Raw genomic sequence first — 57,671 nt, 5'->3', positions numbered from 1 at the left:
TTGGCTTGCTTTGTGACAAAGGTTTTCGGGTAGTGATCATTCAGGCAGACGCCCTGACGATGAAAATACTTTAAAATAGCCATAGTTTTATTGCCGCCTGAACCCGCATCTGATTGCCTGTGTGCATATCCTGCCTGATCCCGGTTTTGTCATTTTGCATTCAGGCTCCTAAAAGTCTCATTATTATGGGTAAAGTACAATGAAGTACTAATTGTACTTTTCTAATCCAAGTGGCAAATTTCAAACGACTTGTTGTACTTTGTTGATAAACATATAACTATTTCAATATAGTTACATCACATCCAAAAGAACTTTACATCGCTGATTTCGTGCGTATTGACACGTATCTGCTTTTAGATGTACTTTTGATATGTAAAACGATGGCAGAAAGACTTAGCCGAGCAGTTTTACAGCGTATGATGAGAAAAACAGATGTATATCTGAAAAGTACAATAAAGAAATTTTTTTCGAGCACATTTAAAACACTCTTAGTACTATGAAAAAGGCAATTTTGACAATCGCAGTTCTGGTAGGTGTATCTGTTGCAAACCTGACAATCGCCGCCGACAAGAACAAGGAAAATACAGCTTCACTCGAACTTGTTTCATCAAGCGAGCTGAAATTCAAGCTTACGCTTGACAACGTAAAGGAAAAATCTTCACTGACTATCAAGGATTTCAATGGTGAAATCGTGTACATCACCAGCCTACCGAAATCAGAAAATTATTCCAAAGTTTTCGACCTGTCGAACCTGGCAGACGGTAACTACAGCTTTATCATCAATAACGGTAGTGAAGTTTCTACCAAGCCTTTCTCGATCTCTACCGAGACAAAGCGCCAGGTAACTGCCGTAGTGAACAAATAACTCAGCGTTAAGGAAAAAGAAAAAGAAAATGTCAGCTCCACCAGGAGCTGACATTTTCTTTTTTGGGTACTGCAGGGATTAGTAATTCAGCACCTTCCGCTCCGAGCTGCTCTGAAATGCCAGATCAATCACGCGGGTGGTACGGATAATTTCAGCAGGCTTTACAGCCAGCGCTGCTCCGTTTACAATGGCGTCGTACACATTCTGGTAGAAGGGTGCATAATCACCGGCTTCGCTCTTGACAATGCCTGTATATTCATCACTAAAAATCCTTCCCCAGCGGTTTTCAGGCTCTTCACCCCACGGCTTTTGTGTAGGGAGGATATCTTTTCTGAGGTTTTCTTCCTGTGGATCGAGGCCGCCTTTTACAAACGATCCCTTGGTACCATGCAGCATGTACCGCTGGAAATTCTCGTAGGCCATCAGGCTCGATTTCAGGTTTACCACCTTGTCTGCATATGCCAGGTGCACATCAAAATAATCGTCTATTTCACTGTTCGGTCTGATGGTGCGGATATCTGCGGTCACAGTGAGCGGGTCCCCAAAAAGCGTCAGCGCCTGGTCGAGCAGGTGCGGGCCTAGGTTGTAAAAATTACCATATCCGCTGCCAGCCTGTTCTTTCCAGGAATTAGCGGCCACCGCTACCGGTCTGAAACGGTCGTACCTGCATTCATACTCCACAACGTCGCCCAGCTTTCCATCCTCAATCAGCTTTTTGATCGTCAGGTAATCCGAGTCCCAGCGACGGTTCTGGTAGGCAGTCAGGATCAGCCCCTTTTCTGCAGCCAGGTCAAACAGCTGGCGGGCCTCGTCCTCGGTATTGGCAAACGGTTTTTCAATAACTACATGTTTGCCGTTTTCGAGCGCATCGAGTGCATACCCGAAGTGCGTATCATTGGGTGTACAAATGAAGACCAGATCAATGGAAGCATCGCTCAGCAGTTCGTCGACGGAACGCGCATTACCGATTTCGGGATCAAATTCCTGGGCCTCGTTCTTAGTACGTTCCACCACCGTTTTGATCTTAAAACCCGGGTTGGTACTCAGGAAAGGGGAGTGGAAATACCGTCCCGACAGGCCGAAGCCAATCAGTCCGACATTCAGAATTCTTGAAGACATGATATTAGGTTTAAGCGTTTTTTGCGCCGGTAACTTAGTCAATTATCGCGGGAAAAGGGATTTTAAGGAGGTATTTTGCTTTAAGCAGGGAGCAATGTATGGTTCACTATCATATATTTGATCCGAAACAATGGAAAGTGTCATGACATTCGAAGATAAAAAGTGCAGTTAGTATAAAGCTCCTTCATTGCCAGTGATTGACTTGTCCGCCGGGATTGAAAAATTTTTAAATGGAAGCCTGACTAATTGTATGCATATTAATTTCAGGTAGAACACAAAATTAATTACTCACGTTTCCGATGATTTTGATTTTAAGTCATAATGGAAAGCGAATGAAATCTGTAAAGGTTTTTAATGAAAAGAATGCTGCTGTCATTGTTACCTCTGAGGAGTTAACGATAGCAGCAGGCAAAGCAAATATTCTTCCTACTCACATAGCAAATGCTGCTGCGGCAACTTGCTGCTATGAACTTCTGCCTAATATCAGAGCCACTTTGCTTGGTAAATCTAGGAGACAGCGTATAGCTGCTGCACGAGCAATCTTAGCAATGAAAGATTTAGAAAGTATTTCTTCAATTCAGCTGGCCCTGGATCAGGAGTCTGACCAAATAGTTAAGAATGTATTTACTGCCACAATACTGAGGCTACACGGTGTTCAAAGTGCTCAATGGTACTTTAATTCCGAAGAAGGCGATCCAAATGTAAAAAGCATGTTAATAGCAATTTATGATGGGTATATGCAGCCGGAAATTGATGATATACATTTTCTAGTTGATGCGCTTTTTATTTATGTAAAAAAAAGCCAACTCTGGATTATGTTGCTAGAAAAGTCAATATGGGCCATGAGAATTGACAATATAATAACGTTTTTAGTTTCTCCGGAGAGTGTAAGAATATTACGTGAAGAATCAACAACGCAAGTACGAATCCGATTACACGAGGGCTTAGAAAGTTTGCAAAAATTTAAATTGGAAAAAGAAACTCTGAAAGGAGTTACGGAGCTTAAAAACTTATTAAGTTAATTTTTGACTAAGCTTGCGTCCAGAGTTCCTTTACCTTCGCCAGGTCACGTCTCATGGCGTCGAACACTACTTTTTCATCCACCGTGATCTGAAATGCACCCTGGTCAGCGCCGCCTAGCGGATATTCAAGATGCAGGCAAACAGGCACATTCAACCCGCTTTCCTTTATAAGCTTGAAATAAGTTGCAAAATCAACCATTCCTTCACCCAGCGGAACGCTCTTCGGTGCCCACTTTCCATTGTTCTTCTCCCACATGAAATCTTTCAGCACAATGGTTTTAATGCGTGGACGGATGAGGTTAAAGCCCGTTTGCCACGACAGTCCGCCTTCCAGTGTTGCATGCCGGATGTCGTACTGGGCTCCCATGTTTTTTGGATCTGTTTTTTGCAAAATATCCCATATCTCGAACATAGACGCACCTACCATACGCCCCGCGTGATTCTGATAGCACCCATTCAAACCCAGCCTTGCATTGAGCTGGCTCAGTCCTGCCATTTTTGCCTGAAAACCTTCCAGCGCCTGGGGTATCCCGGATTGGTCGGGGTATTTGTACCAGTTCATCCGGTAATATTTAAAACCCAGCTTCGAGGCGGTTTCCAGTACTTTTCTGTCGATCGGACTGGACGCATCTTCTACTGCTGTACAGAAAAGTGAAGGCGTAAAGCCTACTTTTTTCATGGCGTCCACCGCCTTGGGTAAGTCGCTTTCCACATTTTCCGGCAGCACGTGCCCTTTGGGTCTTACGGTCAGGTCGATGCCGTCGAAGCCAAGTTCTTTGGCAATTTCTGCCATATCCTGGTAGTTCAGGAACTGTAAATGTTTTGAAAATATACTGATCGGCGGCATATCACCTGCCTTTTCAGGCCAGGTGATAGGAGGTAAAAAAGGAAGTGCGCCACCGGCAGCAGCTGTTTTGATCAGAAAATCCCTTCTTGATATTTGTTCAGACATCTTTTTCGTGTTTTACCGGCCAGCAGCTTTTATAGTTTTGATATTACAAAACGGTGCTTGCCTTTTGCCGGACGTGTTTTGCTTCGCAGTATGATCCGCTGTACCGGCCGGCCGTCCCATTTGGTTTTGAAGCTGCTGTACTCCATGCCTTCGGTAGAGGGAAAGTCCGTGGCCGCTGACCAGCGTTTGGCGTCATAAGTGACCTGAACCCGCTTTTTACCGGAAGTTGTCAGTACGATTTTTCCCGGCTCCCGGATGTCCGCCTCGCATACCGTCATAAAAACCTGCTGCAAAGAATCTGGTTGCTGCTTCAATGCATAATCCTCGTCTACCTCCACGTGGCCCTTCGCCCGGTCCAGCGTGACTTGCCGTTTCCAGGAAACAACGCCCGCCTCAGGTACGAATGCAGGCGTGAGGTCCATGGCCAGCGTCGATCTGTTACCGGAAAGATTATATTTCACATCTTTTGCTCTGGCGTTTTTCCCGGCAGGCTGTCCGTTACCATTCACGATGGGCAGGTTATGGTATTGCGATTGCGTAAACCACAGGTTATAGCGCTGGGAGGAGAAAGTTCGTGCCGTGTAGTTGCCGCGGCCCGCATCAATGATCACCGGCTCGCCGTCGGCATATACAATGAAGTCGCCTACATCATTATGGTTGTGACTTTCGGCATTGTGCCCGGCGTGCGAAGCCAGGTACAATCCATTCCCGGCACGCGCAGTCATCACTTCTATATCGGGTAACCAGGCATCCCGGACCGGAGTGAAATCCGGCAAATTTGCTGTTTGCAGCGTTTTTACACTCAGCAAATTATTTATTCTTCTGGGACGGTGAAATCCGGTTCCTCCCACCATGGCACCAAATTGCCGGTAAGCCCAGCCCCCGAAGCGCTGCAACGCAGGATCGTCCACAGCCTTTCCGAAACGGTACAGCATCAGTCCGTCGGGTTTGAGCTTGGGATCCGCATCGGCAAAGTTGACGAAGTAATCGCCCGCAATATGAACCTTGTATACGTAGGCAGCCATGTTCCGGATCAATGCATGATCGTACACGTTCACTTTACCGCTCGTGGCGCTTTCGAGCAATTCGAGTACGTCATAGGCACTTGCGCCGGCCGCAAACCAGTAGCTCGGGCCTTCATCGCAGCCGCCGTCTTCTCCCAGGCTGTTCAGATATAGATCCAGGAATCCCATGTACTGGTATACATATCCGGCCCGCTTTTTTGCATCTTTTTCCAGTAGCAGGGCTGTAGTAACCAGGTTGGAGACGATCCACGGGTTCCAGTTGTTCACCTGGTTTTTCTTGCTCAGCCAGCTGTATCTGTCGGGCTTTTCCAGTGCATTGAATATCTTATTATTGGTTTCAACATACATCCTCCTGCGCAATAGTGGAGAAACCTGATCCAGCTTTTCGCCCAGGAAATAGTCGGTGAGCGCAAGTACTGCGGCAGTCTCCGCCCCGAAAAGATCAACCGTGGGATCTTCCGTATCGGGTAATCCGTTTTTCGCTTTTTGTACGCTAAGGTGTGCCGGTACGCCCCAGTAGGTTTCTTCGCATATTGCCCACACATAGTCCACGATCGCGTCCATAAAACGACCTTTTCCCTCTACCGACTCTGCCAGCACCAGGTTCATCAGGTTATTTCTCCTGCCAAACGAAGCACCGGCATGCCGGGTACGGTCGCCTGAGCGCACAAAGTCGAGCAGCAATGCCGCTGAAACCGCAGGTACCGGCTGCTGCATTGCAGCCTCGCCTGCGGCTACAATGCTGTCCAGGCTTGCCGGGTCGCCCTGTTTTTCCCATTCCTGCCGGGTTTGCGGGTAGGGGTGCCACTCGCCGGGGCCTTTCAGCGATGCTTCTACCGCTTCCAGGTCATACTTGCTGAGCAGTATGTTCCTGGGAGTAAGTTGCGCCAATGCGGGCAGATACCCGGCAGTAAGCAGCAGGACAAGTCGGAGCAGTCGGATCTTCATGTTACCAGCCTGTGTTTTGCTGCAGATTCGGGTTCAATGCAATTTCATTGATCGGGATCGGCCAGAGGTAATCCTTGGCCGGATTAAACTTCCGGAAGCTGGCGTCCTGCACGAGGATGATGTTGTCGGGAGTAAGATTGACCGTCGCTGCCGCAAATTCCGTTTTAAAGTAAAAATTACCCAATACCGGCTTCACGAGTTCCGTTTCGGCAATTTTCCAGCGGATCAGGTCCCAGTACCGGAAACCTTCCTGGGCAAGTTCCACCCGGCGTTCGCGGCGGATTTCTTCCCGCATGTCGAGCGCGTTTGCTTTTACAAATGCATTGCTCAGCCTGGCCACCTGCCCTCTGTCGCGCAGCAGGTTTACCGACATATCCAGCTCTGCATCCGTGATGGCATTGTTGAGCTCATAGGTAGCTTCTGCAAAAATCAGCAATACTTCCGCATAGCGCAGCAAAGGCCGGTCGATCACCGAAGCCTGCGTATTCCAGTCTTCGATGTTGGCAAATTTCCGGAACATGTAGCCCGTTTTATTAAACACCAGGTTGGCAATGTCAAAAATCGGTTTGGTCGTCATCATAGGGTCTCCACGTTTCATGAAAGTCGCGCTCATCCTCGCATCACGATTTTTAAATACCTTTTGCGAAGAGTCCGGTTTCATCCATAAAGGCGATTTGGTAATGGGCAGCCCGTCTTTCATCAGGTAGGAATCGGCCAGGCTTTTGGTAGGGTTCACATTGCCGGTTTCCAGCGAGCTGCGATAGTAGGAGTGGGTAAGTACACGCTCGGTACTGGATACGCCGTATTGTTTGACAATAATATTCTCCTTGTTCTGCCGGCCCTCGCCCGCCATCTGGAAAAGGTCAAAGTAGCTGCCGAACAATGCATGCTCTTTACTGTCGATCACTGCCTTGGCTGCATCCCGCGCCAGGGTAAGGTGCGCGGCTGCATTACCCTGATTGTGAAATTTGGAAAAAGTACCCTCAAACAATGCGACCCGCGCCTTGAATGCCTGTGCTGCGGTTTTCGAGATCCTGCCGTAATCGATGTTGCCCAATGCAGTAATCGTCGGCAGGTTTACGATGGCGAAGTCGAGATCCGAGTATATCTGGTCCAAAAGCGTTTCACGGCTCGCCGGTGCTTCGGTCAGCTCGGGACTGTTTTCGTCCAGTGTTTTCAGGATCAGGGGTACACTGCCATATTTTTGAACCAGTGAAAAATACGCCCAGCCCCTGAAAAAACGGGCTTCGGCCAGGTACCGGTCGAGTACCGCCGGGCTTACTGTTGCCCGGGGTGCCTTTTCAAGAATGTTGTTGGCTGCCCTGATCAGGTTGTATGGCGCATTATAGTCGTTGCCCGCAGTAGCCGGCGCCAGGCGCGAACCATCGCTGATCGTATTGGATGCCAGCCCGAATGCATCATCTGACCAAACATCGTCATTGTTGAAGCCCGGCAAAAATGTATACAGGTAATTATTGGCTGCCTTGATGTCCGACTCTGACGTCCAGAAACTCAGATCGCTGATATTGGTTTCGGGCAGGCGGTTCACGTCACAGGCTGCCACTCCGGCCAGCAGGCCCATGCTAATCAGGATATTTTTAAATGCTTTTTTCATTGGTAAAATCTTTATTTTCTTGTAAAAAGAAGGCTGGATCGCTTAAAATGACACATTAATGCCCACAGATGCAGTCGCAAAGAAGGGGTAGTCGTTTTCCACGCCGTCCCGTGTTTCAGGATCAAAGTAGCCCTGGAACTTGCCCAAGCCCGAAATGGTCAGCATATCCTGCCCGGAAAAGAAAACCCTTGCCCGCGAGACCTTGATGCGTTCGGTAATGCGCGACGGGACCGTATAGCCCACCTGTATGTTTTTCAGGCGGACGTAGGAAGCATTGAGCGTCCATTTATCCGAAGCAATATAGTTGTGGGTAGCGCCGGTGTAAGGTCTTGGAAAAAGTGCATCCGTATTTTCAGGGGTCCAGTAGTCACTATGGATCGCCATAGCCTGCTTCCAGGTAACCAGCAGCGGTGCCACCGACTCCGGATTGGCCCGGTAGCGGCGTTTTCCTACACCCTGAAAAAAGGCCGAAAAATCGAACCCGTGCCAGCTTGCGCCGAGCGTCACCCCGAACAGGTACCGGGGAGCCGTTGTGCCGAGCAGTACCAGGTCGCCATGGTTGGCCACGGTACCTTTTCCGATCGAAAGCCGGTTATCGCCGTCTTTGTCTACATACTTCACGTCTCCCGGACCTGTACGGTTATCCTGGAATGCCCATTGCTTTACCTGGTCGGGCGCAGTGAAGTAACCCGCTGTCTGGTAGCCCCAGATGGTGTTCAATGCATAGCCTTCAATGAGTCCGTTGGTTCCGGAGCCTACGATGTTACGGCCCGAGAAGCTGATCAGCCGGTTGTTGTTGTCAGAAAAATTGACTGCGAAGGAATAATTAAAGTCTTTGCCCAGCTTGTCGCGGAACCGCAGCTCGGTTTCCCAGCCCCATGATTTCAGCTCCCCATTATTTTTCCTGGGTGTACCTACCCCGATCGTTGCGGGGAGCTGCTGCGTAGTAAGCATGTTACGGTTGTACTTGACGTAGTAGTCGCCGCTGATCTGCAGTTTGTTCTGGAAAAGTCCGATGTCCACCCCTCCGTTTGTAGTTTCAATGGTTTCCCATGATAAGTTAGCCGAAGGAATGGAGCCCTGGTAAATGTAGGACGTACGTGAGTCGCCAAGCACGAGCGCATTGCCCCTCGTCAGCTGGCTCAGGTAATCGTAGTACCCGATATTGCTGCCGAGTGCACCCCCGAGCCGGCCCCACGAACCACGCAGCTTGAACTCGGAAAAGAAAGGCAGGCCACCGCTGAACCAGTCTTCCTGGTGCATGTTCCAGCCGACAGAAGCAGCCGGGAAAACCTTCTTACGCAGTCCCGGTGCCAGCTTGGAGCTTTCGTCCAGGCGGATCGTAGCCTCAAAGAGGTATTTGTTTTTAAAACTGTAATTGAACCGCCCGAATACCGACTGAAATGCATAGGTAGCGATGATCTGCTGGCTGCTCTTGGTTTTGTCGTCACCAAGGTTGAGCGTAGGCAGGTCATTGCTTACAAGGTTTGTAGCACCTGTCCTGAGCGTGTCAGCCCGGAAGTCTTCCCATTGATAACCCGCAAACAAGCCAAATTGATGCTTTTCCGCAATTTTGAAGTCATAGTTGACGAGCAACTGAAGGTTCGTGTTTTTGGTAAGCTCGTCTCCGACAGTATAGGAGTTGACCTGGTTGATATAGCTGGCCACTTTTGACTTGCTCCAGAGCGGTACTGTGCGGTTAAACTGTTCCCGGTCGCCGCGGCGGTATTGGGTACCTGCCACTGCCCTGATCTGCAAGCCTTTGACAAAGTTGGCGGCCGTAAGCGTGAACACGCCATCGAAAAAGTTGCGGCGATAGTTGTTGTACCCTCCCTCTTCAAGGGCTGCATAGGTTGCATTGGAAGTATTGTACCTTCCTTCGGGCGTGAAAAACGGGTTACGCGTCCTGAAACGATAAATTTGGTAAATCAGCCCGCTGCCATTTGACTCGGTGGAGGCGCTGCGCGTGCGGTCGTTGGTGTACGAAAGCCGGCTGTCCAGCGACAAGTGCCGCGTAAGCTGCGCGCCCAGGTTGATACGGACATTGTACCGGCTGTAATTATCCGGACCTACCTTAAAAACACCCTGTTTGTTATAGTATCCTCCGGAAATCAGGAAATTGAGCTTGTCTGTACCTCCGCGAGCAGTAATGTTGTGGGTGCGCATGTGCGAGTATTTGCGCAGGATGTCATTCGCAATGGGCGTCTGGTTATAATACAGGTACGAAGATGTATCAGCCGGATTAACCACATACGGTACATTGTCGCGGATACGCTGAATTTCTTCGTCCGTGTACTCAGGGCTGCTGCCGGAGTTGATGCGTGCCTGGTTTGAAAACAATGCTTCATCGAGCAGCGACATCCGGCCCGGTACGTTGATCGACCAGTCTACTCCTTCCTGGCCCAGGTAATCGAAGGTTACTTTTCCTGATTTTCCCTTTTTCGTCGTGATCAGGATTACACCTCCCGCAGCCTGAGCGCCGTAAATGGCCGCGGCTGCCGCATCTTTAAGTACGCTGATGCTTTCCACATCATTGGGGTTCATGGTTTGCATGGTACTGATAGGGACACTCACACCGTCCAGGAGCACAAGCGGGTTTACGTTTCCATTGGCGGAAGTAGCTCCCCGGATCTGGATACCGATGTTTTCCCGGCCCGGCTGGCCTGTTTGCCTGGTAATGATCAGCCCGGGTGTGACGCCCTGCAAGCCTGTGGAAAGGTTACTGGAAGGCCGGTTTTCAATGGCCTTGGAGTCGATGGTCGATACTGCGCCAGTGAGGTTGGCTTTTTTCTGAGTGCCGTACCCCACGACCACTACTTCTTCCAATGCTTTATCGTCGGTCGACATCTGCACGTCGATCACCGTTTTGTTCCCTACCGGAAGCTCCTGCGTGACATACCCTACAAAGCTCAGTACAAGTATGGCGCTGTTGTCCGTCACACTGAGCTTGTATTTGCCGTCTGTGTCGGTGGTAGTTCCGGTTTGGGTACCTTTTACCAGAATGCTGACACCCGGCAACCCGGCTCCGCTGGCATCCGTAACGGTCCCGCTGATGCTGATGTCCAGGGCAGGAGAAGTTACCGGTTCAGGGAAAGTGACGCCGCCTGTCGGTTTGAAGTCGCGTTTCAGGATAATCTGGTCACCCGCTACTTCATATTTCAGTTTCAGGGGTGTAAGGATCCCGTCCAGAATGCGGGAGAGCTGTTCATTTTGAGCTGTGTAGGTAACCTTGCGCTTAGACTGGATAATCTCCCGGCTATACAGGAACCTCACCTTTGCCGACTTTTCAAGTCTGGCTACCACCTGCTCGATCTCTTCATTTTCAACTGCAATGCTCAGGCGCTGGTCGAGCATTTCCTGGCCCTGCGTGCCGGCAGCCCAGCTCAGGTTCATGGTCATAAGGGAGAGCAGTGCATGCAGCATGGCGCTTTTCCCCCAGGTTCTTGTCAGAACATAATGGTAGAATTTCATTTGCAAAAAGGTTCTGGTTAAAGGTTTAATTAAAGTAAAATCTGTCGTCAGGGGCATCCCGGCCCATCTATGTACACATGCCCGCCATCCATCCTGAAGGTCGTTTCGGTAGCCAGGCATATCAGGCGAATTTTTTCAAGAAAAGGCTCGTCTTTGAGCGAAGCAGTGAGGGTGCAATGCCGCATTTTCTGCCGGTCATAATGCACGGTAACGCCATAGCTGTCTTCGAGCACGCCAAATGCCTCGGAGATGGGCGTGAAATGAAAATCAAAAAGCGCACGCTGGATCGGCAGGGCAGCGGTAACAGGTACCGGAGCGGGCAGCGTGGTAAGCGGCTCATTTTCGTCAAGACTGAGGCGGATCTGCTGATCGGGCAGGAGGGTAAGCGCTAATTTGTTGTTGTCACCTCCGCCGGCAGCGGTTGTTACCGAAACTTTCCCGGTCTTTACCGCCACTTCTGCGTACCGCTGGCCTGCAAAGGAGCGTACCCGGAAGCTCGTGCCCAGCACCCGGGTGACTACGGTCCCTGCGTATACCACGAAAGGTTGTTCCGGATTTTTAACCACCTCAAAAAAGCCCTCTCCATTGAGGCGTACTTCCCGCTTGGCACCCGTCATCCTGACCGGGTAACGCAGGCTGCTGCCTTTGGAAAGCAGTACCGAGGAGCCGTCGGGCAGGTTGATGAGCTGCGGGGCATTTTTTATGTTTTTTACAAAATGCCACGCTGCCTCCTGCGCCTGACCAGGTTTAGCATGGGTTTGCGGGACAGCCGCTTTTTCATTTTTTGGTAAAAACCAGAAACTTACGGCGAGCAAAAGCACGGCTGCCATAGCCCAGCGTGTCCAGGTCCAAAAGGAGGAAGCAGTGTGCCGGGACATTATGAATGATCCTTCCGTCCCAGGCTCTTCGTTAGTAGCAGCGGATTCTTCGCTGCCGCCGATTACCAGCAAGGTGGCCACGGCCTGCTGGTACAACCCCGCCTTGTCCGGGTGATCGTCCAGCCACTGTTGCCAGCGAGCTGCATCTTCGGGTGCTTCGCCCCTTGCCCAGCGGCGAAAGCGGGCATCGTTCAGGAAGTCTTCGGCAGAATGATAATCGGATGGTCGAGGTATATCCATTCTTTGACTATTTGAATGTATTCTATGATATTATGAATAGCATAGCCGGATATACCCCAGGAGCAACAAAAAAATTTTAAAGAAAGAATAAATATAGTACCATTGAGACCAGCCACTTGGAGCGGATCTTATGTAAAGCTTTCTGCAGAAAGTTGGAAACCGACTGCCGGTTGACGCCCATCAGCTCGGCAATCTCGTGTACGCTCAGGTCTTCGTAGTAGCGGAGGTACAATGCTTCGCGCTCTCTTTTCGGCAGCCTGGAAAGTTGCCTGTGGAGCTCACCGGTAAGATCCGACAGTGTTTCCTGCTCAATCAGGAGCGATTCCGCATTGAAGTTTTCGGGCATGGAAGTATCCCAGTCCAGGGCCGACTCGCCGGTAAATTTCTGGTGGTACCTCAGGTAGGCGATAATATGGTGCCGTAATGCTTTGAGCAGGTAAAACTTTACCGATTCGGTATGATTAATGCGGTGCCGCCGCTGCCACAGATCCAGAAAAATATCCTGAACAGCATCGTCCACCACTGCGGGCCCTACCATGAACTTCATGCCGTAACGCCGCAAGGTGCGGTAGTAACGTTCTGCAAGCAAGCCTAGGGCCTGGTTGTCGCCCTCGCGGAAGGCAAGCCACAAGGCGGCATCGTCCATCATCTGATCAGTACGGAGCAAGATTCTTTGGGGTTAAAGAGGTAATTTCAGGGTTAAAGCTTTAAAATGATGGGGTATTCATTTGATTATAACTTCAAAGGCAATACTACGCTGCTCTCTACCGGAAGGCGTGCATAGAAGTAAAGATCTGACGGGTGAATGGAAGCCTTACCCTGAGCCCGGAAGCGGGCCGACATATTCATGCTTCGTAATTTTTCAAATTGTGTATTTTTGTAGCATGACAAACCACCCCGATATCCTGCAATTCTCCGGTCTTGAGGAGCTACCTGCCATCTCATCCCAACTCCTGCAAATCGGAAAAGACATACCGGTGTGGATGTTCAGGGGCCAGATGGGCGCCGGAAAGACCACCCTGATCAAGGATCTTTGCCGTCATCTGGGCGTCACTGTGCCGGTGCAAAGTCCTACTTTTTCTATTGTCAATGAGTACGAGCACGAGGACGGGCTTGTATACCACTTTGATTTCTACCGTATTAAAGAGGAAAGCGAGGCTCTCGACCTGGGTGTGGAAGAGTACTTCGACTCCGGTGACTTCTGCTTCGTGGAGTGGCCTGACCGCATTGCGTCCCTCTGGCCGGAGGAGTACCTGCTGCTTGAACTGATGGTTGAAGAAAGCGGGGCGCGGGTTATGAGGATCAGCAGACAGGTCCGGTAAGCGGCAAATCATTGACAGATCTAGTTTTTACATCATTCTGAAGTTTTTTTCATGGCGCAGTCTCAGATTACCGGTTTTGAAGAATTAGCGAAGCAGTCAGCATTGTATCCTCAGGAAGCGCTGCTATCGGTCCGGAAGGACAAAAATTCTTTACACATCGGTCTGCCCCGCGAAGTGTCCCTGCAAGAAAACCGGATTGCGCTCACACCCGATGCCGTGAGCATACTTGTGCGGAACGGTCATGAGGTATGGGTGGAAAAGGATGCGGGCAAAGGTGCCAACTTATCAGACCACGAGTACAGTGAGGCCGGTGCACACATTGTGCAAAGCCCCGAGGAAGTGTACCAGGCCAACATTATCCTGAAAATAGAGCCGCTGGTAGCGGACGAGTTCCGGTATGTAAAGCAGGGTACCACGCTCATCTCGGCCCTTAATCTGCCTGCATTGGAAAGAAGCTATTTCGAAAAGCTGAATGAACTCAAGATGACCGGGATCGGCTATGAGCTGATTGAAGATAAAGTGGGCGGCAAGCCGATTATCCGGGCCATGGGTGAGATTGCAGGTAGTACCGTACTGCTTATTGCGGCCGAGTACCTGTCTACCCCCAATGGCGGGCGGGGAATTATCCTCGGCGGGATTACCGGCGTGCCCCCCACCAAGATCGTGATCCTGGGTGCAGGTACGGTGTCGGAGTATGCGACCCGGGCTGCCATCAGTGTGGGGGCGGATATCAAGGTTTTTGATAAACACATTTATCGCCTGCAAAGGCTCAAATACGCAATAGGGCAAAATCTTTACACTTCCATCATCGATACCGATACCCTGGCGGAAGCGATTGCAAGAGCCGACGTGGTGATCGGTACAATGCGGGCTGAAAACGGGATCAGTCCGCTGATCGTCACCAAGGAAATGGTCGCCAAGATGAAGCCGGGCTCGGTGATCATCGACGTCAGCATCGACCAGGGTGGTTCTTTTGAAACTTCCCGCATGACCACCCATAAAAACCCGACATTCCGGTACAATGATGTGATCCATTATTGTGTGCCCAACATACCATCCCGGGTGGCGCACACGGCCAGTACGGCCTTGAGCAACGTTTTTCTGCCGTTTTTACTGCAGACGGGTACCATCGGCGGCATTGAAGAGATGATTTATGCGAACCGCTGGTTTATGAAAGGCGTTTATGGTCACAAAGGAACGCTCACCAACTCCCACATTGCCCGGAGCTTCAATATGAGGTATAAGGACCTAACGCTGCTGCTCGCAGCAAGGATGTAGCGGGGCAACCGGCCGTCGGTTTTGGCGTAATGCATTCCTTGTTTTTAATTATTTAGAAAATTAAAGCGACGGCCGAGCGCCGGTTGCCAATAACAAAAATGATCAACAACAGCAACGAAAATGCCCTGATGGACGATGCCAACTCTCCCGAGTTGAACAGGAAACTGATGGGCTATATATCTGAGGATTTCATTAAGGTAGCAGACCAGCTCAAAGAAGCTTCCTACCAGATCCGCAAACGCGGGTTTTCAGAAAATCCTGTTTTTATTATCACCAATAATGAGCTTGAACTAGGCCTGCTCCTGATTGATGCCAATGAAATGAACAACCGCTTTCAGTACAGGGCTTCTTTCATGCAGGAGTTTATCGAACGCAAGCTGATCGGGGAGGAATCCGTTTTGCTTTTTAAAGAAAATTACAAGAATCCCGACGAATTCTGCTGCCTGTTTGCGCTGGTAGGAGAGTTTTCAGGGTTTGTTTTTGTGCCTTATCCCGAGGACTGAAGCCCGGGTTCCGCAATTTCATTTCAGAAATGGCGATCTATACGTTTAACATAGTATTCAAAGAAAAGCAGGCTGCGAGGGCTGCTTTTTTTGTTTATACCTGCACAATCCGAAAAGAATTCGCATACTTGTACCCCGAAGAACACGGCCTGCATGCAGCCTGCCGGAGTCGTTGAACAACCCTTTGCAAATCCTATGAATATTGTTGAAGTCCGGAATGTTACCAAGGAGTACGCCAATCACGTTGCGCTCGACAATGTGAGCATGGACATCCCAAAAGGCTGCATCTTCGGGCTGCTCGGGCCTAACGGTGCGGGTAAAACTTCCCTCATCCGTATCATCAACCAGATTACCGGCCCTGACCGGGGCGAGATCCTGTTTGATGGCCGTCACCTGCATTCCGACCATATCAGCCGCATCGGTTACCTGCCGGAGGAGCGGGGATTGTACAAGAAAATGAAGGTAGGCGAGCAGCTGCTTTATCTGGCACAGCTCAAAGGTTTAACCCAGAAACAGGCACTGGAAAAGCTGAAAGCCTGGTTTATCAAGTTTGATATTAAAACCTGGTGGGACAAGAGCGTGTCGGACCTTTCCAAAGGAATGCAGCAGAAGGTGCAGTTTGTATCCACCGTGCTGCATGAGCCCGACCTGGTGATCCTGGATGAACCGTTTTCGGGCTTTGATCCCATTAATGCCAATCTCATCCGCGACGAAATCCTCGAATTAAAACAAAAAGGCTGCACGATCATCTTTTCGACCCACCGCATGGAAACGGTGGAGGAGCTTTGCGACCATATCGCGCTGATCCACAAGGCCCACAAGGTACTCGACGGACCCAAAAAGCTGATCAAGGAGCAGTTTAAAACCCATACTTTTTACGTGGAATACAAAGGCAGTACGGAAGGTCTTACCAGCCGCTTTCCCGTACTGGCAGAGAAAAGCCTTGAAAACGGGTACAAGCGGGCCGACATTCAGCTGCAACCCGGTGAAAGTCCGAATGACCTGCTGACCAGCCTGCTTCCTTTTGCAGAAATCAGGGCCTTTGGCGAGAACATACCTACCATGAGCGACATTTTTATGAGGGCAGTCAACGAAGTGCCCGAGGCCTGACCGCCTGTTTATCCATTCATCCTATGCGAAATATTTTACTGGTTATCAGAAGGGAATACCTGGTGAGGGTCAAAAAAAGGTCATTCCTGATCATGACACTGCTTGCACCGTTGCTTTTTGTCGGATTCTACGCGTCGGTAATTTGGGTAGCCATCGGCTCGGTGGATACCAAGACGGTGCAGGTACTGGACGAGAGCGGGCTTTTCAACCAGAAGTTCAGGGATACCGAGGCCATGCGCTTCACTTACCTGCATTCCAGCATTGACTCCGCCAAGTCGGATTTCAAATCGGGCGGCGCGAATGCACTCGTTTACATACCGAAAAACATTATTGACAGCCCGAAAAGCGTCCGGATATATGCTGCCAAAAACGTGAGCATGGACCTGAAATCGGAGATCGAAAAGGTGATTGAAAAGCAGATCGAGGACGTGAAGCTGCGCGAGGCAGGTATTACTGTGAAGGTACTGGAAGACGCGCGCGTAAATGTGGATTCAAGTACGATCAGCCTGAGCGACGAAGGCGAGAAAACAAGCAGCTCAGGTGCTGCCACGGTGATCGGCGGTATTTGCGCATTCCTGATCTATATGTCGGTTTTCATCTATGGTACCCAGGTCATGCGCGGGATTACGGAGGAAAAGACGAGCCGCGTGGTGGAAGTGATTATTTCGTCGGTTAAACCATTTCAGCTGATGATGGGCAAGATCATCGGCGTGGCACTGGTAGGACTCACCCAATTCCTGCTGTGGATCACGCTGACGACAGCGCTGTCCAGCGCAACTTCGGCCATCGTGAGTCAGCAAATGGCTAAAGAATCGCCAGAGCTGGCGCAGGAAATGAAGAAAATGCAAAAGGGAATGCCAGGACAAGGCATGCCCGGCGGGGAAGTAGACAACCCGATCGGTGAAGTGATGGGAGCGATTGAAAGCCTGAATATTCCACTTATCCTGGGCTGTTTCCTGTTTTACTACCTCGGCGGATACCTGCTGTACAGCGCACTTTTCGGGGCCATCGGGGCTGCGGTGGACAGTGACTCGGACACGCAGCAGTTTATGCTGCCGATTACCCTCCCTATTATCTTTTCGTTCGTGTTTGCGCAGTTTGTCCTTCGTGATCCGGACGGTACCCTGGCATTCTGGACTTCCATCATTCCTTTTACTTCGCCGATCATCATGATGGTGCGTATTCCATTCGGTGTGCCGGCCTGGGAGATCGTGCTTTCGATGACCCTGCTGATCCTAGGATTTATGGGTACTACCTGGCTTGCAGCCCGCATTTACCGCGTCGGGATATTGATGTACGGCAAAAAAGTAACCTACCGGGAGTTGATCAAATGGGTTTTTTACAAGTGATTCCGGGCAATGCACAGGCAGCTTTCGGGCTGCTTTGAAGCGTCCCTGAATTAACACTTTTTAAGATAGTCAAGCCCTTGCCGTTGAGGTAATTTTGCTATTTTTGGCGTTCTGTTGACAAAAACTGCCCAATAAGCTACCGGTTTTGCTCTTTGTGCCTGACATTTTTCTAATCTTACTTTCTTTCAAATGACCCGTTTCAATCGTTCAAACAACCTTACGGGTTGGATTGTTTTCGCCATTGCACTAGTCACATACGCACTTACAGTTGAACGGACTGCCAGCTTTTGGGATTGCGGTGAATTCATTGCCTGCGCCTTCAAGTTACAGGTTCCACACCCTCCCGGCGCCCCCTTCTTTCTTCTGATCGGCCGCCTTTTTTCATTTCTTGCGCTTGGTGATCTTGCCTCGGTGGCTTACTGGGTCAACATGGTGTCTGTACTCAGCAGTGCATTTACCATCCTTTTCCTTTTCTGGACTATCACCCTGCTTGCGCGGAAATTTATTTCCAAAACAGACGATGAGCTTACCCAGGGCGATATCGCCCTGCTGATGGGTGCGGGCGTAGTGGGTGCGCTGGCCTATACCTGGTCCGATTCCTTCTGGTTTTCGGCCGTGGAAGCGGAGGTATATGGTATGTCGTCGTTCTTTACGGCAATCGTGATCTGGGCAGTATTTAAATGGGAGCGCGTGCAGGATCCTGCTACCGAAAACCGCTGGCTGATCCTGATCGCCTACCTGGTGGGCCTTTCCATTGGAGTCCACTTGCTCAACCTGGTGACCATTCCGGCACTTGCCCTGGTTTATTATTTCAAGAAATACAATCACGTATCTGTATTTGGCGGTATTCTGGCTTTTATAGGAGGTCTTGCTGTACTGGCTATTATTAACTCCGGGATCATTCCGGGGCTGCCGAGCATTGCGGGCAAGTTTGAGATTTTCTTTGTCAACAGTCTGGGAATGCCTTATAAGTCGGGTGTGATTTTCTTTATCATCCTCTTCATCGGTGCATTGATCTGGGGTATTTTTTATTCACAGAGAAAAGAAAAAGTGCTGCTGAACACCGGCTTGCTGTCGCTGGCATTTGTACTGATCGGCTACGCGAGCTACCTCATGGTACTGGTACGCGCCGAGTACAATCCACCGATTAACGAAAACAATCCCAATGATGTACTGAGCTTTGTTTCGTACCTGAAACGTGAGCAATATGGAAGCCGGCCGCTGCTTTACGGGCCATCTTTTGTGTCCAGCCCGATCAGTCAGAAACGCGGTGCGCCTATGTACCGGAAGCAGGACGGCAAGTATGTGATCTACGACTATCGTCCGGAGTACGAGTATGAGCCGGGTACCAGCATGCTCCTGCCACGGATGTACAGCACCCAGCCGGGGCACCCGCAGCTGTATCAGCAAATGACCGGCCTGGCCGAGGGGCAAAAGCCGAATATGTCGCATAATCTGTCATTCATGTTCTCCTACCAGATCGGACATATGTACTGGCGGTACTTTCTATGGAACTTCGTGGGACGCGAAAGTGATGAAGAAGGTGCCGGAAACATGCTTCCATGGGATGCTTTCAAAAAATATCCTGAGCCTATTTCCCGCAACAAAGCGCACGACAACTACTTTATGCTGCCGTTCTTGCTGGGTTTATTTGGCCTGGTAGTAATGTACTTCCGCCAGAAACGCGACCTGCTGGTACTGGGGCTGCTCTTTATACTGACAGGTGTAGCGCTTGTGGTATACCTGAATTCGCCGCCTACCGAGCCGCGCGAACGGGACTATATTTATGTAGGGTCATTTTACATTTTCTGTATCTGGATCGGTTTCGGCGTGCTTGCCATTGCGGATGCATTGGGCAGGTTTGTACAAAATGGTACGACACGCGCCGGAGTAGCTACGGCTTTCGGATTGGTTGTACCGGTGATTATGGGTGCCAAAGGCTGGGATAACCACGACCGCGACAACCGCTTTCATTCTGTTGATTTTGCCAAAAACCTGCTGAACTCCTGTGCACCGAATGCAATTCTGTTTACAGGTGGCGATAACGATACTTTCCCCCTTTGGTATGTACAGGAGGTGGAAGGTTTCCGCACCGATGTGCGGGTTTGTAACCTGAGTCTTCTTGGTACCGACTGGTACATTGACCAGATGCGCCGTAAGACCTACCAATCTGAGGCACTGCCGATTTCGCTTGATAAAAAGAATTATGCATTTGGTAAAAATGACATTGTACTGTTCTACGAGATACCGAGCGTAAAAGACGGTATCAACCTGAAAGAGTACATGGGTCTGCTGAAGCAGGAGAACAAGGCGATTCAGGCACCGCTAATGAGTGGCGAAATGACTTCCATATTGCCGTCTTCGGTGCTTTTTATGCCTGTAAATGCGGATGCTGTAAAGAAGCTGAACATCATCAAACCTGATCTCGTACCTTATCTGAGCGACTCGATCAGCTGGACGATCGGGAAAAGCAATCTGTACAAATCCGATCTGATCATGCTGGATATCATCGCGACCAACGACTGGAAGCGGCCGATCTACTTCTCATCTACCCTGGGAGGATCAAGCTACCTGAACCTGAAAGAGTACATGCAGCTGGAAGGCTATGCTTACCGCCTGCTGCCGGTGAAAGTGCCTGGTGCAACAGATGGTTATGTCAATACCGACGTGATGTACAACAACCTGATGAACAAGATGTTCTGGCGGGAACTTGACAATCCGAACACTTATTACGACAATACTTACCTAGGCTCCCCTGTGGCCACCGCGCGCATAGCATTCCTGCGCCTCGCCGGCCAGCTGATTGCCGACGGAAAGCGTGACGAGGCGAAAAAAGCCATTCAGAAATCACTCGCTACCATGCCGGATAAGAGTATCCCGTACGATCAGTTCTCGGCCAGCTTTATCGGTCTTCTTTTTGATCTGGGAGAAACAAAACAGGCTTTACAAATAGCCGAAACAATGGCAGTACGTGCTGATGAAGTGCTTACCTGGGCTCAGGATAATGGTACAACCCGCCGGCAGGACAGCCGCGTAAATCTCTATATCATGCAGGCTATCGTGCAGGAATGCCGGCAGGCCAAGCAGGAGGCTGTTGCCAAAAAGTACGAGGCCATGTTCCAGAAGCACATGATGGCTTTGAATATGTACGGAGGACAGTAACATCCAATACACCATTAAGCAGGAAAAGCCGCATTCGCGGCTTTTCCTGCTTAATGACCTCTGTCACCTTGAGCGGACCGGGCCGCCGGGCGGTCGAAGGGAATTACCAACCCTTGTCACCCTGAGCGCAGTCGAAGGGCTTTTTGGCGGCTGCATCTCCCTTCGACTGCGCCGGCAGCCCGGTCCGCTCAGGGTGACAAAGGAGGGTGCTCAGCGAAGGCTACTGCAGCTCCACTTTTACCCAAACCATCCGGTGGTCGGAGCTGGCTTCGCGCTTTTCTACAAGATCAGCCATATACTGACCTTTTTCCGGCCAGAACACGCCACTGTCAATTACTTTGAAGCCCAGGCGTGAGGGGAGTACATAATCTGCTCGCATGCGCCAGAATGCTGTGTGATTTTTTGCAAATGCATTGGCTGGCGTGTGTTCGGCGCCTCCTTTGCTTTCGGGTGTGAAGTCGCTGTTGACTTTGGGATGTGCCAGCAATGTTTTGATTCCTGCACTGATTGCATTACCCTCGTCCGGTGAGGCATTCTGATCACCCATGATCACAAAAGGTGCGTTGGCAGCCAGGCCTCCTGTTTTTCCTTCGTCATCATAAATGTAAGAGCTCAGGTGCTCACTGATGTAATCCCGCCAGAAGCGGATCTCGTCATGGTTTCGCTTTCCATTACGATCCTCCGGGCCGTCAAAAGAGGGCGGGGTAGGATGGCTGGCGAGTATGTGAATGGTTTTGCCATGGACGGTTACGGGTACGTCCCAGTGCGATTTCGACGAGAGCGGAAACGCTGCCCATGCCTCCGGTTCATACCAGTCGCTGCCATTTGCCTTGGTGGTTTTAAGTGCGCCGGGCATATCCTTCCATTTGAAATGCTGGAAAGTACGTACGTGGTTCAGGTCGATGGGGTACTTTGAAAGCAGCATCATCCCGTACTGGCCGGGGTACATCCCGAATCCCCAGGCATCGGCCCCGAACTGCTCGGCTTTTCCGTTATTATCAAGGTCATAGGGCGAAGGCTGGCCTGTATTGACGGTAGAATAAAAATAGTAAGGGTAATCAATGCCTTTCACACCATCACTGCTGTCTTTCAGGTAGGCGCTGATAAACCGCTTTACGCCAGCTTCCGGGTCTTTGATATAGTCGAACTCGTTGAGCAGGATCACATCCGGCTGTACGGTTTTGATGATGCGCGCGATATTTTTGATCTGCTGATTTTGCCCGCTGGCAAACTCCCGCACCAGTACCTGCTCCGAGTTGCCCTTTGTTCCGCGGGGTTGGTAATTCTCCGCTTCCATACTCACATTATAGGTGGCGAAGGTGAGCGTTGCAGGCTTTTGGCCAAAAGCCTGCAGCAGTGGGGTAAAGATCGACATGGCAACAATCAGCAGGCTTCCTGTAAGGTAATGGTTTTTGTAATGCATAAGATTTAAATCATTTGGGACGAATATCCATACAAAAGCCGCTCCCGATGGAAGCGGCCCTGTAATTATATTGTTAAATCAACGCTCAGCTCAATGGAAGAAGTCTTTCATCTTGTCAAAAAAGCCTTTTTCATTTTTTCCCGGCTTCGGCTGAAAATTGGGTGAGTGCCGTAAAGCTTCAAGAGTTTCGCGCTCATCGGAGGTAAGCTGCTGCGGTGTCCATACATTGATATGCACGAGCTGGTCGCCTTTACCATAACCATTGATGTCCTTCACACCCTTGCCTTTGAGGCGAAGTATTTTGCCGGCCTGCGTACCCGATTCCACGTTGATCCTTGCCTTACCGTCAATGGTAGGGATTTCCACAGAGGTACCCAGTGCGGCATCAATGAAGCTCAGGTGCATATCGTACACCACATTATTGCCATCACGTTTCAAATTTGCATCTTCTTCTTCCTCAATAACAATGAGCAGGTCGCCTGCCACTCCGCCGCGGGTTGGTACATTGCCCTTGCCCGACATGGAAAGCTGCATTCCCTCAGCCACACCACCCGGAATGTTGAGCGTGATCAGATCGTCCTGAAGCAGCCTGCCTTCGCCTGCACAAACGTCGCAGCGCTCGCTGATGATCTTGCCGTCGCCATTACAGGTCGGACAGGTGCTGGTCGAAACCATTTGTCCGAGCATGGTACTTACTACCTTTCTTACCTGACCGGTACCATTGCAGGAATTACAATTGGTGAGCGAAGTGCCGTTTTTGGCACCATTGCCGCCGCAGGTATTACAGGTAACATGCCTTTTGACCTTAATTTTTTTCTCAACACCATTGGCTACTTCTTCCAGGTTGAGTTTCAGCTTGATGCGCAGGTCGGAGCCGCGTTTCACACGTCTGCCGCCACCGCCGCCCTGCCTGCCAAAAATGTCGCCGAACGGACTGGACTCACCGAAAATGTCTCCGAACTGGGAGAAAATATCATCCATCGTGAAGTCGCCGCCAAACCCGCCTGCACCTGCACCGGCCGCACCGCCTACACCGGCATGTCCGTACTGGTTGTACCGCTGTCTTTTATTCTCGTCGCTCAGAATGCTGTACGCTTCCGCGGCTTCCTTAAACTTGTCTTCTGCGGTCGGGTCATCCGGATTTTTGTCCGGGTGAAACTTGATCGCCAGTTTACGGTACGCCTTTTTAATCTCGTCGGCAGAGGCATTGCGGTCTACACCCAGCACTTCGTAGTAATCTCTTTTCTTTGCCATTGGTTTACTTTTAAGCGCCTACGATCACCTTTGCGTAACGCAATACTTTGTCATTGAGAAAATATCCTTTTTCAATTTCGTCTATCACCTTGCCTTTCAGGTCATCGGAAGGTGCCGGGAACTGGGCAATGGATTCATGCAGCTCCGCATCAAAGGTTTCACCCTTGGACGTCATCGGCTTCAAACCCTTGGATTCGAGCGTTTTGAAGAGTTTATTGTAAATAAGATCTACGCCTTCTTTCAAAGCCTCCACATCGGTAGAAGAATCGAAAGACACTTTCGCGCGCTCAAAGTCGTCCACGACAGGCAGGATCAGTTTAACTACATCCGCACTGGCACCGGAAATCATTTCCAGTTTTTCCTTGGCAGTACGCCTGCGAAAGTTTTCAAAATCAGCATAAAGACGTAAGTATTTGTCTTTTAGTTCTGCTACTTCCGCCTGTGCTGTCAAAAGCGGATCTTTTTCACCTGCTGAGGGTGCTTCTCCTGTAATTTCCTGGCCTGCGTTATCAAGGGGTACGGAATTGCTGGATTCCTCGTTTACCAGATTGTCAGTTTCCAATGGAGCGTTGTCCTCGTTCATCTCGTAATATTTATCTTGATCTATGTTAAAGTTCCAATTTTCAGGCTGAGCCGCTTTTAAAGAGGCTGCTTTTTGTCAAAGTCCTGAAAGCCTAAATTATTTTGCCACGCCTAAGATACTGACAAGATGGCATTTTACCTTCTATTTGTAATTTTGTAACATGACCGCAGCAGATATCATCAGGCAGGAGAGAAGTCAGTTTGTGAAAAAGAAGGCGCTTGAAAACGGCTTTGATTTCTGCGGGATCTCTGCGGCCGGCTTTCTGGAAGAAGAGGCGCCCCGCCTTGAAAACTGGCTGAACCGCAACTACCAGGGCCAGATGGCCTATATGGCCAATCATTTTGACAAAAGGCTTGATCCCCGCAAGCTGGTGGACGATGCCAGGAGCGTTATTTCGGTACTCCTGAATTACTATCCCGAAGAACAGCTGCCGCAGCAGCCGGGTGACCTGAAGATATCCAAATATGCATATGGTACCGATTACCATTATGTACTGAAGGAAAAGCTGGGCGCATTGCTGCTGGCTATTCAGGAGGAAATCGGGGAGGTGAGCGGCCGGATCTTTGTGGACTCGGCCCCGGTGATGGATAAGGTCTGGGCAGCCAAAAGTGGCTTGGGATGGGTAGGGAAGCATTCCAACCTGCTCAACCGCAATATGGGCAGCTTCTTTTTCATTGGTGAGATCATCTGCGACCTCGATCTTGCTTACGACACTTCGGTACCCGACTATTGCGGTACCTGCACCCGCTGCCTCGATGCCTGCCCCACCGACGCCATCACTGAGCCTTTTGTAGTAGATGGCAGCAAATGCATCAGCTACTATACCATTGAGCTTAAAGAGGCCATTCCGGAGGAAGCCCGCGGGAAGTTTGACAACTGGGTTTTTGGGTGTGATATCTGCCAGGATGTATGTCCGTGGAACCGTTTTGCCAAGCCCCACCGGACAGAGGCCTTTCGTCCATCCGACGCCCTGGCCGGCTTCTCGAATTCCGATTGGGAGGAAATTACCGAGGAGGTTTTCAAAGAGGTATTCCGGAAGTCGCCCCTGAAGAGGACCAAGTATGAAGGTTTGAAGCGGAATATTGAATTTGTACAATTGACAAAAGAAAAAAGTACAAGTAACTGGTAAACCGCTTATATTTGGCCGCGTGGAACTTCCTTTCGGTGACTGAATAAAAACTCGGAATATGAGAAAACAATCTGTCAATCTTTGGGCTGTGGTCGTGTGTGTGGTACTTGGTCAGATCATCCCTGCATTATGGTACAGTGTTTTTTCGGAAAAATGGATGACGCTGAACGGCTTTACACAGGCCCAGATCAAAGCTGCTACCAGCCCGATTCCCTACCTTGCCAGCATTGTCTCCACTTCTTTTATGGCCTATACCATGGCCTGGGTGTTTACCAAGCTGTCGGTTCGTTCCCTGAGCACCGGTATGCTTACCGGCTTGCTTTTCGGCGTGGTGTTCGTCCTTTTTGAGACCATTGTTAAAGACATGTTCTCACTTCGTCCCCTGCTGCTTTCTCTGATTGACGGTGGGGTGAGTGCCTTAAACTATGCAGTGACCGGCAGTATACTGGGTGTGTGGCGCACTTACGAATAGTACTTGCTCCTGAATTTTCTTTCCCCGGATTTTCCAATTCCTCCTTCCTGCTGCCGCTGATACTTTTCCGGCTTTATCCAGGCAGTTTTCTGCCGGGAGCATGTCCTGCGTTCCATGCGGTACATACAATGAACCACATCCTATCGAAATTTTCATTGGTGTGTTCTCGTTCACGCATTAATATTCTGCTTATAGAAATATGTGATCACGGGCAAATAAAATTTTATTAGATGTGGCGTATAGTACTTTTATTACCTCTTTTCAGGTAAAGAGCTGAATATTAGATTAGTGCAATTAAATTTTTGAGAATTTATTGCTACTGATTTTAATTAATCATAAATTTCTTGAAAAATTAAATCAACCCAATTATTACCTATGAAAAGAAGTCTACTTCAGTTGCTGTTTGCCTTACTGGTGGCAGCAGCTTTTGTGTCACCATCCCATGCCCAGGACCGGCAGGTTACGGGGAAGGTAAAGGATGAGAACGGGGCGGGATTGCCAGGCGCCAACATTCTGATCAAAGGAAGCACGCGCGGTACAACTTCTGACGCGGAGGGTAATTTCTCCGTCAGTGCATCGCCGTCGGCTACGTTAATCATTTCGTCAGTAGGTTACCTGTCCAAAGAGGTAGCGGTAACAAATGCCAGTTCGCTGGACATCAGCCTGGAACCGGATGTGAAAAGTCTTGGGGAAGTGGTCGTGACGGCCCTCGGTATCGAGCGCAGTGCCAAGTCGCTGACCTACGCTACACAGCAGATTTCCGGAAAGCAGCTCACAGACGTGCGCGACGCCAACTTCGTGAACACGCTGTCGGGTAAAGTGGCAGGTATTGTGGTAACCCAGGGTTCCAGCGGCCCGGGATCGGCCACCCGCGTGGTACTCCGCGGTAACCGTTCTATTTCAGGAAACAACAATGCATTGTTTGTAGTAGATGGTGTTCCGATTGATAATTCCACACCTGGCCAGGTTGGAAACGATTTTGGTGGGACAAATGGAAGTGACGGTGCATCCAACATCAACCCGGATGATATCGAGTCGATGAACGTATTGAAAGGTGCGGCTGCATCGGCGCTTTACGGTAGTCGCGCTGCAAATGGCGTGATCATGATCACGACCAAAAAAGGTAAGGCAGGTACAGTAACTGCAAACATCAATTCAGGTGTTGTTATCGAAAATCCATTCCTGCTTCCCAAATTACAGAATACCTATGGACAGGGATCAGGCGGCGTCACTTCCAGTGCAAACGGAAGCTGGGGCCCGGCTGCTACGACTTATCCTGACAATGTGAAAGATTTCTTCCGTACAGGGGTATCGACCAATAATGCATTTGGTGTTTCTGCCGGTACTGATAAAATCCAGGCATATACTTCCTATGCATTCAATGACGTACAGGGCATTATCCCTAACAATAGTCTGTCCCGCCATACATTCAATGTGCGTGTAAGTACTCAGCTATCCAAACGTTTCTCTACGGATGCAAAAATTACTTTTGTAAACCAGGATATTAAGAACAAACCTAAGTCGGGAGAAGAAAGCGGGATCGTAATGAATCTATATAAAGTACCGAGAAGCATTGATCTTGATACTTATAAGACGGATCTTTTTAATCCTGACGGTTCTGCACGTTACTGGACTAACTCGTCTATTTACATGAACCCGTACTGGACCCTGAATAAGACGTCCGATAACGAAAAGCGTAATCGTACCACCGCATTGGGTTCTGCCAAATACAACATTACGGACTGGCTGAATGTACAGGGCCGCGTGAGCTTTGACCGGTACGACGATCGTGTTAGCAGAAGCTGGGCAAACCGTACGTTGCTGTTTGCCGGCCCGGGTGGCTCATATCTCGATTATACGGCGGCAGTAATTGAAAGAAACCTTGATGTGATTGTATCCGGCAATAACAACTTCGGGAAAAACCTTGCTCTTACCTACAATGCAGGTGCGGGACAAACGTACCGCCGCTACTCGCAGGTTGGAGCCAATGCAAACGGGTTACGGGTTCCAAACAAATTCGATTTATCATTTGCTGATGCTTTGACGCAGGTTGTTGACTTTTCTGAAAGACAGCTGAACTATGTTTTCGGAACTGCATCTATTTCTTATAAGGATTTCTTTACAGTTGATGCTGCTGCACGGAATGACTGGTCATCAACCCTTCCTGCACCGCACTCTTATTTTTATCCGTCATTTGGTGCAAACCTGATCTTGTCGGAAGCACTTAGGCTACCTAATGCAATCAGCTTTGCTAAAATACGTGGATCATGGGCTCAGGTGGGTAATGATGCAGATCCTTACCGGCTGCAACAGCAATATTCGTTCTCACAGGGAGGAAGCGGTGGATATGTCTCAAGAGACCCTATCAAGCCTGCTGAAAATCTGAAACCGGAAATTTCATCGTCTACTGAGTTTGGTCTTGACCTTCGCTTATTCAGCGGTCGTCTCGGACTTGATGCAACCTGGTATAATTCAAATACTGTAAACCAATTGCTGTTACTTTCACTTGCACCTGCTTCCGGTTTTTCTCAGCAGTTTATCAATGCGGGTAAAATCAATAACAAAGGCTTTGAGATCTCTTTGACCGGCAAGGTGGCAACAGGTAACGATTTCAGCTGGGATGTAACTTTAAATGTTGCGAGAAACAAAAACAAGATCGTAAGGCTTGATCCTAATATTAAAAGAGCAGCTATCGGAGGTTCATTTGGACGGACTGCAACGCCGATTGTTCAGGAAGGCGGCTCATATGGTGATATGATTGCGCAGAAGTGGGCAAGAGACGAGCAGGGGCGCTTTATCGTTACCAAACCAGATACTGCTGGCAAGGGAGGCGGAAGGCCGGTAGTTACATCTACAAACGAATATGTTGGGAACTTCAACCCCAAGTTGACTGCTGGTTTGAACAACTCGTTCAGGTATAAACGCTTGTCAGCAAGCTTCCTGATCGACGGACGTTTTGGAGGTGTAATGACCTCAGGTACCGCGGCAAACCTGGCTTTTGACGGAACAGGTGATTTTACTACTGATCACCGCGACGGAGGCTGGATTTTACCAGGTGTTACATCCTCCGGAGAAGCTAATACAATCCCTATTAATGCAGAATCTTTCTGGACTACTGTATCGGGTGGTCGTTATTCGTGGGGTGAATTCTTTACGTACTCTACTACCAATGTTCGTTTGAGAGAGCTTAGTGTAGGATACGAAATTCCGACCGGCAATAATTTCTTTATCAAATCAGCCAAGCTGTCATTCGTCGCACGTAACTTGTTCTTCATCTACAGAGGCTCTGCTATTCTTGATATTCCGGGCGTGGCCAAACGCAAGCTGCCGTTTGATCCGGATGTGAATTTGGGTGCAGGTAACTTCCAGGGTGTTGAATTTGGAAACCTTCCGTCTACCAGGACTGTCGGATTGAACCTGAAACTTGGATTTTAGTAAAAACCACTTCTTTCGATAACACAATGAGCATTTTAAATACCTATAAAAAACTTGCATTTGCCGGTATGGTACTCGGCTCGGCAGGTCTGATGCAGGCTTGTACCGGTGATTTTGAAGAGATGAATACCAGTAAGACAAAGCTTACTGAGCTTACTGATGCAGAACTTCCATACCTTTTCTCACGGGCGGAACAGCAGGCATCTTATCAGAGCGGAACTTACCAGATTGCGCAAAACCTGTTTGCTGACCTTTATGCACAGTACTATGCGACGTCTGCCACTTATTTTCCTTCAGACCGCTTTGTAATGCGATATGACTGGCTTACCGGTCACTGGAACCCGATTTACACCCAGGTAGTGCCTCAGTTAAAAACGCTTTTTGAAAAGACGGATCCAGCCTCTGCAGAATATGCATTGGCGAATATCATGTGGGTTTTTGCTTTTCACAGGCTGACAGATTACTATGGTCCGGTTCCGTATTCTGATGCAGGTATTCCTGCAATCAGTGTAAAGTATGATGCGCAGGCTGATATCTACAAGGATTTTTTTGTACGTCTGGATGCAGCAACGACTGCTTTGAAGGCTAATGCAACTGCCAAGCCTTACGGAGATTTTGACCTGATTTACAAAGGTAATGTTGCCAAATGGATCAAGTTTGCCAATACACTGCGTTTGCGTCTTGCACTGCGGATTTCCAAAGTGGATCCTGCCGAAGCTAAAAAACAGGCAGAGGCTGCCTATGCTGGCGGAGTCATGAGCGAAGTGGCAGATGATGCGTACATGATCAAAAAGCTTGCGGGAGACGATGGAAATGGATTGAGCCGTATTGCGGTGTGGAACGAGTTCCGAATGAGTGCTTCCATGGAGTCCGTACTGAAAGGTTACGAGGACCCGCGCATCGGAATCTACTTTCAGCCAGCTACTGCAACGGGTACTTACGAAGGATTGCGGAATGGATTGACCCCTCTTGAGCTTGCATTACCTAAGAATACGAACAACGATAATTCGAATGTAGGTACGCGTTGGGTTACCGGTGCAAATGCTGACTGGAACACGAACTACGAAACGCCTCAGGACATCATGCATACTGCGGAAGCATATTTTCTGCGGGCAGAAGGTGCCCTCAATGGCTGGAATATGGGTGGTACTCCCAAGGAGCTGTATGAAAAAGGCATTACAGCTTCTATGGCACAGTGGGGCCTGACAGGTGCCGCAGTGACTGCATATATCAATAGTTCTGCGAAGCCGGTTGCCCCTGGTGATCAGCAAAATTCACCTGCATTGTCTAACATTTCCATTAAATGGGATGATGCGGCTACGGATGCAGTTAAACGCGAAAAGATTGGTACACAAAAATGGCTCGCATTATTTCCGGATGGTATTGAGGCATGGGCAGAGTACAGGAGGACACGTTTCCCTAAACTTTATCCGGTCGTCAATTCTGAGAATGAGGATGTACCGGCAGGAGCAGTTCTCCGCAGAATTCCTTTTATTACTGCAGAAAAAGAAACCAACGGAGCGGCTGTTCAAGAAGCTGTCAAACTATTGGGTGGTCCTGATAAGGCAAGCACGCCGCTATGGTGGGATAAAAACTAGCCAGGCTGTGGAGTTTGTAAGTGTAAGCAAAAGGCGGGCATCATGCCTGCCTTTTTGTTATATTGTCCATGTCATCGAGCTTTCAAATCAATGAAGAACACCTGCGTTTTTCTTTTCATCGTCCTTTTTGCCGCTTCCTGCAAAAATAAAAAAGATACCCTTTTTACCCTGCTGCCCCCCGGCGAAACAGGCGTTGAATTCAACAACTTTATCGAAGAAGATGAGTCGGAAAATGTACTGAACTACGGGTACTTCTATAATGGCGGAGGTGTGGCCGCAGCCGACTTTAATAATGACGGGCTGACCGACCTGTACTTCACCGGGAACATGGTTGCCAATAAACTGTACCTGAACAAAGGAAATCTTGAATTTGACGACGTCTCGGAGAAGTCGGGGACCAACCTGAATGAGGGTTGGAAAACCGGCGTATCGCTCGTGGATATCAATGACGACGGCTGGATCGATATTTTTGTCTGCCGGGCCGGCGCGCAAGACCCGCGCCTGCGGACCAAGCTGCTGTATGTCAACAATGGAAAAACGGCCGACGGCATTCCGAATTTCACGGAAAAGGCCGCTCAATACGGGCTCGACGACCGTTCCTATACTACCCAGGCTGTGTTTTTTGATTATGACCGCGATGGCGATACGGATTGTTTTCTCCTCAACCACTCGGTACAGAAGTATGCAGGGTTCAGCAACCTGATTGAAAGTTACCGGCAGCAGCGCAATGATGCTTATGGTAATAAAATGCTGCGGAATGACGGCGGCAGGTTTACCAATGTCACCGATTCTACCGGCATTGTTTCCAATGTACTCAGCTTCGGGCTGGGAGTAAATGTCAGTGATTTCAACAATGACGGCTGGCAGGACCTTTATATTTCCAATGATTACAATGAGAATGACTACCTCTACCTCAACCAGCAAAATGGCACATTCAAGGAGGTGATCCGGGAAGCTACGGGCCATGTATCCCTTTATTCCATGGGTACTGACGCCGCTGACATCAATAATGACGGCCTGGTAGACGTGCTCACGCTCGACATGCTGCCGGCTTCCAATGAGCGCATCAAGCTCACGGCTGGCGACGATAATTTCGACAAGTATCAGCAACTGCTCCGTGCAGGCTTTCACGACCAGAGTATGCGTAACATGTTGCAGCTCAACAACGGGGTAAATGCAGACGGTGTGCCCGTGTTCAGTGAAATTGGTCAGCTCGCAGGTGTGTCTAACACGGACTGGAGCTGGGCGGCGCTGATGGCCGACTTTGATAATGATGGCTGGAAAGACATTTTTATTTCCAATGGATATGCCCGGGATTACACCAATATGGAGTTTCTTAAGTATTCCACGGATATTCAGATGCAGGCAGGTCAGGGTAAAAAAGCACCCGGCCAGATCGAGATCATCCGTGAAATGCCGCCCATCAACGAACCCAATTATATTTTCCACAATCAGAAAAACCTGACATTTTCAAGGAAAGTGGAGGAGTGGGGTTTTGATGAAAAAAGCCAGTCGAATGGCGCCATCTATGCCGACCTGGACAATGACGGCGACCTTGATCTCGTGACCAGCAATGTAAACCAGAAGGCATTTGTATATCGTAATAATGCAGAATCAAAAGGTGCTGCTAAATATCTGGATATCAAGCTGCAATCGCCGAAATACGCCTTCCTGGCGGGCACTAAGGTGCAGCTGTATGCGGGCGGACTTGCGCAGATGCAGAGCTTTATTCCGGTAAGAGGATTTCAGTCCTCGCTATGGGGACCCGCGCATTTCGGGCTGGGAAATGCTGCGCAGGCTGATTCTGTAAAGGTTACCTGGGCAGATGGAAAGGTACAGACTGTAAGGCCACCTTCAGGTACCAAGGCTTTGACGATTAATTATACTGACGCGAAGCCGGTCCCTCAGCAACCTGCGCCGGAGCCCAAGCCGGAGTGGTCACCTGCAAGCCTTGTTGATTTTACGCACCGCGAGGATATGCGGAATGACTTCCGTATTCAAACCCTGCTGCCCGTCATGTTATCATACCAGGGTCCGCACTTTGCGAAGGCCGACCTGAATGGGGATGGTACCGACGATTTTTACATTGGCGGTTCGCGCGGGCAGGCGGGTGCGTTATTCATCAGCGATCATGGCAAGTTCAGGAAAAGCAATCAGGCGGTTTTTGAAAAGGACCTGGCTTATGAAGATGGTGATATGGCATTTTTTGATGCGGATGGGGATGGGGATATGGATCTGCTGGTGACCAGTGCAGGTTATGAGCTCAATGCAGGCGATCCGCTTTTGCTGCCGCGGCTGTACCTTAATAATCACGGCAGCTGGGAGCGCGGTACTTTGCCGGCTGTGGGTGCCAATGCTGCTGCCGTGGCTGTTGCCGATCTGGATAAAGACGGTGCAATGGACGTTTTTTTAGGCAGCAGGGTCGTGCCGGGACGCTTTCCCGAAAGTGCGGGAGGCGTATTACTGCACAATGATGGGAAAGGAAACTTTACCGATGTGACCGCCAGTGCGGCCCCGTCGCTAGCGAAAGCAGGAATGATCACCGATGCAGCATTTGCCGACATGGATCGGGACGGTTACCCGGAGCTGCTGCTCACCACGGACTGGATGCCTGTGAAAGTGTATGCCAATAAAAAAGGTAAACTCACGGATGCCAGCGAATCCATGGGTACGGAGGCATTGAACGGATGCTGGAATACCGTGCAGCCTGCTGACCTCGACGGGGACGGTGATGTGGATTTTGTAGTTGGAAACATGGGAAATAATTGGCAGTGGAATGTTACCTCATCGGCCGGATTGTCGCTGTACGCTGCCGATTTTGATAACCTGAACCGCATTGTGCCGCTGATCAGCGTGACTGAGGATGGCAAAGAGTATCCTTACGCCAGCCGCGACGAGCTCCTGGATCAGGTGCCCTCCCTCAAAAAGAAGTACACCAATTACCTGCTGTACGCCAAAGCAACCCTGCCCGACATATTGCCAGCCGAAAAGCTCAGCCGGGCGACACACTTGTCGGCCCGGGAGTTCAGGAGTGGTATTCTGGAAAATAAAAACGGCAAGCTGGTATTCCGGGCCTTGCCGGTAGAGGCGCAGTTTGCACCGGTATATGCCATTACGTTATGCGATGTGGACGGCGACGGCCGCCAGGACCTGCTTCTGGGCGGAAATCAGAAACAAACCCGTGTCCGTATCGGCCGGAACGATGCAAGCCTGGTGCAGGTGTTCCTGAATAAGGGTGCGCTCAGCTTTGCCTACCTGCCGCAATCGAAAAGCGGATTGTACATCAAGGGGGACGTCCGCGACTTGACCACGGTAACAGCCGGCGGCAAGACCTACCTGCTGGCCGGCCTCAACAATGCACCTTTGCAAAGCTATGTCCTGAGGAGATAATGCATTAATTTTTAATTAAGACATGAAAGCCCCGGCACCGCAAATGCGCCTTGCCGGGGCTTTCTGATGTATGTGGGACAGGTGAATTCATCCTGATTTTAAAACAATTTCAGCAGTGTAATTCTGTACTGTCAGGCAGGTAACGTACCCGTCTATCATTAAATTAATATTAAAAAAATAAATATCGCCCAAGCCTTTCTTAAAATTATTTAAATATTAAAATTAGTTATCATATTTGTCAAGTCGAGGTATGAACCATTCAAATCTTCGGCATATTTTAATTTTAACCTAATTAATGTATTTAAATTAACTAAACCTATGAAAGAAAAGCTACTTAAAGCCTTCTTTAAGAGTTTGGCGCCCCTCGGGTTGTTCCTGCTTTTTGCTTCATTGTCGGCCTCTGCCCAGGACCGAACAGTGACAGGTACAATTACCGATGACAAAGATCAGGGATTGCCAGGTGCTTCAATAACGGTGAAAGGCTCTGCAAAAGGGTCAAATGCAGATGCTAATGGAAAGTTCTCGATCAGTGGTGTAAAGGATTCTGATATTCTGGTGATCAGCTCAATCGGATTTTTACGGCAGGAAATTACCGTAGGAAACCGCAGCACGGTGGACGTGAAGCTGGCTCCGGACGTGGCCAATTTGCAGGAAGTAACCGTTACCGCTCTGGGTATTAAGAAAGATACCAGGAAGCTGGGTTACTCGACCACTACAGTAGAAGCGGTGGCAATTAACCAAGCGCGTGAAACAAACGTGGTAAACTCCCTCCAGGGACGCGTTGCGGGTTTGAATATCAGCCCGGCCAGTGGTGGTCCTGCTTCTTCGTCGCGGATTAACCTGCGCGGGGTAAGTAACTTCAAAGGAGGCAGCCCGCTGTTCGTTATCAATGGTGTGCCGATGGACAACACTTCCAGAGGTACTTCCGGTGAATGGGGCGGCGCTGATAATGGGGACGGTATCGGTAATATTAACCCGGACGATATTGAAAGTATGACCGTTTTGAAAGGAGCCAGCGCCGCTGCACTGTACGGTACCCGTGCAGCCAACGGTGTAATCCTGATCACGACCAAAAGCGGCAAGCAAAATGGCGGTCTTTCTGTGGAATTCAATACCAACACGCAGTTCGACAAGGTGATCGACTATACCGATTTCCAGTATGAGTACGGTCAGGGCCAACAGGGAAAAAGGCCCACGGACGTAAACAGCGCCAAAAACTCAGGTATTTACAGCTGGGGAGAAAAAATGGACGGTCAGCCTTACACCCAGTTTGACGGAAAGCAATATCCGTACTCTCCGGTGAAGGACAACTTCGAAAACTTCTATCGCACCGGCTCGACTTACACCAATACTGTGGCAGTTTCAGGCGGCGGAGAGCGCAACAGTTTCCGCCTCTCACTCTCCAATATGAATGCAAATGCAGTGCTGAGAAGCAGCGGTGTAAACCGTAAGACGATCAATATGAGCCTGACCCAAAAGGTAACGGACAAATTGGACGTGAGCGTGATGGGTAATTACGTTGACCAGGTAGACCGCAACCGTGCAATGCTGAGCGACGCGCCGATGAATGCCAACTATGGTATCATGTTCCTTGCAACGAGCTTCAACCAGAAAGCATTGATGCCGGGTTACGATCCGATTACTGGTGCTGAAATGACATTCAGTGACGACACTTACAAAACCAACCCATGGTTTGTGGTTAACCAGTACAAAAACGAGATTTCAAGAAAACGTCTGATTACTGCGATTACCAGCAAATACCAGTTTGCCGACTGGATCTACCTGCAGGGCCGTATCGGATATGACCTGATCAACGACGGCGGTTTCAATATTACGCCTTGGGGTACTGCATATTCAAGCAAAGGCGGAGTAGGTAACAGCAAGTCGCAGACAACCGAAATGAACATTGATGGTTTGCTGGGTGTCAACAAAACCTTCGGTGATTTTGGCGTGAATGTAGCATTGGGAGCCAACCTTCGTAAGAATAAAGCTGAAAGTGTGAGCGTTTCCGGTGGCCAGCTGAGCATTCCTTACCTGTATACTTTGTCCAACACCTTGACAAAAGGACAGGGTTACGGTTACAATGAAAGACAAGTTCAATCGGGATATTACACTGCGGATTTTGATTACAAAGGCTTCCTGACCTTGTCTACAACCGGTCGCTACGACATTTACTCAACGCTGCCATCATCCAACCGCGGCATTTTTGCTCCTTCCGTTTCAGGTGCATTTATTTTCTCGGAGCTGATGAATTCGAGCTTCCTGGATTTTGGTAAACTGCGTGCTTCCTATGCGCAAACCAGCGGTGAGGCTTTCGACGCATACCTGACGAGCCAGTACTATTCTCTCGGAAACACTTACAATGGTCTGCCACAGGGTGGCTTTGGCTCACAACTGCCAAACATCAACCTGAAACCTTACCGTTTGAAAGAGTTTGAAATCGGCTTTGAAACAAAATTCCTGCATAACCGTCTTGGACTGGACGTGGCTTATTTCAACAGGACAACCAAAGACGAAATTGTAAATGGTCCGCTTTCTCCGACCACCGGCTATACTTCGCAGGTCTTGAACCTGGGTTCTACCAAAAACCACGGAATTGAGATCTTGCTGACCGGTACGCCAGTTCAGACTACCTCATTCAAATGGGATATGTCTTTCAACCTTACATCTGTGAAAAACACGATCGCGGATATCGATGGACTTAATGCAGACGGAACTCCTAAAACGAAGGTATTTGGTCTGGGTACTTACCGTCCTTTGAATGCTAACATTGCACACGTAAGAGGCTTGCCGGCAGCGCAGATTATGGCTTACGATTACAAGTACAATGCAAACGGGCAAATGATCATCGGGTCGGACGGTATTCCTGTTCGTGGCGAGTTGAAGCCGATGGGTTCATCGCTTCCAAAAGTGTACGGTGGCTTCAACAACTCCTTGAACTACAAGGCACTTACATTGTCCTTTTTGTTTGATTACAAATTTGGTGGAAAAGTATTGTCGGCAACCAACCACTATTCGATCGTGGACGGCTTGAACAAAATGACACTGGTAGGACGTGAAACCGGAATTGTAGCGGATGGTGTCCTGGAAACCGGCGAAGCCAACACGCAGAACATTTCAGCACAGACCTATTACAGTAAGCTGGTTACCAACATTTCTAAACTGAATGTGTTCAGTTCTGATTTTATCAAGCTGAGACAAGTGGTACTAAGCTACAACCTGCCGGCCAACTGGTTTAACAACAAGCTGCCGTTTGAAGGGATTTCGGTTTCGGCTGTGGGACGCAACCTCGCAACATTGCTGATGCATACCAAAAACTTTGATCCCGAAGCGGGCTTCTCTTCCAACGTTTCTTACGCAGGAACAGAGGGTTCACAATACCCGTCAACCAGGACGTACGGTTTTACTGTTAACGCAAGATTCAAAAAATAAGAACTATGAAAAGATTTTCAATATATGGTTTGTCCCTTCTCCTATTTGTTGTAGCGGGTTGTACGGATAAATTCGACGAGATCAACACCGACCCGACGCAGGCTAGCGAGACTGTCTGGGATCCTAATTACTTTCTTCCAAATGCGCAGTTGTCTTACATCAATCTGGGTTACGGGAGTATCATTTACCAAAGTTTGATGACGCAGGTACTTGCTTCAACATTCTACTATTATGGAAATGGTGACAAGTATGTGAACACGCAGAACTCGACCAGCTATCAGGGTAACATTTTTGGTACTACGTACGGTGTAGGAAGGCTTCTGGCCGAAATGATGCGTCTGACGAAAGACAAAGAACAGTATTCCAACCTGTACAATGTGGGCCGGATCATGCAGGTTATGAATTTCCAGCAGGGAACGGATACGTATGGTGATATACCTTATACTGAAGCATTTAAGGTAAGAGAAGGTGTCCAAACTCCAAAGTACGATACCCAGCAATCGATCTACGCGGCCATGCTTCCGGAGCTGGAATCGGCAATTAACGGACTGGATGCCAGCAAGCTGAAACCAACCGGGGATTTGTTTTACGGCGGCGATATTACCAAGTGGAAAAAGTTCGGGTACTCGCTGATGCTGCGCGTCGCAATGCGCCTTACAAAGGTAGATCCCGCCACTGCCAAGACCTGGGCTGAAAAAGCGGCTGCGGGCGGCACATTCGCTTCCATCGACGACAATGCTAGAATTGTTGCGGATGCGAATAATGCGAACTCGGCTATTTACGGCGTATATCAGGTAGCAGATGATTATCGTGAACTGCGCTTTTCCAAGACTTTTATCGATGCATTGAAAACAGCAGGAGACCCGCGCCTGTCCGCAATCGCTGAGGTTCCTGCTCCGGGAGCTGCTGCGAATGCCAATCAATCGCTTGTCGGTAACAATGCTGCCTCAATCCAGATGGGTTTGCCAAATGGTTATGACCTGATCGGAGGTGCTACGGATATCAAAAAGGCCCCGGGTTACCCTGGCCCGACTGGTACTGGCAATGATGTTGCGCCGCTTGGAAATTATTCAAGACCCCGTATTTCGGTTTACCTGAAAAGAAACGGAACCTTGTTCGTGCTGACTTATCCTGAAATCGAGCTGCTGCTGGCGGAAGCCAAAGTACGCGGCTGGAATGTGCCGGGAACTGCGGCCGACCATTACAAAAATGGCATCGTCGGCGGGATGACCACCATGGGCCAGCTTGACCCGACTGCTGAGATTTCTGCGACGACTGCAACGGCTTATGCCACTGCGCATCCACTGACGACCACATCCTTGGAAGCCTCGTTGAAAGATATCAACACGCAGTACTGGCTCGTGACCGGCTCGGAATTCAACTTCATGGAAACCTGGCACAACTGGCGCCGGTCGGGGTACCCGCAGCTAACCCCTATCAATTACCCGGGTAATGTGACTGGCGGTACTATCCCCAGAAGGATGATTTACCTGTCGACCGAGATTATCAACAATGGTGCAAGTTACCAGGAGGCAGTAGGCCGTATTACCGGCGGCGACCTGCTCACCGGACGTGTATGGTGGGATAAATAAGAAGATTTGGAGAGTGGTAAGAAGTTTAAAATTTCTTACCGCTTTCCAAATAAAAACACACAGTTAGTTTTAACTTCAACCAAAAGTTGAAGTTTTTTTCGTTTTTAAAATATCCTCTTTTCATCAGGTCCCGTTACTTGCGGATGAATAACCGACACCTTTACCGTTTACTGCTGCTGTGCCTGCCCCTGTCTTTGGGTATGCTCCCAAGCTGGGCTCAGGGCACGCTTTTTCAACAGCTTCTTCCCCGGCAGACGGGCATCGATTTCATGAATACGATCAATGAGGACGAGCGCTTCAACGTCATGGCGTATGAATACTTTTACAATGGGGGAGGTGTGGCTGCGGGCGATATCAATAATGATGGGTTCGAAGATCTTTTCTTTACCTCCAACATGGGCTCTAACAAGCTATACCTGAACCTTGGTAAAACTCAGAAACTGCAGTTTAAGGACATTACCGCTGCGGCAGGCAAAGGTCTGGATGGACGGAAAGGCGGCTGGAAAACGGGCGTGACCATGGCCGATGTGAACGGGGACGGACTGCTGGACATCTATATCTGCTACTCGGGCAAGGTAGAGGACGAAAAGCGCCGCAATCAGCTTTTCATCAATCAGGGTAATCTCAAATTTCTGGAACAGGCTGCGGCGTACGGACTGGATGATATCAGTTACAGTACGCAGGCGGCTTTTTTTGACTATGACCGCGACGGGGACCTGGATATGATGCTCCTCAACCATAGTGTCAAGAAAATTGATAATATGGAGCTGGCCAAGTTCAGGCAGGAAACCGACCAGCTGGCAGGCAACAAGCTTTTTGAAAACAAAAACAACCATTTCGAAGAGGTAACCCTGAAAGCCGGCATCCACCAGTACCCGCTGACCTTTGGGCTGGGTATGGCGATTGCGGATGTAAACCAGGATGGATGGGAGGATATTTACGTCACCAACGACTATAATGAGCCCGACTACCTTTACATTAATAATAAAAACGGCACGTTCACGGATGTGACCCAGGACTATTTCCGCCACCTGGCGCAGTTCTCCATGGGGGTTGAAATTGCGGATTTCAACAATGACGGCCTGCCGGATATTATGTCGCTGGATATGCTGCCGGAGGATAACCAGCGCCAGAAACTGCTGCAGCTTCAGGAAAACTACGAGTCTTTTGAGCTCATGCAGCAACAAAACCTGCACAAGCAGTACATGCGTAACATGCTGCAGCTCAACAATGGGGACGGTACTTTCAGCGAGATCGCGCAGGTGGCTGGCGTATCCAATACCGATTGGAGCTGGAGTCCGCTCCTGGCCGATTTTGACAATGATGGTTTTAAGGATCTTTTTGTTTCAAACGGCTATTTCCGCGATTATACCAATAAGGATTTTTTGAAATACTGGGGTGACTATAAAATTCGCCGGGCCGTGGATAAAGAGCCGGTACAGCTGATGGACCTTGTCAAAGCAATGCCTTCGACCAAGCTCCTGAGCTACATTTTCCGTAATAACCACGATCTGACATTTACCAAAAAACAGGAAGAATGGGGCATCAGTATGCCTACTATTTCAAGCGGGGCGGTGTATGCCGATCTTGATAATGACGGCGACCTTGACCTGGTGGTCAACAATATCAATGATCCTGCATTCCTTTACCGGAACACTGCGTCGGAAACCGGCAGCAACTGGCTTCAGGTCAGACTGCAGCAAAGCGACAAAAACAAAAACAGCGTGGGGGCGTGCGTATATGTGTACGCCGGCGGGGACGTCCAGTACCAGGAAGTGAATCCCAACCGGGGTTACCTGTCGGCGACACCGCTGCGGCTGCATTTCGGCATGGGTAATGAAAAAGCTGCCGACTCGGTCAGGATCATCTGGCCTGACGGTACTTTCCAGGTTTTGAAAAATACAGCGGCCAATGCACTGCTGACTGTACAAAAAGATAAAAAAGCACCTAAAATGCCGGAGCTTGCCAAGGCGACCAACCCGATTTTTACGCTCGAAAAGCCGCCTGTGACCTACCAGCATGAGGGTTTCAATGAGAATGATTTCAAACGCCAGCCGCTCATGCTCTCCATGTACTCTCAAACCGGTCCGGTAGTGGCCAGGGGAGATGTGAACCACGATGGGCTCGATGATATATTCGTGAGCGGCGACCAGAACAAGCAAGCCAGGATATGGCTGCAGCAGCCGGGCGGTACGTTTTCCGAAATGCCTGGGTTTTCAGTAGGGGACGAAAACATCTCCGCAGCATCGGCAGCTATGTTTTTTGATGCAAATGGGGATGGTTTTGACGACCTGTATGTAGCCAAAGGCGGCTATTCCATGTTCGAGCCCAATACCATTTCACTGCAGGACGAAATTTACCTTAATGACGGAAAAGGTAACCTGAACCTTTCGGTACTCTCACTGCCCAACCTCAAAAGCAGCAGCAAATCCTGCATTTGTCCGTTTGATTTTGACCGGGACGGTGATCTGGATCTGTTTGTGGGCGGGCGGGTCATTCCCGGCCGCTATCCCGAAAGTCCGGCGTCGTACCTGCTGATCAATGATGGCAAAGGCAATTTCAGTATCAGGGAATCACCTTTTTTCAAGGTCGGTATGGTGACTGCGGCGCAGTGGGCAGACCTCGACGGCGATGGTAAAACGGAGCTGATCCTGGCGGGGGAGATGATGCCGATCTCGGTTTTTACATTCCAGGGAAAAGATTTTGAAGAAACTACCAGCCGGTATTTTGTCAGTCCTGAGGCAGGTTTCTGGTCTGCCCTGAAGGTGGAAGACCTCGATGGTGACGGTACATTGGACATTGCAGCGGGTAACCTCGGGCTTAATACGCAGATCAAAATTTCCGAAAAAGAGCCTGCTGAGCTCTACTATGCGGACTTTGATAAAAACGGCTCCATTGACCCGTTCTTTAACTTTTATATCCAGGGTAAATCCTACCCGTTTGTAAGCCGTGACGAGCTGAATGACCAGATCTACCCGATGCGAAAAAAATTTCCATTTTACCGCGACTATGCCAATGCATCCATGACCGACGTGTTTTCTGCGGATGACCTGGGCAAAGCGGGCAAGCTCAGGGCTACCGAGGCTCGTACAGTCGTATTTTTTAACAAAAAAGGAAAGTTTGAAAAACAGGTTTTGCCTGTGCAGGCGCAATTTGCACCTGTGACCGCCATCGTGCCGGGCGACTTTGACCACGACGGAAAAAAGGACCTGCTGCTGCTCGGCAACCGCATGGACAACCGGCTCAAACTAGGCAGCATGGACGCTAATTATGGCTGCCTGCTTGCCGGTGACGGCAAAGGTGGTTTCACGTATGTAGCCCAGCCAGCCTCGGGTTTATGCGTGAAAGGCGACGTGAAATCCTGTGTCGAAGCAAAGGTCAATCAGGAAAAGCTGCTCGTAATCGGAGCATTCAACCAATCTCTACAGTTTTACAAAAACACCCATAAGTAATGCGTAAGTACGTTTTGCTGGTGCTCCTGCTTGCCGGCCAGGCGGTACAGGCGGCCCAGGACCTGAAGGCCCATTTGCAACCGGCCGTTTTTTCGGTGACCATGGTGATGATACACGACGTGGTAAACCCTCCGGCAGCCAGCAGGTTTTACACGTACTGCCTGATGGGTGCCTATGAAATTTCGTCCTGGCACAACAGGGACATTGTCGCACCTACGCGTTTTATCAAAAGCATTGCGCCTTTTTCCATTGAAGCAAAGGATTATAATTACCAGATTGCGGCATTGTACTGCATCCTCGAAACCGGAAGGCTCATCCTGCCGTCGGGTTATATGCTGGAAGAGGATCAGAAAAAGCTGGTGATTGCATTGCTGCGCGAAAAGTTTTCCCAATCCGAAATCGACAAGTCCATTGCTGCTGCGCGTGAAGTAGCCCAGAAAATCGCATCCTACGCTGCCACCGACGGCTACCTGTCGCTGAGCACCCGCGTGCGGTACAGGCCCAAAAAGGGTGATGCTTACTGGTATCCCACGCCTCCCGGTTACATTGAGGGTATCGAGCCGCATTGGAAAACGATCCGCCCGATGCTGATTGATTCCAGCAGCCAGTTTGCGCCTCCGCCTCCGGTCGCATTCAGCAGGGATAGTACCAGTGCTTTTTTCAAGCTGACTTATGAAGTTTACAAAACAGGCAGGGACCTTACTGAGCAGCAGCGCTTTATTGCTTCCTACTGGGACTGTAATCCTTTCGCAATCAACACGTCCGGCCATATGTCCATCGGGTTCAAGAAAATCAGCCCGGGCGGGCACTGGATGAACATAACCGGGATTGCTGTGGCCAAGTCCAGCATGGGCCTGGACAAGGGAATCCTCGTCCACGCATTGGCAGCTGCTACTTTGATGGACGCTTTTATCAGCTGCTGGGACGAAAAGTACCGGAGCAGCCGCATCCGTCCCGAGACGGTAATCAACCGTTATATTGATCCCAAGTGGCAGCCCCTTTTGCAAACACCGCCTTTTCCGGAGTATACCAGTGGGCATAGCGTCATTTCCACGGCTGTGTCCGAGCTGCTCACGTACCTGCTGGGTGACCATTTTGCTTTCCGGGACGATACAGAGGTGATCTTCGATCTGCCTGCCCGCGATTTCAGATCATTCAGGCTGGCAGCCGAGGAAGCCGCCATTTCACGCCTTTACGGTGGAATACACTACCGGGATGCCATTGAAAAAGGGCAGGAGCAGGGCAGGCAGGTGGGTATGTACATCATTGAGCTGCTTAAAAAAAACGGGATCAAACCCGTGATTTGAGAAAAAGCATTCACCTGAACCCTATAATGGGACGAAAATTGTAGCTTTGGCCTCGCAGCTGCCGCTTTTTCGCCCGATCAATGAAAACTGCATTCACATCCCTGCTTGTTCTGTTTGCCATGGGTACGGTCATGTATGCCCATGCACAAGATGCCCCCATTCAAAGCGAGTGGAGAAAGGAAAGGGATGCGGAAACCGATGCAAAGCTGGCCAGGGAGCAGGCGGGCATCTCTACTTCACGGTGGAACTTCGGGGTAAATGGCGGCTATGCCTACCGGCTCTTCCGGTCGGGGGTGCGCAAGAATCCGGATCAGGAAAAATACATCAAAGATCTTAAATCAGGCATTTCTTTCGGCGGCGATCTGGCCTATTTTCCATGGAGAAAAATAGGTATAGGCGCTGTTTACGACTATTATACGAGCAAGGCCACGGCTGCCGACGGGCTCAGTGAGGATGTTACGATACAGTTTTACGGCGGCTCCCTCATTCATCGCGCTAATCTTAAAAATAACCGCTCCTTCATACGTACAGCGCTCCTGATGGGGTATCAGCCTTATCAGAACAAGACGGTATCCAATGCCAGCTTTACGATCAGCGGCAAAACGGTGGGATGGGGCGTAAGTGTGGGCGTAGAACAGAAATTATCTGATCATCTGGCTATACACCTCACGGGCACCGCCCTGCTGGGCGCCGCCTACCGCATTGAGCGGGCCACGGGTATTAACAAGGAAACCCTGCACCTGGGCAAGGACAACAGTGTAGACCTGTCGAGAGCTTCGCTTACACTGGGGCTCCGGTTTTTGTAAATTCGTCAGCGTACCGGATCGAAAACATTGATAACACCATGCATACGACCAACTACATCAACACATTTATCGAAGTCGCCGAAGACAGTACTGCTGAAAAAGCGGAAGTGCCTCCCATGAAGGGAGCTGAGAAAACGGTCGCCGGTCTTCAGTTTGAGCTGGTTTACGACCATCCCTACCAATACACTTCCGACGATCTGATCTTCGGGGTATACGCCCGCCGGAACGGGTTGAAGAAAGTGGATCTGGATGCAGAGCGTGAAAAGTTTTTTTCCAGGGGGCAAGCCTGCATGCGTGCTTCGCCGCTGGCCAAAAAATACGGCTGGGGCGTTCACAGCAACGAAGAAGGCAAAGTGGCATTGTACCCGGTGGAGTCTGAAGAATACAAAAGGCTGGCCGCCGATGAACAGCTGAAACATACCAGGGCAATGCGTTCGAAGAAAAGTTAGCGGATGATGGAAGACCTGCAGGGCCGGAGCAATACCGGCCCTTTTTTGTATACTACCGGTTAGGAAAGTGATCTACCGGGCTTTTATTTGGGATAAAGTCCTGTGTTGTTATGATAAAGTAAGGGAAAAATAGGACAAAATAGTCTTCCTGTAAAGCGTGACAATGATTGTTGCTAGCAGGCTGGGCTTTGTGCTCAGATTTTGAACCCCCATTTTAAAGTCTTACTTTGTTGTTTAATATTCCTAAACATCCTAAATCCTGTCCTGATGAAAATTAAGCAGTTAACCACCCGCTTGCTTTTCGCTTTGCTTGCCCTCCTGCTGGGTAATCCTGCAACGCGTGCCCAAACCAAGCCGCTGGTTGTATTTGTCACCGGCGACCACGAATACAGTGGGGAAGAGACCCTGCCAATCATTGCTGCAGAGCTTGAAAAAAATTATGGTATGCGTACCAAGGTCCTGAAAGCGTATCCAGATCACAATGGGGAAAAGGATATTCCGGGCCTGGAAGCCTTGCGTGATGCCGATCTGGCGGTATTTTACCTGCGCTGGCGGCAGCTTCCCAAAGAGCAGCTTGCCTACATTGAAGAGTACCTGAAAAAGGGCAAGCCGGTGATGGGTTTTCGTACGACCACGCATGCGTTCAACTATCCGAAAGGGGATGAGAATGAAAAATGGAATGCATTCGGCGAGTTTGCCCTCAATGCACCTCCCGGATGGGGCGGAGCTGCCAAGCACACCCATTATGGCCACAAAAGCAGTACGGACGTGACCATTGTTCCCGAGCAGGCCAAAAACCCGATCCTGACCGGGGTTACTGCTCCTTTTCATGCCCGCTCCTGGCTTTACCGGGTACTTCCGGATTATCCTACCAAGGGTTCCACCTGGCTGCTGATGGGCAAATCCGTTGATCCCGACAAGGAAGCGATCGAAAATCCCGTGGCATGGACAGGCAAAAATTCGTTTGGCGGCAAAGTGTTCATGACGACGCTGGGCCACCCCGAAGATTTTCGTCTCGAACCTTTTCAGCGCCTGGTGGTGAATGCTATTCACTGGGAGCTGGGCCGTCCGGTGCCTAAAAGCTGGAAAGGCAAACTGGACATACAGGTGCCTTACCGTGAAGCCAAGTAGTTCGTCTTCAAGTATTTTCCTAATCCTTTTTCATAAAAATAATGTCTAAACCCAAAAAGAACAGCCTGAAACTGCTGGTGGCACTGGTCGCGCTTGCGATCGTCACATTCAGTGCTTTCAAGATCAGCCAGCCGGCGGTGATCGAAGTGCCCGATGGTGCGCACATTTCGCTGATTGGCAACAACCTCGGTTCGAGGATGATGAACTACGATAACTTCGAGACGGAACTGCAGGTGCGTTATCCTGAAAAGAAACTTTTTATCCGCAACATGTGCGATGGGGGGGATACACCTGGTTTCCGGCCGCATGCGAGCAGGAACACGCCCTGGGCATTTCCGGGTGCTGAGAAGTTCCAGACCGAGCTGGCAAACCCATCTCAGAGCGAGGGACATTTTGAGACACCGGACCAGTGGCTTACCCGCTTGAAAACAGATATTATCCTCGGATTCTTCGGGTATAATGAATCTTTTCAGGGTAAAGAAGGACTGGCCAACTATAAGGCTGAGCTGGATGCTTTTGTAAAGTATACTTTAAACCAGAAGTATAATGGTACCTCAGCTCCCAAGCTGGCCCTGGTTTCTCCCATTGCTTTCGAAGACCTTTCGGACCGGTACGATCTGCCGAATGGAAAGAAAGAAAATGAAAACCTTGCGCTGTACACCAAAGCGATGAAGGAGGTGGCCGATCAGAACAATGTGCTTTTTGTAGATGCATTTACGCCCTCTCAGAAATGGTATGCCGACACGAAAGAGGCCCTGACCATCGACGGGTCCCAGCTGAATGCCGAAGGTTACAAAAAGCTGGGCCTGTTGCTTGCAGACCAGGTTTTCGGCAAGGCTTCGCCCAAGGCTGAGAAAAACCGTGCGCTCGTTCATGCCGCGGTGGATGAAAAGAACTGGATGTGGCACAACGATTACAAGATCCCGAACGGAGTACACGTATATGGCCGCCGGTATAATCCGTTTGGCCCCGACAACTATCCCGCCGAAATCGAAAAGATCCGGCAAATGACCGACCTGCGTGACCAGGCTGTGTGGCTGGCGGCATCCAAGGGAGAAAAAATGGACCTTACCGCTGCGGACGCCCAGACCCGGTCACTGCCACAGGTAAAAACCAATTTTAATCCCGAAAAAAATGGCAGCCTTACCTACCTCTACGGCCAGGATGCATTGAGTAAGCTGAAAGTGCCGGAAGGGTATAAAATTGAGCTTTTTGCCTCCGAGCAGGAGTTCCCCGACCTGGCAAAACCCATGCAGATGTCGTTTGACAACAAGGGGCGCCTGTGGATTTCCACCATGCCCAGCTACCCACATTACAAGCCGGGCGACTCCAAGCCCAATGACAAGATTATCATTCTTGAAGATACAAACGGGGACAATAAAGCGGACAAGCAGACGGTGTTTGCAGAAGGATTGCACCTTCCGCTGGGCTTTGAGATAGCGCCCGAAGGTGTTTACGTGTCTCAGGGAACGAACCTCAAACTATTTACGGATACCAACGGGGACGACAAGGCGGATAAGGTTGAGATTCTGCTGAGCGGCTTTGATGATCATGATACGCATCACAACAGTCATGCATTTACCGTGGACCCGTCAGGTGCGATTTATTCGGGCGAAGGAGTGTTTTTGCATACCAATGTCGAAACTTCGTATGGTCCGGTACGTGCTACAAATGGTGGTTTTTACCGCTATGCGCCTCAGCTGAAAAAGCTGGAACGTACCGCGCAGCTCTCCATCCCGAATCCATGGGGTATTGCATTTGATGATTGGGGCCAGCCTTTCTTTGCCGAAACATCCAGTCCGGATGTGCGGTGGATGTTGCCTGGTACCGTACTGCCGCGCTATGGAGAAGCTACGCACAAGTCGGTGCAGCTGATTGAAGAGGCGCACCGTGTACGTCCGACCTCAGGACTTGAATTTGTATCAAGCCGGCATTTCCCGGATGATATCCAGGGCGATTTTCTGATCAACAATACCATCGGTTTTCTGGGGACCAAAGAGCATACGCTGGTAGATGATGGTACTGGCTACAAAAGCCGTCACCGGAAGGATCTTGTCGTAAGTGAAGACCGGAACTTCAGACCGGTGGATATGGAATTTGCACCCGATGGTTCATTGTATCTTATCGACTGGCACAATATCCTGATCGGCCACATGCAGCATAATGCCCGTGACCCGCTGAGGGACCATTCTCACGGCCGGGTATACCGGATTACCTACCCGTCGCGTCCGCTGGTGAAGCCGGCCAAAGTCGCTGGCGCCAGCATTGACGAGCTGCTCAACAACCTCAAACTGCCCGAATACCGTACCCGCTACCGCACCCGCCGGGAGCTGAGGGGGCGCGACAAGAAAGAAGTGCTGACCAAACTGAATACCTGGGTTGCCGGTCTGGACAAGAATGATCCGCGGTACGAGCACCATCTGCTGGAAGGTTTGTGGGTAAGCTGGGGACTGGATCAGGTGGATCAGAAGCTTCTCAAACAAGTGCTGAAAGCCAAGGATTTTCATGCCCGTGCTGCGGCAGTGGAAGTAGTGCGCTATACCGGTCACCAGGTACCCGACCAGGCTGACCTTCTCATGCAGGCTGCGCGGGACGAAAACAGCCGGGTGAGGCTGGTAGCCATCGTGGCAGCGTCGTGGATCGGGAAAGACAAAGGATTACCGATCCTGGCCGAAGCTGCCAAAAAACCGCTGGATGACTGGACCATACATGCTCATGAAGCTGCTGTGGCACATTTGGAGGGTAAAAATGTGAAAAAAGAAAAGGAGACCGTCGCGGCTACCAACCTGAAAGGCAACGATCTGGTTCTCTTCAATCAGGGGCGGCAGATATATGCCAAAGAGGGTTACTGCGCTACGTGTCACCAGCCCGACGGCAAGGGGCTGGCCGCTTCCGGCTTTCCGCCGCTGGCGTCCACCAACTGGGTGCTGGGCAGCGATGAGCGCCTGATCAAGCTGGTACTGAAAGGTTTGCTCGGACCCATTGAAGTGAATGGTAAGAAGTTCCCGGGCCAGGTGCCGATGACGCCTTTTGGCGGCCTGCTGAACGATGACGAAGTAGCTGCTGTGATTACCTATGTACGAAACTCGTTCGGCAACAAAGGTCCCGCGATTTCACCCGACAAAGTAAAGCAGGTGCGGGCAGCTACGGAGGCGAAAAAGGATTTTTATTCACCTGAACAGTTGCTCAAAGAACATCCTCTCGAGGCGCTGTAATGTTTGATATTTAACACAGCTGAAAGCCGGGACGTACGTTCCGGCTTTTTTTGTTTTACATGATTTTCAATTTATTTCTACTGCCTGTGTGTATTTGTTGTCAGTTTTTGCAAAAACGGGTAATTTTCAGGAATGTGATTTCTGACTAAATTGTCCGTCCATACTATACGCACTCTTCTTTATGACCAGGACAATCTGCTATGCAGTGATCGTCATCGTTATTGCGCTGCACTTTGCCTATATCCTGCATTTCTCTGTAAACTTTCCTTATCTCGACGATTTTCTGCTGATTCAGTTTATTGAAGCGATCACGCGCGCCGATGCTTCGTTTGCAGATGTTCTCGGGGAGCTTTTCAAAACTTGCAATGATCATAAGCCGGTGATCCCGCGGCTGCTTTCCTGGCTGGACTTCGCTTTGACGGGGCACTTGCATTTCCGCTTTTATATCCTAGTCACCTCCCTTAACCTGCTGTATATCTTCGGCTTTTTTTACAGGTTGTTTGGTAAACTTGGCTTGCCCGTTTATTACTTTCTGCCGGTCCCTTTTATCTTTTTTCAGCCATTGTACCATGAAGTTTCCGGGTGGGCGCTCACCGGTCTTCAGCATTCATTCCTCACCGCGTTCCTCGTAACTGCTATCAGCCTGGCACAGCGTGACTCCATGCAGGCTTTTTACGGAGCAATGTGTTGCTGCTTGCTAGCGACCTATACCCATGGAAACGGCATTTTCTCATTCGCCGCGGTGGTTTGCTACTACGTTTGTATGAGAGATCTGGGGAAGGCCGGTGCAACAATGGGTTTTATGATGCTGGCGCTGGGCTTGTACCTGCTGGGCTATGAGCCGGGACAGGCTGCGCAGGCACCTTCGGGCGTGCTGCCCGTTTTGCTTTCATTCATTTGCTTCATTGGTTCCGGCCTGGCTCTCTGGAACGATCCTTCGTGGTGGGCGGGCATTGGCGGTGGTGTGGCGCTCACATTTATGCTGGTGACCTTCCGGTCTGTTTTAAAGAGAGAATATCGGCTGGTAAAGCCAGTGACTGCGTCGCTGCTGAGCATCTTCCTATTTATTTTGATTACCGGACTGGTGATTGCCACCGTACGATCCTGGGCAGGTACCATAGTGGCCAGCCGGTTTCAGCTTTATGGCGTCATGGTGATCATCCTTGTGTACCTGCTTGCCCTCGACCGTTTGCGCTGGCTTCGCAGGCCGCGCTTCGTGTATGGTGTTACGGCAGCATCCGTATGCTACTGCGTGTATGCCTACTACCTGTACACAGGTACTGTCGCCACCAAAAAAGCGGCGTATGAAGCTGATATTTATAATTGGAAAAACAATCACCGGATGTTTTCGGTAGACCGTTCCTTCATCCGGAATGCAGGATTTTACCTGCTGCCGGCCTGTCGCTCCGGGATCGTGCAGCTACCTGTGCCGCTGGTCAGTAAAAGTGAGCTGGAAAAACTGTTTGAGACACATGCTACCTCCCGTACAGCGTACCGCATTTACCTTTCTCACTGGAATATCCGGCGCCTGAAACCCGCTCTTCCGGACAGTATGGTGTATCACTTTGTAGCAAGCGACCTGCTTCCTGCATTCCCAGGACTACTCACCGAAAGGTTCCTCGTACTGCGCAGTTGCGGCCGGGGAAACATTTTTTTACTGCCTGCCATCCCCAAGGTCGAGGCGCGTAAAGTGATCGCTGCGACGGGCCGGTATTACAAGGGCGGCTTCAATACGATGCTGCGCACAGACGACCTGGATACCGGATGCTACGACCTGGGATTGCTTGATGTGGGCAGCAACGGAAAAAGAAACTTTTACCGCCTTGACAAGGCACTTGATGTAAAGGCAGGAAAACTCACACTCCTTTGAAATTGAAGGCATTTATAAACAATAATGATCCTGTTCAGCAGGCTGCCGCGTATCGGATTAGTAATATTTTGCAGGCGTGGAAAATGGCACATTTAATCACTTTCGGGGGAGGAATGCTGGTGAAAAATTTGTATCTTTACATGCTTAAAATGCGTAAAAAGGTTCTTTTTACCGGGGTAAAACAAATTGTATGTCAAACGAAACAGTAATTGAAGTAAATAGCTATTCAGCTGAAAATATCCAGGTTCTTGAAGGGTTGGAGGCCGTACGCAAGCGTCCGGCCATGTACATTGGCGATACGGGCTTCAAGGGAGTTCACCACCTGATCTGGGAAGTTGTTGACAACTCCATTGATGAGGCGATGGCTGGCTACTGTGATACCATCCATGTTACTATAGAAAAAAATAATTCAATTACTGTTCAGGATAATGGCCGGGGTATTCCTACCGGTATGCACCCCAAGGAAAAAAAGTCGGCACTGGAAGTTGTACTTACCGTTTTGCACGCCGGGGGTAAATTTGACAAGGATACTTACAAGGTTTCGGGAGGTTTGCACGGTGTGGGGGTATCCTGCGTTAATGCCCTGTCTATCCACCTGCGGGCAGAGGTACACCGGGAAGGAAAAGTGTTTGAGCAGGAGTTCAGCGAAGGCAAGCCTTTGTATCCGACCCGCGTGATCGGAGAGTCTGAAAAGACGGGTACTCTGATTCACTTTCTGCCCGACTCAACCATTTTCACGGTTACTGAATTCAAATATGAGACCGTAGCGGGACGCCTGCGTGAGTTGTCATACCTCAACAAAGGCATCCGCATTACACTGCAAGATAAACGGGAGGAAGACGAAGACGGTAAATTCCGGGGCGAGGAGTTTTACTCGCAAATTGGTCTGAAAGAGTTTGTGACCTACCTGGATGCTACCCGTCAGCCGCTTATTCCCGAGTCTATTTACATGGAAAATGACCGTGGCTCCATTCCGGTGGAGGTTGCGATGATGTACAATACGTCTTACAGCGAGAACGTATTTTCGTATGTCAATAATATCAATACCATTGAGGGCGGTACCCACGTGTCGGGTTTCCGTGCGGCCCTGACCAGAACGCTGAAAAACTACGCCGAAAAATCAGGAATCCTGGCCAAAGAAAAAGTCGAGATCAGCGGGGACGATTTCCGGGAGGGACTTACCGCTGTGATCAGCATTAAGGTGGCCGAGCCGCAGTTCGAAGGTCAGACCAAAACCAAGCTCGGTAACTCCGAGGTGACTGGCGCGGTAAGCCAGGTAGTAGCTGAAATGCTGGATACTTACCTGGACGAGCACCCCAAGGAAGCCAAAGTGATCATCGATAAAGTGATTCTGGCAGCCAAAGCCCGTATTGCAGCGAAAAAAGCGCGTGAAATGGTTCAGCGCAAGAACGTGCTCACAGGTACCGGCCTGCCCGGCAAGCTGTCCGACTGTTCTGAAACTGATCCCAATATCTGCGAGCTTTACCTGGTTGAAGGGGACTCTGCGGGTGGTACTGCCAAGCAGGGACGTAACCGCGCATTTCAGGCGATATTGCCACTCAGGGGTAAAATCCTGAATGTTGAAAAAGCCCAGGAGTACCGGATTTATGAAAATGAAGAGATCAAGAACATGTTTACCGCTATGGGAGTCCAGATCGGTAAGGATGGTGACGAGCGTGCATTGAACATTGACAAGCTGCGGTACCACAAGATCGTGATCATGACCGATGCCGACGTGGATGGAAGTCACATCCGTACCCTGATCCTGACTTTCTTCTTCCGGTACATGAAAATCCTGATTGATCACGGCTACATCTATATTGCCCAGCCACCGCTTTACCTTGTTCGCAAAGGCCGCGAAGAGCGCTATTGCTGGACCGAGCAGCAGCGTGAAGAAGCCGTGCGCGAGATTGGCGCCGGACGTGAGGATTCCGTGAATGTACAGCGTTACAAAGGTTTGGGTGAAATGAATGCCGAGCAACTTTGGGAAACTACAATGAATCCTGAGCGCCGCAGCCTTAAACAGGTTTCTGTGGAGTCCGCTGCCGAGGCCGATCACCTGTTCTCCATGCTGATGGGGGATGAAGTAGCCCCAAGGCGTGATTTTATTGAGAAAAATGCAAAATATGCACGTGTTGATGTATAGACATCTGACTGTTCGGAAATAAGGAGAAACGGATGGCTGGAAAACGGTCATCCGTTTCTTTTTTCCGGTCAAAATTTAACACAAACATCATCCGGCTGAAAACATTAGAATGTCTAGATTCGTTGAAATTTATAAACCATTGCCAAGACTAAATTGACCTGAGTATGCCAAGCCATGATTCTATAGACGGTGCCGAAAGAAAGGGCAGATTGACCAACTTCTTTTCCCTGTTCAAAAGTACCCGTGAACCTGCTCCTTCCGAAGAACCCAAAGCAGTTACCGCTACCGAAAAGGCCCACAACCAGGTTCAGCAAAGCGACCTGATCAGCCGGGACCTGAGCTGGATGAAGTTCAATGACCGTGTGCTGGACCAGGCTACCAATGAGGAACGTAACCTGTTTGACCGCCTGAAGTTCCTGGCGATCACTTCTTCCAACCTGGACGAATTTTTTACAATCCGGGTAGGCAGCCTTTACAATTACCTTGATTTCGGCAAGGAGCGACTTGATTACTCCGGCCTGCGCGAGATTCCTTTCCGCAAGGTACTGATGCGCGAAGTACAGGAGTTTGTCCGTCGCCAAAATGAGTGTTACCAGCGACAGCTGATGCCGCTTTTTGCAGCCCATGGCTTCCGGATCATCGACATGGGTGAGCTGGGTGATGAAGAGGAACAGGCAGTGGAGGAATATTTTGAACGTACGGTGTACCCGATGCTGACACCGATGCTCTTTGACTATACACACGCATTCCCGGTGCTGCTGGCCAAGGTACTGATCCTGGCGGTCACCACGCAGGTAAAAGGTACTACGCACGAAGAGGGGCGCAAGCTGTCATTTGTACAGCTGCCCGCCAACCTGCCGCGCTTTTTCGTGATTGAGCGGGAGCACGAGCTGCTTTTCCTGCCTATTGAAACCATTGTCAAAGAGCACATTGACAAGCTTTACAGGAATGTAGATATTATTTCCACCAACATTTTCAGGCTGATCCGTAATGGTGACTTTACCCTGGAAGAAAGCGACGATATCGAAGCCGACTTCGTAGATGAGATCAGGCAAAAAATCAAAAGTCGGCGGCTTGGTCGGATCGTACAGGTATCAGTCGAACCCGGCATCAACCCGGATTTGCTGCATCTGATCAAAAAGCGCTGGGAGATCGACGAGTATAATGTTTTTGAAATTGACGGGCTGATCGACTATACCGCGCTTTGGAGCATTATCAAGCACCCCGAGTTTAAAGACCAGCTGCCTTCCATCCATCCGCCGGTACCACCGCTCGGGCTAGACCGGGACAGGATACCCGATATTTTTGAAGTGATGCGGGAGCGGGATATCCTGCTGCACCATCCCTACAACAATTTTGAGCCGGTTTTGCAAATGCTCGAACAGGCGGCGGAAGATCCAAAAGTACTTTCGATTAAGCTGACAATTTACCGGCTTGCAAAAAATTCGCGCGTGACCCAGGCGCTGCTGAATGCTGCTGAAAATGGCAAGCACGTAGCAGTGTTATTTGAGATTAAGGCCAGGTTTGATGAGGAAAACAACATTCGTGAAGCCCAGCGTCTGCAAAAAGCGGGCTGCTTTGTCATTTACGGCATCGGTCTGCTGAAAACCCATACCAAGCTGCTCCTGATTGTCCGTAATGAAGGAAGCAGGGTGGCCAGGTATGCGCATTTGTCCAGCGGAAATTATAACGAGGACACCTCAAAATTGTATACCGACACCGGTTTGCTGACATCCAATGAAGAATATACCGAAGACATTTCGGAGTTTTTCAATGTTATCACCGGCCATTCCATACCGACCGAATACCAGAACCTGATCACCGCGCCCCGCTATATGCGCGACAAGCTGATCGAGCTGATCCGGAAAGAGGCCGAAAATGCACGTGCCGGTTTAAAAAGCGGCATTTGTATCAAAGTGAACTCACTGGAAGACCGGGAGACAATCCAGGAACTGTACGCAGCTTCGGAAGCCGGTGTGCCGATCCGGCTAATCATCAGAGGCATGTGCTGCCTGCGCCCGAAACGGGCAGGACTGAGCGAGAATATCACCGTAAGATCGCTCGTGGGCGACTTCCTGGAACACTCCCGCATCTTTTATTTTCACCAAAATGGACAACCACTGGTATATGGCGGCAGTGCAGATGCCATGGTAAGAAGTTTTGACAAACGGATTGAGTCACTCTTTAAGCTGGTGGATCCGCGGGTACGCCAGCAGGCGATCCACATCCTGTATTACAGCCTCAAAGACAATGTGAATGCCTACGAACTGCAGGAAGACGGTACCTATCTCAAATGCGAAATGTCCGAAGATGGCGAGGTACTGAATGTGCACAAGGCATTTTTCAATGTTACCCTGAGCGAAGTAATGGCTACCCATCTTTTTGTAGAAGAAGAGCAGCCCGCGTCCAAATGCGATGTTCCTGTGCTGGAATCACTGGAAGAAAATACGGAAGTTCAGGAAAAATCAGAAGCAACCCCGGAGTCTGGGCACGATCACTCTTTGTAAAATACCCTTTTTACCCGGTCACCGATCCCCGTCAGGATTTCATACGGAATGGTATGGATCTCCCGGGCCAGCTCGGTGATCGGCATTTCTTTTCCGAATACAATTACTTCGTCGCCTTCCGCAGCAGAAACGCCTGTAACATCAATCATGGTCATATCCATGCAGATGTTCCCTACGGTAGGGCAGGGCGTACCATTCACCCACACCTTCCCGATTCCATTGCCAAGCCGGCGATCGTAGCCGTCGGCATACCCGATGGCGATGGTAGCAATGGCGGCATTATGATCGAGCACACCTTTACGGCTATAACCTACCGTTTCGCCAGCTTTAAGGTGTTTGATTTGCGAGATAATGGTTTTGAGCGTACCCACCGGTTGCAATGCATCCTGCTCGCGGCCGGTAGCCTCTACACCATATAACCCGATGCCGAGCCGTACCATATCCATCCGGTATTCGGGAAAGCGCACAATGCCTGCCGAATTAAGAATATGGCGCAGGGGCATGTAGCCCAATGTTTTTTCAAGCCGCGCAGTCCACCGGCTGAAATGGGCAAACTGCTCCCGCGAAAATTCATTGTGCACACCTTCGTCTGCCCCTACCAGATGCGAGAAAACAGATGCCACCTTCAATGCAGGGCAGCTTTCTAGCTTGGCTTCCAGCCAGTCGAGGTCATTTTCCACGAACCCGAGCCGGTGCATCCCGGTGTCCAGTTTGAGGTGTATCGGAGGGAGATTCAATCCTGCTTTGTTCTCCCCAATGTACTCAATCCACTCTTCCAGCACCTGCCGGCTGTAAATTTCAGGTTCGAGCTGGTAGCTGATCAGGAGGTCGAAGGTGGAAGGGGATGCATTCATAACCATAACTGGCAGGTTAATCCCGTTCTGGCGAAGTGCCACACCCTCGTCTGCATACGCCACACCCAGGTAATCTACCCGATGGTACTGCAGCAATGCAGCCACTTCCGTACTGCCGCTGCCATATGCAAATGCTTTGACCATTACCATCACCCTGGTGCCGGAAGCCTTTTGGGAGCGGTAGAAGTTAAGATTATGTACCAGTGCATCGAGGTTGATTTCCAGCACGGTACCATGCGCTTTCTGTTGGAGCCGGTGAATGATTTTTTCAAATGAAAAAGGACGTGCTCCCTTTACAAGTACCAGATTGTCGGATATAGACGAAAAGTTGAAGCTTTGCAGAAATGCGTCCGTACCCGGATAAAATTCCTTGAAAGGAATGTCAAAAAGCTCCTGCTGGCTGCTGATCTCCGGCCCGATCCCGACAATCCGGTGGATTCCTTTTTCGGCCAGTAGCTTCCCAATGGTCCGGTACAGCTCTGCCGGCGTCTGCCCGGTTTGCAGTACGTCCGACAGGATGACGGTTTTCCGCGCATGCTGCTCCTGCTGCACAAGAAAGTTCAGCGCCATGGTCAGCCCCTGCAGGTCATTGTTATAAGTATCGTCAATGATGTGGCTGTGGTGAATGCCCTCTTTCAGTTCAAGACGCATGGAGACGGGCTTCAGCAATGCAATGCGCTGGGAAATTACCTCGGCCTTCACTCCGAAATCGAGCATAAAGACGATGCAGTGGGTAAGGTTTTCCAGCGAAGCCTCGTCTTTGAAAC

General features: G+C 49.9%; 37 protein-coding genes (2 of these 37 running past the window's edge). 25 read left to right on the top strand and 12 right to left on the bottom strand.

All coding sequences use genetic code 11. The features are described 5' to 3' along the window. Nucleotides 1–40, bottom strand: partial view of an RNA polymerase sigma factor gene (locus HWI92_RS13250; RefSeq protein ID WP_229247918.1) — the beginning only. 530 nt of this gene lie to the left of the window's left edge; only the first 40 of its 570 coding nucleotides appear in the window; the start codon lies at nt 38–40; its stop codon lies beyond the left edge, outside the window. A 456-nt stretch (nt 41–496) separates the two neighbouring features. Between HWI92_RS13250 and HWI92_RS13245 the strand changes: the two genes are divergently transcribed. After that, the gene (locus HWI92_RS13245; protein WP_204655828.1) at nt 497–865 is read left to right on the top strand and encodes a T9SS type A sorting domain-containing protein; all 369 of its coding nucleotides are present in this window, start codon (nt 497–499) and stop codon (nt 863–865) included. 78 nt (nt 866–943) lie between these two features. On the opposite strand, the gene HWI92_RS13240 is transcribed toward HWI92_RS13245, so the two are convergent. Further along, nucleotides 944–1,984 carry a Gfo/Idh/MocA family oxidoreductase gene (locus HWI92_RS13240; protein ID WP_204655826.1) on the bottom strand — a complete coding sequence of 347 codons (1,041 nt, stop codon included), beginning with the start codon at nt 1,982–1,984 and terminating at the stop codon, nt 944–946. Nucleotides 1,985–2,316: 332 nt separating this feature from the next. Between HWI92_RS13240 and HWI92_RS13235 the strand changes: the two genes are divergently transcribed. Next, nucleotides 2,317–3,006 (top strand): hypothetical protein, encoded by a 690-nt coding sequence (locus tag HWI92_RS13235; protein WP_204655825.1) that lies wholly within the window; start codon nt 2,317–2,319, stop codon nt 3,004–3,006. A gap of 7 nt (nt 3,007–3,013) precedes the next feature. Here HWI92_RS13235 and HWI92_RS13230 read toward each other — a convergent pair whose 3' ends face one another. The 6 genes from HWI92_RS13230 to HWI92_RS13205 form a co-directional block, all read right to left on the bottom strand. Further along, complete coding sequence (locus HWI92_RS13230) at nt 3,014–3,958, bottom strand: TIM barrel protein (RefSeq protein ID WP_204655823.1); 945 nt, start codon at nt 3,956–3,958, stop codon at nt 3,014–3,016. Between the two features lie 29 nt (nt 3,959–3,987). After that, nucleotides 3,988–5,931, bottom strand: a complete 1,944-nt coding sequence (locus HWI92_RS13225) for a heparinase II/III domain-containing protein (RefSeq protein WP_204655821.1) — start codon at nt 5,929–5,931, stop codon at nt 3,988–3,990. Between the two features lies 1 nt (nt 5,932). After that, entirely contained in the window at nt 5,933–7,546 is a 1,614-nt protein-coding gene (locus HWI92_RS13220; RefSeq protein WP_204655814.1) for a RagB/SusD family nutrient uptake outer membrane protein, read from the bottom strand. A gap of 42 nt (nt 7,547–7,588) precedes the next feature. Continuing rightward, a complete protein-coding gene (locus tag HWI92_RS13215; RefSeq protein WP_229247916.1) occupies nt 7,589–11,017 on the bottom strand; it encodes a TonB-dependent receptor in 3,429 nt (1,142 codons plus the stop codon). 47 nt (nt 11,018–11,064) lie between these two features. Further along, nucleotides 11,065–12,135, bottom strand: a complete 1,071-nt coding sequence (locus HWI92_RS13210) for a FecR family protein (protein WP_204655812.1) — start codon at nt 12,133–12,135, stop codon at nt 11,065–11,067. Between the two features lie 76 nt (nt 12,136–12,211). Beyond that, the gene (locus HWI92_RS13205) at nt 12,212–12,802 is read right to left on the bottom strand and encodes an RNA polymerase sigma factor (protein WP_310589470.1); all 591 of its coding nucleotides are present in this window, start codon (nt 12,800–12,802) and stop codon (nt 12,212–12,214) included. Between the two features lie 217 nt (nt 12,803–13,019). Between HWI92_RS13205 and tsaE the strand changes: the two genes are divergently transcribed. From tsaE to HWI92_RS13175, 6 genes are all read left to right on the top strand, one after another. Beyond that, entirely contained in the window at nt 13,020–13,457 is a 438-nt protein-coding gene (gene tsaE, locus HWI92_RS13200; RefSeq protein WP_204655810.1) for a tRNA (adenosine(37)-N6)-threonylcarbamoyltransferase complex ATPase subunit type 1 TsaE, read from the top strand. Nucleotides 13,458–13,508: 51 nt separating this feature from the next. Then, the gene (locus HWI92_RS13195) at nt 13,509–14,735 is read left to right on the top strand and encodes an alanine dehydrogenase (RefSeq protein WP_204655801.1); all 1,227 of its coding nucleotides are present in this window, start codon (nt 13,509–13,511) and stop codon (nt 14,733–14,735) included. A gap of 98 nt (nt 14,736–14,833) precedes the next feature. After that, nucleotides 14,834–15,238, top strand: a complete 405-nt coding sequence (locus HWI92_RS13190; RefSeq protein ID WP_204655799.1) for a hypothetical protein — start codon at nt 14,834–14,836, stop codon at nt 15,236–15,238. A gap of 195 nt (nt 15,239–15,433) precedes the next feature. After that, nucleotides 15,434–16,348: an ABC transporter ATP-binding protein gene (locus HWI92_RS13185; protein WP_204655797.1), complete on the top strand. Its 915-nt coding sequence runs from the start codon at nt 15,434–15,436 to the stop codon at nt 16,346–16,348. A 23-nt stretch (nt 16,349–16,371) separates the two neighbouring features. Beyond that, entirely contained in the window at nt 16,372–17,697 is a 1,326-nt protein-coding gene (locus HWI92_RS13180; RefSeq protein WP_204655788.1) for an ABC transporter permease, read from the top strand. A 189-nt stretch (nt 17,698–17,886) separates the two neighbouring features. Then, entirely contained in the window at nt 17,887–20,859 is a 2,973-nt protein-coding gene (locus tag HWI92_RS13175) for a glycosyltransferase family 117 protein (protein WP_204655786.1), read from the top strand. Nucleotides 20,860–21,079: 220 nt separating this feature from the next. On the opposite strand, the gene HWI92_RS13170 is transcribed toward HWI92_RS13175, so the two are convergent. The 3 genes from HWI92_RS13170 to HWI92_RS13160 all read right to left on the bottom strand — a co-directional run bounded on the left by HWI92_RS13170 (nt 21,080) and on the right by HWI92_RS13160 (nt 24,119). Continuing rightward, nucleotides 21,080–22,282 (bottom strand): endonuclease/exonuclease/phosphatase family protein, encoded by a 1,203-nt coding sequence (locus HWI92_RS13170; protein WP_204655783.1) that lies wholly within the window; start codon nt 22,280–22,282, stop codon nt 21,080–21,082. A 90-nt stretch (nt 22,283–22,372) separates the two neighbouring features. Then, complete coding sequence (gene dnaJ, locus HWI92_RS13165; protein WP_204655775.1) at nt 22,373–23,536, bottom strand: molecular chaperone DnaJ; 1,164 nt, start codon at nt 23,534–23,536, stop codon at nt 22,373–22,375. A 10-nt stretch (nt 23,537–23,546) separates the two neighbouring features. Next, on the bottom strand, nt 23,547–24,119 hold the full coding sequence (locus HWI92_RS13160) for a nucleotide exchange factor GrpE (RefSeq protein ID WP_204655773.1): 573 nt from the start codon (nt 24,117–24,119) through the stop codon (nt 23,547–23,549). A 160-nt stretch (nt 24,120–24,279) separates the two neighbouring features. On the opposite strand from HWI92_RS13160, the gene queG reads away from it, so the two are divergent. The 17 genes from queG (at nt 24,280) to ppk1 (ending at nt 56,050) form a co-directional block, all read left to right on the top strand. Then, a complete protein-coding gene (queG, locus tag HWI92_RS13155; RefSeq protein WP_204655771.1) occupies nt 24,280–25,248 on the top strand; it encodes a tRNA epoxyqueuosine(34) reductase QueG in 969 nt (322 codons plus the stop codon). Nucleotides 25,249–25,306: 58 nt separating this feature from the next. After that, nucleotides 25,307–25,720 carry a DUF1761 domain-containing protein gene (locus tag HWI92_RS13150; RefSeq protein ID WP_204655769.1) on the top strand — a complete coding sequence of 138 codons (414 nt, stop codon included), beginning with the start codon at nt 25,307–25,309 and terminating at the stop codon, nt 25,718–25,720. Between the two features lie 375 nt (nt 25,721–26,095). Further along, nucleotides 26,096–29,155 (top strand): SusC/RagA family TonB-linked outer membrane protein, encoded by a 3,060-nt coding sequence (locus HWI92_RS13145; protein ID WP_204655767.1) that lies wholly within the window; start codon nt 26,096–26,098, stop codon nt 29,153–29,155. Between the two features lie 26 nt (nt 29,156–29,181). Further along, on the top strand, nt 29,182–30,753 hold the full coding sequence (locus HWI92_RS13140) for a SusD/RagB family nutrient-binding outer membrane lipoprotein (RefSeq protein WP_204655765.1): 1,572 nt from the start codon (nt 29,182–29,184) through the stop codon (nt 30,751–30,753). A gap of 90 nt (nt 30,754–30,843) precedes the next feature. Continuing rightward, entirely contained in the window at nt 30,844–34,143 is a 3,300-nt protein-coding gene (locus HWI92_RS13135) for a VCBS repeat-containing protein (RefSeq protein ID WP_204655764.1), read from the top strand. A gap of 318 nt (nt 34,144–34,461) precedes the next feature. Further along, nucleotides 34,462–37,575 (top strand): SusC/RagA family TonB-linked outer membrane protein, encoded by a 3,114-nt coding sequence (locus HWI92_RS13130; protein ID WP_204655763.1) that lies wholly within the window; start codon nt 34,462–34,464, stop codon nt 37,573–37,575. A 5-nt stretch (nt 37,576–37,580) separates the two neighbouring features. Continuing rightward, a complete protein-coding gene (locus tag HWI92_RS13125; protein WP_204655762.1) occupies nt 37,581–39,167 on the top strand; it encodes a SusD/RagB family nutrient-binding outer membrane lipoprotein in 1,587 nt (528 codons plus the stop codon). 143 nt (nt 39,168–39,310) lie between these two features. Then, nucleotides 39,311–42,619: a VCBS repeat-containing protein gene (locus tag HWI92_RS13120; protein WP_204655761.1), complete on the top strand. Its 3,309-nt coding sequence runs from the start codon at nt 39,311–39,313 to the stop codon at nt 42,617–42,619. Continuing rightward, nucleotides 42,619–43,926: a vanadium-dependent haloperoxidase gene (locus tag HWI92_RS13115; RefSeq protein ID WP_204655760.1), complete on the top strand. Its 1,308-nt coding sequence runs from the start codon at nt 42,619–42,621 to the stop codon at nt 43,924–43,926. Before HWI92_RS13120 ends, HWI92_RS13115 begins: the two co-directional genes overlap by 1 nt. Before the next feature lie 80 nt (nt 43,927–44,006). Further along, the gene (locus HWI92_RS13110) at nt 44,007–44,732 is read left to right on the top strand and encodes an outer membrane beta-barrel protein (RefSeq protein ID WP_204655759.1); all 726 of its coding nucleotides are present in this window, start codon (nt 44,007–44,009) and stop codon (nt 44,730–44,732) included. 38 nt (nt 44,733–44,770) lie between these two features. Continuing rightward, nucleotides 44,771–45,181 carry a DUF6157 family protein gene (locus tag HWI92_RS13105; protein ID WP_204655757.1) on the top strand — a complete coding sequence of 137 codons (411 nt, stop codon included), beginning with the start codon at nt 44,771–44,773 and terminating at the stop codon, nt 45,179–45,181. Nucleotides 45,182–45,448: 267 nt separating this feature from the next. Further along, entirely contained in the window at nt 45,449–46,312 is an 864-nt protein-coding gene (locus tag HWI92_RS13100; protein WP_204655756.1) for a ThuA domain-containing protein, read from the top strand. Nucleotides 46,313–46,353: 41 nt separating this feature from the next. Beyond that, nucleotides 46,354–49,527, top strand: a complete 3,174-nt coding sequence (locus tag HWI92_RS13095) for a PVC-type heme-binding CxxCH protein (RefSeq protein WP_204655755.1) — start codon at nt 46,354–46,356, stop codon at nt 49,525–49,527. Nucleotides 49,528–49,708: 181 nt separating this feature from the next. Beyond that, complete coding sequence (locus tag HWI92_RS13090; protein WP_204655754.1) at nt 49,709–51,397, top strand: hypothetical protein; 1,689 nt, start codon at nt 49,709–49,711, stop codon at nt 51,395–51,397. After that, complete coding sequence (locus HWI92_RS13085) at nt 51,394–51,606, top strand: hypothetical protein (RefSeq protein ID WP_204655753.1); 213 nt, start codon at nt 51,394–51,396, stop codon at nt 51,604–51,606. The genes HWI92_RS13090 and HWI92_RS13085 overlap by 4 nt, the downstream gene beginning before the upstream one ends. Beyond that, nucleotides 51,588–53,543 carry a DNA topoisomerase (ATP-hydrolyzing) subunit B gene (gene gyrB / locus HWI92_RS13080; RefSeq protein ID WP_204655751.1) on the top strand — a complete coding sequence of 652 codons (1,956 nt, stop codon included), beginning with the start codon at nt 51,588–51,590 and terminating at the stop codon, nt 53,541–53,543. The genes HWI92_RS13085 and gyrB overlap by 19 nt, the downstream gene beginning before the upstream one ends. Before the next feature lie 164 nt (nt 53,544–53,707). Then, a complete protein-coding gene (gene ppk1 / locus HWI92_RS13075; RefSeq protein ID WP_204655749.1) occupies nt 53,708–56,050 on the top strand; it encodes a polyphosphate kinase 1 in 2,343 nt (780 codons plus the stop codon). Here the strand turns inward: ppk1 and HWI92_RS13070 are convergent. Next, nucleotides 56,038–57,671, bottom strand: partial view of a bifunctional UDP-N-acetylmuramoyl-tripeptide:D-alanyl-D-alanine ligase/alanine racemase gene (locus HWI92_RS13070; protein WP_204655747.1) — the 3' portion only. 838 nt of this gene lie beyond the right edge of the window; only the last 1,634 of its 2,472 coding nucleotides appear in the window; its start codon lies off the right edge, out of view; the stop codon is at nt 56,038–56,040. The two genes, ppk1 and HWI92_RS13070, sit on opposite strands and share 13 nt — an antisense overlap.

The sequence above is a fragment of the Dyadobacter sandarakinus genome, from assembly GCF_016894445.1.
Classification (GTDB): Bacteria; Bacteroidota; Bacteroidia; order Cytophagales; family Spirosomataceae; genus Dyadobacter; species Dyadobacter sandarakinus.
This window is presented reverse-complemented; position numbering and strand designations above follow the sequence as displayed.

Bases quoted from the DNA above. Each gene is read 5' to 3' on its own strand.
- HWI92_RS13245 (WP_204655828.1), top strand. From the start codon at position 497: ATGAAAAAGGCAATTTTGACAATCGCAGTTCTGGTAGGTGTATCTGTT.
- HWI92_RS13240 (WP_204655826.1), bottom strand. From the start codon at position 1,984: ATGTCTTCAAGAATTCTGAATGTCGGACTGATTGGCTTCGGCCTGTCG.
- HWI92_RS13235 (WP_204655825.1), top strand. From the start codon at position 2,317: ATGAAATCTGTAAAGGTTTTTAATGAAAAGAATGCTGCTGTCATTGTT.
- HWI92_RS13230 (WP_204655823.1), bottom strand. From the start codon at position 3,958: ATGTCTGAACAAATATCAAGAAGGGATTTTCTGATCAAAACAGCTGCT.
- HWI92_RS13225 (WP_204655821.1), bottom strand. From the start codon at position 5,931: ATGAAGATCCGACTGCTCCGACTTGTCCTGCTGCTTACTGCCGGGTAT.
- HWI92_RS13220 (WP_204655814.1), bottom strand. From the start codon at position 7,546: ATGAAAAAAGCATTTAAAAATATCCTGATTAGCATGGGCCTGCTGGCC.
- HWI92_RS13215 (WP_229247916.1), bottom strand. From the start codon at position 11,017: ATGAAATTCTACCATTATGTTCTGACAAGAACCTGGGGGAAAAGCGCC.
- HWI92_RS13210 (WP_204655812.1), bottom strand. From the start codon at position 12,135: ATGGATATACCTCGACCATCCGATTATCATTCTGCCGAAGACTTCCTG.
- tsaE (WP_204655810.1), top strand. From the start codon at position 13,020: ATGACAAACCACCCCGATATCCTGCAATTCTCCGGTCTTGAGGAGCTA.
- HWI92_RS13195 (WP_204655801.1), top strand. From the start codon at position 13,509: ATGGCGCAGTCTCAGATTACCGGTTTTGAAGAATTAGCGAAGCAGTCA.
- HWI92_RS13190 (WP_204655799.1), top strand. From the start codon at position 14,834: ATGATCAACAACAGCAACGAAAATGCCCTGATGGACGATGCCAACTCT.
- HWI92_RS13185 (WP_204655797.1), top strand. From the start codon at position 15,434: ATGAATATTGTTGAAGTCCGGAATGTTACCAAGGAGTACGCCAATCAC.
- HWI92_RS13180 (WP_204655788.1), top strand. From the start codon at position 16,372: ATGCGAAATATTTTACTGGTTATCAGAAGGGAATACCTGGTGAGGGTC.
- HWI92_RS13175 (WP_204655786.1), top strand. From the start codon at position 17,887: ATGACCCGTTTCAATCGTTCAAACAACCTTACGGGTTGGATTGTTTTC.
- HWI92_RS13170 (WP_204655783.1), bottom strand. From the start codon at position 22,282: ATGCATTACAAAAACCATTACCTTACAGGAAGCCTGCTGATTGTTGCC.
- dnaJ (WP_204655775.1), bottom strand. From the start codon at position 23,536: ATGGCAAAGAAAAGAGATTACTACGAAGTGCTGGGTGTAGACCGCAAT.
- HWI92_RS13160 (WP_204655773.1), bottom strand. From the start codon at position 24,119: ATGAACGAGGACAACGCTCCATTGGAAACTGACAATCTGGTAAACGAG.
- queG (WP_204655771.1), top strand. From the start codon at position 24,280: ATGACCGCAGCAGATATCATCAGGCAGGAGAGAAGTCAGTTTGTGAAA.
- HWI92_RS13150 (WP_204655769.1), top strand. From the start codon at position 25,307: ATGAGAAAACAATCTGTCAATCTTTGGGCTGTGGTCGTGTGTGTGGTA.
- HWI92_RS13145 (WP_204655767.1), top strand. From the start codon at position 26,096: ATGAAAAGAAGTCTACTTCAGTTGCTGTTTGCCTTACTGGTGGCAGCA.
- HWI92_RS13140 (WP_204655765.1), top strand. From the start codon at position 29,182: ATGAGCATTTTAAATACCTATAAAAAACTTGCATTTGCCGGTATGGTA.
- HWI92_RS13135 (WP_204655764.1), top strand. From the start codon at position 30,844: ATGAAGAACACCTGCGTTTTTCTTTTCATCGTCCTTTTTGCCGCTTCC.
- HWI92_RS13130 (WP_204655763.1), top strand. From the start codon at position 34,462: ATGAAAGAAAAGCTACTTAAAGCCTTCTTTAAGAGTTTGGCGCCCCTC.
- HWI92_RS13125 (WP_204655762.1), top strand. From the start codon at position 37,581: ATGAAAAGATTTTCAATATATGGTTTGTCCCTTCTCCTATTTGTTGTA.
- HWI92_RS13120 (WP_204655761.1), top strand. From the start codon at position 39,311: ATGAATAACCGACACCTTTACCGTTTACTGCTGCTGTGCCTGCCCCTG.
- HWI92_RS13115 (WP_204655760.1), top strand. From the start codon at position 42,619: ATGCGTAAGTACGTTTTGCTGGTGCTCCTGCTTGCCGGCCAGGCGGTA.
- HWI92_RS13110 (WP_204655759.1), top strand. From the start codon at position 44,007: ATGAAAACTGCATTCACATCCCTGCTTGTTCTGTTTGCCATGGGTACG.
- HWI92_RS13105 (WP_204655757.1), top strand. From the start codon at position 44,771: ATGCATACGACCAACTACATCAACACATTTATCGAAGTCGCCGAAGAC.
- HWI92_RS13100 (WP_204655756.1), top strand. From the start codon at position 45,449: ATGAAAATTAAGCAGTTAACCACCCGCTTGCTTTTCGCTTTGCTTGCC.
- HWI92_RS13095 (WP_204655755.1), top strand. From the start codon at position 46,354: ATGTCTAAACCCAAAAAGAACAGCCTGAAACTGCTGGTGGCACTGGTC.
- HWI92_RS13090 (WP_204655754.1), top strand. From the start codon at position 49,709: ATGACCAGGACAATCTGCTATGCAGTGATCGTCATCGTTATTGCGCTG.
- gyrB (WP_204655751.1), top strand. From the start codon at position 51,588: ATGTCAAACGAAACAGTAATTGAAGTAAATAGCTATTCAGCTGAAAAT.
- ppk1 (WP_204655749.1), top strand. From the start codon at position 53,708: ATGCCAAGCCATGATTCTATAGACGGTGCCGAAAGAAAGGGCAGATTG.